Raw genomic sequence first — 57,671 nt, 5'->3', positions numbered from 1 at the left:
AGAATATAAGGAACATACCGTTTATCCGCCAAAAGAATTATTGTTCACAGCATTAAAACTAACGCCTTATAAGGAGACTCGTGTAGTTATTTTAGGTCAAGATCCTTATCATGGTCCCGGACAAGCTCACGGACTAAGCTTCTCTGTCAATCCGGGGGTACGTATCCCTCCGTCACTGCGCAATATTTATGCAGAGCTGAAGGAGGACGTCGGTGTGCCTGTTCCGAACCACGGCTCTTTATTGCACTTAGCAGAGCAGGGAGTGTTGTTGCTGAACACCGTACTGACGGTACGTGAGGGTGAGGCGGGTTCACATAAAGGTCTGGGCTGGGAGACATTCACAGACACCATAATGCAAAAGCTGAATGAAAGAACTACGCCCATGGTATTTATATTATGGGGGAGTCATGCGCAGAAAAAAGGTGCTTTCATCGACCAAAGCCGGCATAAGGTGCTGCAATCACCTCATCCAAGCCCTCTCTCGTCGCATCGTGGATTCTTTGGCAGTCGTCCGTTCTCGAAGGCCAATCAATTTCTAGAGTCGCAGGGTATGGAAGGAATAGATTGGTTCATTCCGGACTTATAATTTATGGAGTGATGCGAAGGGGAGGTAGCTATGAAGCATTGGGTAGGTAAACCCGTTATAATGTACTGCGGAGAGAAACCTTATACCATTATGAAGGGAATCCTGCGCAAATGGGACCTTTCCGCATCGGTGGCGGTCATTGGCCATCAGGAAATTGCTGTGCCGTTTCGGGATATTGTTGTTATTAAGGCTCTGGCTCCAAAAGAAAGAGCTCTGCCTCCAGTTCTCCATTCCGTGGGTTATGTGATGAGGGATCGGCAGCAATTTGACAATGCAGTGTATTTTAAATCGGCAGTCAGCGTCTGGAAAGAGGATCAGCTTATTGCCTTTAATACGATTATTACCTCACATACGAAAGGTTCAGTTACACTTCAGAACGGCCAAAACCTGATGAAGGGCAATCACATCTTTGTAGTTCGTTCTTTACGAGGGTGATTTCAGGAACCTGTAAAGAATAAAAAAGGGTACGACTCCGAGTGATTGGAGACGTACCCTTTTTTATTTTATAGTTAAGCTCCGCCCGTTCACGAAGTAGATTACAACCGTTATAGCTCCTCTTTTTTGATAGGCTCAGCTTCATCTTTACGGTCTGCAATAATAATCTCATACACGCGCAGGAAAACAATTTTTATAATCATATAAACAGGGAGCGCAATAAGAACTCCGATAATACCGTAGAAGTCTCCACCTATAAGGACAAGGATGACCGTAGTCAGTGGATGAACATCCAATGATTTTCCGTAAATAATCGGTGAGAGTACATTATCCTGGATCTGCTGGGCAATGAAAATTATGACTAGGGACCATATGGCCATCGTCGGTGATTCAATGAAACCTACTATTATTACCGGAATCGCTGCTAAGAATGAACCCACATATGGAATGAAGTTAAGAGGCACTGAAATTACGGCGAGTAACAGGGAGTAAGGCAGTCCGATGATAAGGAATCCTATATATAACATAATACCGAGTACGACATTTAGCACCACACGTGTGACGATGAAGCTGCTTAAGGCGCTGTCGATATCTCCAAGCATCTCTTGGCCTTCCTTCCGATATTTTCTCGGAATTAAGCCTTGAAGTTTAGGCGATAGCTTATAGTCATCTTTTAGCATGTAGTACAGAATGATGGGCAAAGTGGCGATTAACACTACAATGCTGGAAACAACGCCAATCAAATTGGACATGGAATTGGTAACCCAGGTAATAGTATCGCTAAGAAATTCTGATAAACGGGCCGCGACGTCAGAATCCCCTTTGAAAAAACGTGACAGTGTCGGATTCTCCCTCAATGCATTGAACTGATCCTGCAAACCTTGCACGAGGTAGGGAGTGTTATCAATAAAGTTCTGAATTTGTTCTTGCAGTGTCGGCCAGACTAGAATCCAGAAGAGAACGAACAAGCCCGCAATCAGAAAATAAATGAGCAGGATGGAGAACGCCCGGTTTAATTTTCTTTTCTCTAGGATTCTTACTAATGGACGCAGCAGGTAGTACATAAACCCTGATAACATCATGGGAACAAGTAATAATTTGAAAATGGCACCTAGTGGCGCGAAGAGAAACATTACTTTGGAGCCTAAGTACAAAATCAGTAAAAAGGCGATAATAGCAAGGCTTGTCCGAAAATACTTCTGTTGTGGCAATAAAAACATCCCCCAAAATTCAAATTTATATCTATGTAGTTTAATAACCCTAATTTACAAGTATTGATTCAAAAGCGTGTAATTCCTTATAGGTAGTTCTTGGCATACCCATATAGAGGTTCTAGTTACAAAGGTTACGCCAAGTAAAAAGATCGCAATATAACAAGGGTATATCACTACTTCGCTGCTTTTTTCGTGGATTATCTTGACTTTCGTTTATGAGATTTTCTAGTGGATAAAGTGAAGATTTCAGGAACTACCTCCTCGCCTCCAGTTTCTTTGGTAACTTGTCTTGCTTTAACAAGAGATAAAAAGGAAAAAATCTCACCTAATGCTACAAGTCCAGCTGCGATGATCTCATAATCCTCAGCGCTAAGTTCTGCGGATTCCACTGGATTAGTGTTATTGGTGGTCCCATTCTTATTAGCATTGCTGTTACCGTTATTTCTCCCACGGTTTCTTCCATTGGCCATTTCTGATCACCCGCTTTTCCCGGTATGTATTATTAATATGTTATAAATGCCGTATATGAGATAGGCAATTGGGATGTAATTTTGCACTGTCTCTTTTTAGCACTTTACATAGGATGAAAACGCTGTTAAAATCATAAACGAGCACAAACGATCAATAACGGTCACATATAATCAATTAACGGTCAAGAAAATTCATAGATGAGCGCAAGGAATTGCACAGGTCGCGCTCTCACATAAAGGAGCGAGCCACGATGATGTTTGAGGAAGAGAGAAAACAAAAAATCGTGCTTTTTGTGGAAAAAAACTCAAGAGCTTCTGTACAGGAGCTAAGTCAGGAAATGGGCGTATCCGAGTCTACTGTGCGCCGTGATCTGAAGGAGCTGGAAGAAGCCAAGCTATTAAAGCGTACTCATGGCGGAGCGGTTTCCTTGCAGAGTGTCAATTTTGAGGCGGCTTATCCTGATAAGGAAGATCATTTATTGGATGAGAAGCAACGGATTGCCCGCAAAGCAGTGGAGATGATTCAGGAGGGTGACGCTATACTGCTTGATGCAGGAACAACAACACTGCAGATTGCCAGAGAGCTGAAGAACTTTTCGAATATCAAAGTCATTACGAACTCGATTATGGCGCTGAATGAGCTGCGGGATTGCCGCAATATCGAAGTCTCAATTACAGGTGGTATGCTTCGCCCGGATACGATGGCTTTTGTTGGACCGATGACAGAACGTTCCTTAGATATGGTGAGAGTGGATAAAACTTTTCTTGCTACTAATGGACTGGATTTGCGGGAAGGCATCACAACCCCGAACATGTTAGAGGCAGCTACAAAACGCAAAATGATCGCAGTCGCCAAGCAAGTTATTCTACTGGCAGATCACAGTAAGCTGGGGCAGGTATCCTTTAGCAAGGTTGCTGATGTGACGGAAATGGATCATTGCATTATAGATTCAGGAGCGTCTGACAAATTCATCCGTGAGATCACGCAATTGGGTGTGGATTTCACGCTGGTATAAATTCTATATAGGATAAGCAATTATGAATTACCGTGTGATCGTTTGGAGAAATTACAGATGCCGTATTTTTGATCGGTAATCTATGGCTTAGAAAACCAACATAATTGAGGGATAATCATGATCTATACTGTAACGCTTAATCCTTCCATTGATTATATCGTGGAAGTGGAAGATTTGAGACTGGGTGACTTGAACCGGATGAAACGTGATTTGAAGCTTCCCGGAGGGAAGGGGATTAACGTATCCCGAGTGCTTAAACAGCTTGGGGTTCAGAATAAGGCTATGGGATTCCTTGGCGGCTTCACCGGCCGATATATTGAGGATTGGTTACACGAAGAATCAATTTCAAGCGATTTCGTGTTTGTTTCTGATGATACGCGGATTAACATCAAGCTCAAGCATGGAGAAGAAACGGAGATTAACGGTGTTGGACCCGCCATTCTTGTTCCGGAAGCCGACGCACTATTGCAAAAGCTGGCTGCTCTGAACGCGGAGGATGTAGTGATTTTGTCGGGAAGCGTTCCCCCATCACTGGGTGCAGATTTCTATGACAAGCTTATATCTGTGTGCAAACAGAGTGGAGCGGAATTCGTCATTGACACTACTGGTGCTGCGCTTCAAAAAGCGCTGGCGTATCAGCCATTGCTGGTTAAACCGAACCATCATGAGCTTGCAGAGCTATTCGGCGTAACAATAGACACGAGGGAAGAGATTATTACTTATGGACGCAAGCTGCTGGATGCAGGAGCGAAACATGTACTGGTTTCCATGGCGGGTGAAGGGGCTTTGTTCATTACGGAGCAAGGGGTATACCACGCCAACGCACCAAAAGGTAAAGTGAAAAATTCTGTAGGTGCAGGGGATTCCATGATCGCTGGTTTTGTAGGGACACTGTCTTTGACAGGAGACTTGTTGGAGGCGTTCCGTGCAGGCGTTGCCTCGGGCAGTGCAACCGCATTCTCTGATGATTTAGCGGATAGAGAATTCATTGAACAGCTGAGACCGCTGATCCAAATCTCAGAAGTGTAAGCCGACAGCATTCAAAGTACTTAAGGGAGTTGAACATGATGAAAATAACGGATTTAATGATAAAAGAAACTATGATCATGGATCTAAAAGCTACAACTAAGGAAGCTGCAATTGATGAATTGATTGCAAGTCTTGCTGCTAGTGGCCGAATTAATGATCCGATCCTTTTTAAAGAGATGATTCTGAAGCGCGAAGAGCAATCCAGTACTGGGATTGGTGGCGGTATCGCGATGCCGCACGCTAAGACTAAAGCGGTAAATGAAGCGACGGTTGTATTTGCTAAGAGCGCAAAGGGAGTGGAGTTTGAATCCCTTGATGATGAGCCAGCACGTATCTTCTTTATGATTGCCGCTCCAGAAGGAGCAGGCAATATGCATCTTCGTACACTGGCCTCATTGTCCAGACTACTGATCGATAGCGAGTTCATTGAACAGCTTATGAATACTCAGACTCCGGATGAGGTATCAGCTTTGTTTGATGCCAAGCAGGCGGAAGGCGAAGCTAAGGAGAAAGAGAACGAAGCCGCTGAAACTGCCGCAAAGTCAGAGCCTGAACGTGTAATCGTGGGCAACCCGGATTCCCAAGCTTTTGTCGTAGCTGTAACTGCTTGTCCTACAGGCATTGCGCACACTTTTATGGCTGAAGATGCCCTTAAGAAAAAAGCTCTAGAAATGGGAGTTAATATCCGTGTAGAGACGAATGGTTCAGAAGGGGCCAAAAACGTACTCACCCCTGATGAGATTCGGCGTGCAAGCGGTGTAATTGTTGCAGCTGATAAAAAGGTGGAAATGGCCCGTTTTGACGGTAAACCTGTACTGCAAAGACCGGTAAGTGATGGCATCCGTAAGTCGGAAGAGCTTATTCGTAAAGCTATGAATGGGGAAGCGCCGATCTATCACAATGAAGGTCGCGGTGGCAATGACGAAGGGTCTAAAGAGAAATCTGGCAGTATCGGCAGTAAAATATATAAGGACTTAATGAATGGGATCTCCCACATGCTTCCGTTTGTAGTCGGTGGCGGTATTCTGCTGGCAATCTCCTTCCTGATTGAACAAGTAGGTGGAGCAGATCATCCGCTGTTCCAGTTACTGCAGACAATCGGTGGCGGAGATGGTGCCTTCCATTTCCTAATTCCAGTCCTTGCTGGATTTATAGCGCTTAGCATTGGTGATCGTCCGGCTCTGATGCCAGGTATGGTTGGGGGCTACATGGCCTTGAATTCCAATGCTGGGTTCCTCGGCGGGCTGGCTGCTGGTTTCTTGGCGGGTTATGTAATTATCGGACTACGTAAAGTATTTGCAGGTCTGCCTAAAACACTTGACGGACTGAAGCCGATCCTGTTATACCCGGTATTCGGGCTTCTAATTACCGGTGGATTGATGTATTACCTGTTCGATCCGGTCTTTAGCTGGATCAATGTCGGACTGATCGATTGGCTTAATGATCTTGGAACTGTTAATGCTGTTATTCTGGGCCTGGTTCTCGGTGGCATGATGGCCATAGATATGGGTGGACCTTTCAATAAAGCTGCTTATACTTTTGCCATCGGTGTATTCACTACCAGTGGCAATACCAACGGCTTCATGATGGCTGCTGTAATGGCGGGGGGGATGGTACCTCCACTTGCAATAGCACTGGCTTCTACTTTCTTTAAGAATAAATTCACGGAAGAAGAACGTAAATCAGGCTTAACGAACTATGTGCTGGGCTTATCGTTCATTACAGAAGGGGCCATTCCATTCGCCGCAGCCGATCCGCTTCGTGTCCTAACCTCTTGTATTCTTGGTTCGGCCGTTGCTGGAGGTCTTACACAACTTTGGAATATCAACGTGCCGGCTCCGCATGGCGGGATCTTTGTAGCTGCCCTTTCAAGCCACGCGCTGTTGTTCCTGTTGGCTGTTCTGATCGGTTCGGTCATCTCCGGATTGATGCTCGGATTATGGAAGAAACCGCTTGAAGCAAAGTAACTTTATAAGTAAATTGAACTGCTGGGTGCCAGAATTTTCATTCTGGTGTCCAGCAGTTTTTGCATGGACTTTAATCTACCCCTTTCCTCGCCCATAGGTAGATTTATCTCCATAAATGAGGTTTAATTTTATATAATTGAAAATATATATAATCAGAAGGAAAAGGAGCGAGCGAGATGATATTACATAAGGGGGAAGTCTTGTTCCGCCAAGGAGACAGCTGTGACTTTTTATTTAAAGTAAAAAGCGGGCTGTTCAAGGTCACAAGACTTCATGAGAATGGGAACATGGTGTTATTTAACATCCTGTATCCTGGTGAGATGGTTCCCCATCATTCACTCATTTCGCCAAAGGAGGCGCATGGAACGGCAGTTGCGATGATGAAGAGCGAGGTGGAGGCAGTTCCATCAGCAGAATGGTATCAACAGCTGCGGGATGATCCTGGTCAAGCGATGGAAATCGCCAGACTGCTTCAGGAGAAGGTACGGTTTATGCAAACACGGCTGGATCATCTTACTGTAGGTACACCTGCAGAACGTATGGAATTGCTAACCCGCTGGTTTAATGACTATTCTCATGGCGCAGCGCTAACAGAGTTATTGACCCAGGAAGAAATAGGGCAATTGATCGGTGTAAGACGTGAAACAATCAACCGTTTGCTGCGGAGTACAGAGTGATTCCTGCTTTTTTCTGGCAAACTGTTTAGAGTAGGGTGGCTCCGTGGTATAATGTAAACAGAACTTATCAAATTAGAGAAAGGATCAGGATACCATGTGTCCCCGAAGGACGATTCCCCAAAGGACGATTTGGAAACGTTATGATCTGTCTTATACTTAGCTTCCCTGTAGAAGGTGCGTAAACCGTTGTTACTTGACGAACCGCCTCTGCGAGGGGAAGGAGTATATATATGCGAAGGAGCAATACCTCCGGTTTTACCCGTCGTAGAGGTTGGTGGGACGTCTAGCCGCCATATACGATAAGGGGAGACCTGTATGAGGAACCACAATTACGGAGTGAATGTACTGCTCCGATTGACAGTCATTTTGTTTGGAACATTTTTGCTTGCATTTACTTATTATCACATCAATTTTCAGAATCATTTGTCAGAGGGCGGATTCGTAGGATTATCGCTGCTTGGCAAATATGTATTAGGAATTTCACCTTCGATTTCAACTCTGCTTCTAGACGTTCCAGTACTCTTGATAGCATGGATGTTCAAAGGGAAAGCGTTCGTGTGCAACACTTTTGTTTCTGTAGGAGCTTTTACAATCTTCTATGGTCTCATGGAACGTTATTCCGGTTTGGTCATCAACTTGCAGGACAATTTGGCATTAGCAGCTCTTTTGTCCGGCGTACTGACAGGTTTAGGAGCGGGAATTATCCTGCGGAGTGGCGGGGCTAGCGGTGGAGACGATATTTTGTCGCTGCTGGTTAGTGAATGGAAGGGAATCAAAGTAGGTACGGTATTCATCATGATGGATGTAATCGTTCTGGCACTATCACTCTTTTATATGCCTGTTAAAGAAACGATGTATACAGTGATGGCTGTAGTCGTAGCCGGCTATGTGATCACCTTTACAACCTCTTTAGGCAAACCAAAGCTAGTGAAGTCGCCAAAGATTCAATCTACTTTGCGTAAACCTCATGATGGTACGGTAATGTGAATAAGGCTGTATAAACAGCTTATTTCGGGGATATACTACATTTAAGGTCAGCCAGAATTTCTGGTTGACTTTTTTTTGTTGGATATGACGTATTTTAAAGGGTGCAGTCCTAGGGGCGTTGTTCGGACGTTTCGCTCATAACAAAAGATGGCGTACAGTGAAAATCCTGCACGCCACCTTTTAGTTAACTTAAGACTCACTTGTGCTCGTCTTTGAATCGTGTAGAGACATTTGCGACCAGCTTGTCTTTTATTTAGCCCACGGTATTCGTGATAGCTTCGCATTCGTCCGAACAATGACCACTGTGCTGTGTTTCACAGTCCTCACAGCAAATATGCTGAAGATGACAAGCATCATTGGCGCAATTGATAAATTGGTCAGCTGGCTGACCGCAGTGATGGCAACGTCCGACAACGATATCCTCGTCGGTATGATTAATCTGTACGGAGATCCGCTCATCGAAGACATAACATTTTCCATCAAACAGTTGGCCCTGTACCTCAGGGTCTTTACCATAAGTCACAATGCCGCCATCCAACTGGTACACCTGCTCAAAGCCTTCCTTCATCATAAACCCGCTTAATTTCTCGCAGCGGATCCCGCCTGTACAGTAGGTCAGGATTGGTTTATCCTTAAGGTCGCTCATATTCTCGCGAATCCAGTCCGGGAATTCTTTGAAGCTGTCTACTTCGGGGCGGATGGAGCCGCGGAAATGACCAAGATCGAATTCGTAGCCGGTACGACCATCCAGAATCACCACATCGTCGCGCTGCATCATTTCGTAGAAATCTTTAGGCGCCAGATGCTCTCCGGTAATCACGTTAGGGTCCAGTTCATCCTCGACCCGGAACGTCACGAGTTCCTTTTTATAACGAACGAAGATCTTTTTGAAGGCATGACCATCAGCCTTATCGATCTTGAAGACGATATCGCTAAACAGAGGGTTTGCGCGCAAATCCTTCATGTATTGCTCGGTTTGGGCAACCGTACCTGATAGTGTTCCGTTAATGCCTTCATCTGAAATGAGAATTCGTCCCTTTACATCAAGCTCTTTGCAGTAAGCCAAATGCTCCTGGGCGAATAGTTCTGCATCCGGCACTTTTACAAATTTATAGTATAGCAGAATTGCATATTCCGATTGTGGATTCATTCATTTCACCTTTATCATTAGAATTAGACTACTAAATAAACATTTAAGTATAAAAAGTATTGTAACATATTATCAAGTATTGACAAGAGATGTGGTACAGTAACCTGAAGAAAGCTGGTATAAATATCATTTTTCAGGGATACCAGGATTAAGGTCAGCCAGAACCTCTGGTTGATTTTTTCTGCAGGATATAGGCGGTTTTCATGGATAGTTATGATTAGCGAAACCGTGAATCGCAACGCACGTATATATTTTCATTCATAAGTCACATGATGACTTTAATTATAAGGAGGAACTGCGGGATGAGTGCTCATGAGATTGATTATGCCATTATGGGTGAGGAAATACAGTGTGTAGAGGTGCAGCTTGACCCAGGAGAGAGTGTAATTGCCGAAGCCGGGAGCTTCATGATGATGGATCAGGAAATAACAATGGAGACGATATTTGGTGACGGCAGCGGAGGCTCGCGTGGAAGTGGCTTGATGGGGAAGCTGATGGGCGCGGGCAAACGTCTGTTGACAGGTGAAAGCTTGTTTATGACTGTCTTCACACACAGTGGTTCTTATGGGCGTAAAAGTGTTACCTTTGCTGCTCCGTATCCAGGCAAAATCATCCCGCTCGACTTGCAGCAATACGGTGGAAAAATCATCTGTCAAAAGGATTCGTTCCTTTGCGCGGCAAAGGGCGTTTCAATCGGTATTGAATTTCAGCGTAAGCTGGGTACTGGCTTTTTTGGTGGGGAAGGTTTTATTATGCAAAAGCTGGAGGGTGATGGACTTTCATTTGTACACTCTGGCGGTTATGTTATGGAACGCACACTTCAACCGGGAGAGACGCTTAAGCTGGACACTGGCTGTCTAGTCGCTATGACGTCTTCGGTGGATTACAATATTGAGTTTGTAAAAGGGGTCAAAACCGCGCTGTTCGGCGGTGAAGGCCTGTTCTTCGCAACGTTGCGCGGACCCGGCAAGGTGTGGGTACAATCGCTGCCATTCAGCCGAATGGCCGATCGCATCCTGTCCGCTGCCGGCAACAGCGGTCGGAAAGAAGAAGGAAGCGTGCTTGGTGGGCTTGGTAATTTGCTGGATGGCAGATAAGTCTGCGTGAGCGAAGCGCATAGCGTGGGAGTAGAGGATATATGGAATGTGGAGTGAGCGTGGAAAGCATATGAAGCAAAGAGCGTACGAAATATGGAGTGAGCGTGGAATTGCTGAGCATATGAGGCAAAGAGCGCGCGAAATGTGGAGTGAGCGTGGAAAGCATATGAAGCAAAGAGCGTACGAAATATGGAGTGAGCGTGGAAATGCTGAACATATGAAGCAAAGAGCTTACGAAATGTGGAGTGAGCTTGGAATTGCTGAGCATATGAGGCAAAGAGCGCGCGGAATATGGTGAGCGTGGAAATGCTGAACATATGTAGCAAAGAGCGTACGAAATATGGAGTGAGCGTGGAATTGCTGAACATATGTAGCAAAGAGCGTACGAAATATGGAGTGAGCGTGGAAATACTGAGCATATGAGGCAAAGAGCGTACGAAATGTGGAACAAAGAGCGTACGAAATATGGAGCATATGAGGTATACAACATTACAAGAGGACGCATCGTTTCAGCGGTGGTTCTATATTGGGATGGTGAAACAAGGGCAGAAATGCCCTTGTTTTGCTGTAAAGGTTTAGTATCGCGCGAAAGAAGGGCGAAAGTACCTTTGATTTGCTCGAATGAGCTAGTGTGACGCGAAAGAAGGGTAAAAGTGCCTTTGATTTACTCGATACTGCCAAATGAAGTGTATAAATCCCGTAGAATGGAGCCGATGGAGCACATATAGCCAAATGAACGGTATAAATCCCGTAGAATGGAGCCGATGGAGCACATATAGCCAAATGAACGGTATAAATCCCGCAGAATGGAGCGGATGGAGTAGTTGCGGCCAAATGAACGGTATAATCCCGTAGAATAGAGCCGACGGAGCACCTATAGCCAAATGTACGGTATAAATCCCGTAGAATGGAGCCGACGGAGCACATATAGCCAAATGAACGGTATAAATCCCGTAGAATGGAGCCGACGGAGCACATATAGCCAAATGTACGGTATAAATCCCGTAGAATGGAGTCGATGGAGCGTATATGGTCAAATGAGCGGTATAAATCCCGCAGAATGGAGCGGATGGAGTAGTTGCGGCCAAAGGAGCGGTATAATCCCATAGAATGGAGCCGATCGAGCGTATACATCTCTATAAGCGCTATATATCCACAGATAAGTTACTTCAACAAGCAATAAGTTACTTATGTTCGATGGGATATCACCGTTCGGCGTCTGCAATATCAACTCTAAATTGTCCTCCACTACCGTTATCGCTACCACCGCTGCCACCTCCACTACCGTTATCGCTGCCATCGCTATCTATGCTGCCACCGCTGCCACCACCACTACTGTAATCTTAAACCAATTTATAGTTTGTTAAAGCCGTAATGGGCTATGCTCATTTACGGTTTTTTATGTTTTTGTAAGTAATGGTTGGCCGAAGTAGATGACCACTCAGGTAGGATTGGGATAGTTTAATTAATAACTATATAATACCAGTTCATGAGTAGCTGGTTCAGGTATGATGTGTTCAACACTAAATCGTACTTTGGAGGAATGTATATTGGTAATGGACGTGGAATTTGGCAAGGAAATTGAGAATGCTATTAGTTGGGCTAAAGAGCGGCTGGGGTCGCAGGAGTATCCGCTGCGTTGTCTTGCTTTTGTTGAAGATGCATATGAAAGAAGCAATGGGATCGAAATGTGGGGAGGCAGCGATGCACGTGAATCCGCTGAGCTGTACGATGCGCACAAGAACACCGGGGCTCCGCCAGCTGGCGCGTTTGTTTTTTATACTTGCTCAGGTTTGGTGGACGGTGAGCTTAAGGATTGGGGGCATGTAGCTTTGGCCCTTGGGAATGGCGAGGCCATTCATGCCTGGGATAAAGTAAGGATAGATCACTACATGGAAATTTGCCATCTGCAAGTTGCTCCAGGCTGGAGCCAACCAGAACTTATCGGCTGGGCACCTGTAGAGTGAGTTCTTGCCGGGATTCAGAAGAAACAATGGGACTAGTTGATATCCTCAAACCTAACTTATCCAAGAACCTAGAAGGTGCCGTAAATAGGTGCTTCATGGGTTCTTTTTTCTTCCTTCTGATTTGACTAACCCTATGCACGGTGTATATATTATTTGGCAGACCCCCTTATATTGTTAAGGCTGGACCGGAGGTATGATATGTTTAAAATATTTATTATAGAAGATGACCGTGGACTTGTGGCTTTGCTGCAGGATTATTTACATAAGTTTGGATATGATACGCAGGCGGTGAGTGATTTTGAGCGGGTCCGCACTCAGTTTGAGGCGTTCGCGCCACATCTGGTGCTCCTTGATGTTAATTTGCCAAAATACGATGGTTATTACTGGTGCCGCCAAATTCGCGGAATTTCAACCTGCCCTATTCTTTTTATATCTGCCCGCGATGGCAAAATGGACCAAGTAATGGCGCTGGAAAATGGAGCCGACGATTATATCACTAAGCCTTTTGATTACGAAATCGCGATGGCCAAAATCAAAAGTCAGCTGCGGCGCGCCTACGGCACCTATGCCGGAGGGAATAATGAACGCACACTGAACGTTGCGGGAATGACGCTGGATGTAGAGCGGCTAATCCTTACCCGAGGCGAAGCTAAAGTGGACTTGAGCCACACGGAAGCCAAAATACTAGATGAGCTGATGCAAAAGTCCGGAGTCATCGTTACCCGGGACAGGCTGCTCGAAAAAATCTGGGATGATCAAGCCTTCGTGGATGAAAATACATTAAATGTATATGTTACCCGTGTACGCAAAAAACTTGCTGCTCTCGCTATCACAGATGGACTACAAACCGTGCGCGGTCAAGGCTACCGTTTGATTCCGAATTGGGGGGATGAGGAATGAAGTTGTTTTTAAGGGAACAGTTCCCCCTGATCGTGGTTTATCTAGCCCAGCTAGTCCTGATCACATTAGTGTATCGGCTGGATGGAGGCAGCGGTCTGAATGTAAGTTTATATGCCGCGCTGCTCAGCACTTGTCTACTGATTGGCTACCTCGCTTACCGTTATGTCACCAATCGCACGTTCTATGAACGTTTGGAGACTACGCCCTCCTCTCTCGATGAGGCAGGTGGCCCTGCACAGGATTCTCCGCTAGCCGTAAGCTTGCGAGGTTTACTGGGGTCGCAATTCCGCCTCTACAAAAATGATTTGCACAGCTACCGCCACAAATTAGAAGAACATATTCACTTTATTAATCAATGGGTACATGGCATGAAGACGCCGTTGTCTGTCATTCATCTGATCATTCAGGATAAGGATGGCCCTCCTTTTACGGCAATTGGTGATGAACTGGATCGTCTGAAAAAAGGACTGGATACCGTGCTTTATACGGCCCGACTGGATACTTTTGAACACGATTTCTATGTGGAACGGCTGAATTTGGAGACAATCGTGCGTGGTGTGACCTCTGAGCAGAAGCGGCTTTTTATTCGAAAAAGAGTTTTTCCAGCTATACAAATAGATGAGCAGATTACCGTAACTACGGATGAAAAATGGCTCACTTTTGTCCTTACGCAGCTGATTACGAACGCTGTACGTTATACGACTGAAGAGGGCAAACATGTTTTTTTCCAAGGGATGGTCACGGAAGATAAGCAGACTGTGCTTGAGATCCGGGATGAAGGAGTGGGCATACCCGCAGGAGATCTGCCGCGCGTGTTCGATGCATATTTTACCGGGGTGAATGGACGAACCTTCCAGGAATCTACGGGGATGGGTTTATATCTCGTGAAGCAGATCTGCGGCAAGCTTGGACATGAGGTGAGTATCCGTTCCGAAGAAGGAAGCGGGACCACCGTGCGGATTGTATTTAGGGAGCAGCATATAACAAACCTTACAAATGTGTAAGGGCATTGTAAGTTTCAGAAATAGCAGCCCATGTGTACACTTTGTATAATGAAGGCAATCCAGTCGAAAGAAGGAGAGGTAACACTTGCCCATTCTAGATGTTCATAATTTATCAAAAATATATGAGGGTAAAGTGTCCACTCAGGCGCTGAATCATATCCGCTTTTCTGTAGAAAAGGGGGAGTTCGTTGGCATAATGGGCCCATCAGGGAGTGGGAAAACAACGCTGCTCAACACGATTGCCACCATCGACCAACCGACCTCCGGTCAGATTCTGATCAACGGCCGAGATCCTAATCTGCTTAGCAGAAAAGAAAAGGCACTTTTTCGCCGTCATGAGCTAGGCTTCGTCTTTCAGCATTTTAATCTACTGGATACGCTCACTGTAGAGGAGAACATCGTATTACCTTTAACGCTTGCAGGTGCCCGTGTCCCAGAGATGGAGAGCAGGTTAAAAGAGGTCACTACCTTGCTTGGCATCGAACATTTGCTGAAGAAGCGCACGTATGAGGTCTCAGGCGGACAAATGCAGCGGGCGGCTATCGCCCGGGCGATGATTCATCGTCCAGCGTTAATTTTGGCGGATGAGCCCACAGGCAATCTGGATTCCAAAGCCTCAGGGGAAGTCATGAATATGTTGACAGAGGTGAATAAGGAAGAAGGAGCTACGGTGCTGATGGTCACGCATGATGCAGTGGCTGCGAGCTTTTGCAACCGGGTCATCTTTATTAAAGACGGACGTTTCTATAGTGAAATGTACAAAGGGAGTAATAGAGGCGCTTTCTTCCAAAGTATTATTGATATGCTGTCTCTGCTTGGGGGAACCAGCCATGACCTTTCGGCAATTCGCTTATAGGAATGTAACACGTAATAAACGCAAATATGCCGCTTATTTTGTCGTCAGTGCTTTTTCGGTGATGATCTTTTTCGTGTGCGCTTTGTTTATTTACCATCCGGATATTTCAAAGAGCTTAATTTATAGTACGGCGGCTCATACGATGATGGTGGCAGAGGCAATTATTTATGTCTTTTGTTCTTTGTTCGTGCTCGTATCCGTTGGATCCTTCCTGCAGTCGCGGAAGATGGAGTTCGGAATTTTATTGATGCATGGAATGACGAAGAGACAGCTAAACACCATGGTTTTTCTGGAAAATATGATGATCGGCACCTCTGCCATCCTGACGGGTACCCTTCTCGGGTTACTTCTGGGCAAATTATTCCTGATGATCGGATCCACTTTTTTGGGAATTCCCCTGTTAACCTTTCATCTCCCATGGCAGGCACTTGTGCTTACGATCTGCAGCTTCGTGTTATTGTTTTTTCTGATATCGCTTTGCACCTTTGTTTTTATCGGCAATGAGTCACTGATGCGTCTGTTTCAGGGAGAACGTAAGGCAGAAGAAGAACCCAAAGTATCGTTTATATTGTCATTTATCTCTGCTGTACTGCTGATCAGTGGTTATTATATGGCGGCTACTGCAAAAGCTGCTTCCGTAGAGAAAGTCATGTTTCCGGTCGTTGCGATTACGGTTATCGGGACGTATCTCTTTTATACCCAGCTAAGTATTTGTTTGGTTAAGCTGCTTAAGGACATTCGGCGCTTGTATTGGCATCGTACGAATATCATCACTTTATCCGGTTTGTCCTACCGCTGGAAAGAGAATGGCCGAATGTTTTTTATGGTGACGATTGTATCCGCAGTCTCCTTCACTTCCGTAGGGGTATTTGCATCGATACATACACTTTCCAGAGAGCTGAAATTGGATTATCCCGCAGCAGTGGGTTATGTAGCCAAAGGAAATCAGACGGGTGTACCCTTTGATCAGCATCTGAACGAAATTAAGGAAGAGCTCAAGACGCACGAACTCCCTTATGAGGCGCTTAGTATCCCGATTAAATATGCTGAGGTTGAAGCTCAGACTGGACCCGATCGCACTTTACGCCTTCCCTTGATTGCTTTCAGTGATTATAATCTCGCCCTGCAACGTGCAGGCTTCCCAACAGATGAGCGTGCTCTGGTGGGCAACGAAGGTCTGGTGATGATTGGTTCACAGCGGGATCGCAGTTTAACAGAAGGCAGAGTAAAAGCGGTCTATTCCTTGCAGCAAGGACTTGCCATTAAAGAAATAGGTTATACCGAGCAAGTTCCCATCGCCGAATATTTATTGCCGGAGCTGGATGGTAGAGATGGCGGGGATTTTAGTGGTGTCGTGATCAGTGATGAGCTCTACAGCGCTATTGATCCCGTGCAGACGGATCTTTATACAGGTTTTTATGTAGAGGATTTTCCACAGACGGTAGGTATCGCTGCTGATCTTGCCCATAAAGGCAAACAGTCCTATGAAAGTGATTCTCCGTATGCGATTGTGATCAGCGGCACGCTGTTTGAGCTTCAGAAAACATTGTATAACACAATGCTTTTTGCTTCCTTGCTGGTGGGTACTGTCTTTTTTATCGCGGCAGGCAGCTTTCTTTACTTCCGGTTATATACCGATCTTGATCATGATCGCAATCAATATTCCACTTTGTCCAAGATGGGGCTTACGGATAAAGAACTCAATCGAATAGTTACGATTCAGCTGTCTTTGTTGTTTTTTGTGCCGGTCGGAATAGCTATTTTACACAGTGTGTTTGCCTTTATTGCGCTTCAACGGTTGTTCTACTTATCTATCGCAACGGAGACAGGCGCGGTGTTACTCGGATATTTGGCTGCTCAAGGACTATACTTCTTTTTTATTCGCAGCCGCTATTTACGCAACCTGAAGAAGAACTTGATATGAGAAATGGGGGTAACAAGATGCAAGCATGGATTACAGATTTTATGGAGCAGTTTGGTTACTTCGGTATTTTTCTGATGCTGGCCTTTGAAAATATATTTCCACCAATTCCTTCAGAAGTGATCCTGCCCTTTGGAGGATTTATGACCACTACGACGAGCTTAACGATCCCTGGTGTAATCATTGCTGCCACGGCTGGATCACTACTGGGTGCAGTAATTCTCTATTATATTGGCCGATTATTGGATGTGAGCCGGTTAGAGAAACTGGTTGAACGCTGGGGGGGCCTAATTCGCGTCACTAAAAAAGATATCCACAAGGCTGACGCCTGGTTTGATAAATATGGCTACTGGACTGTATTGTTTTGTCGGATGGTTCCGCTGGTCCGCAGTCTGATTTCGATTCCGGCGGGAATGTCGGGCATGAAATTTGGAGTATTTATGATCTTCACAACGATTGGCACATTGGGATGGAATTTGCTGCTTGTGCTTATTGGCGCGGCTTTAGGAGAATCCTGGGAAGACATTGCTATGTACATGGACGTGTACTCCAATGTAGTCTATGTACTAATTGCTGGTGGATTAGTTATTCTTGGGTTTCTGTACTTCCGCAAACGCAGCCGGAGAATGAACACTGAGGGCTAAGCGGGTAGTGGACTGATAATAGAAATGACTATTGAAAAGGAGGGAAACACATGGAGCTATTAACGATTATTAAAGCCATTATTTTGGGGCTTGTTGAAGGTTTAACCGAATTTGCTCCAGTATCCTCCACGGGTCATATGATTATTGTTGATGATATGTGGCTGAAATCACAGGAGTTATTTGGACAATATACGGCAAATACCTTCAAAATAGTTATTCAACTGGGTTCTATATTAGCGGTTGTTGTGATTTTTAGAAATCGATTCATTGATCTGTTGGGCTTAAGGCGTTTCAGCCGTAAGCAGTTGGACCCTGTAACAGAGAAGCTACCGCAGTTAGAGCAGGGGGGGCACCTCAAGCTGACACAGGTTCTGGTAGGGTTAGTGCCTGCAGGTGTGTTAGGTGTTCTGTTTAATGATTATATTGATGAGCATTTATTCTCTACCTCAACGGTGTTAATTGGTCTAGTGATCGGGGCTATATTAATGATTATTGCGGATCTGTTTGGGCCGAAGAAGATCAGAACTGAGAGTGTAGATCAGATTACATACAAACAGGCACTTGGTGTAGGTCTTGTACAGTGTTTTTCGTTATGGCCTGGATTTTCACGCTCGGGCTCGACGATTTCTGGTGGCGTAATCCTCGGGATGAGCCATCGTGCCGCTGCTGATTTTACGTTTATTATGGCAGTACCCATCATGGCAGGTGCCAGTCTGTTGTCACTGATGAAGAACTGGCAATATTTCACCATGGACGCGCTGCCGTTTTTTATTGCAGGCTTTATTAGTGCCTTCCTATTTGCGCTGTTATCGATGCGTTTCTTCTTAAAACTGATCAATCGTATCAAGCTCTTACCGTTTGCTATATACCGTATAATTCTTGCTGCTGTAGTATATTTCGTATTTTTCTAAGTCCGTTATAAGGAATCGATATAACAGAAGCCCCAGTAATCTATTGCAGATTGCTGGGGCTTTCACGTATGATGACATCAGATTAAGACACTCAAATGATGAATGATATCGGAGACAGGTGCTGACCGGAAAATAGTAATTCGGTAGGCTTAATAGGGAAATTCGGTTCGAAGCCGATGCGGTCCCGCCACTGTAACGGAAGAATCTCGAGCAACAGAGGTCACTGGCAATTTACTACTGCTGGGAAGACTGCTCAAGATGTTGACGCCGCTAGCCAGGAGACCTGCCTGTTTCAACAGCACTGCTTCACCTACGGAAGATAGGGAGGTGTTAGACGTACCATGGGTATATCATGGGCGTCTTTCCCTTTGACTTTTTTAGGGAAGGGCGCTCTTTTTTATAGGAAAGCAAGTAGTTTTGGAGTTTGAAATAAGAGATTGAAGAGGGAGTGTATCGAAATGACGAATAAGGTAAAAGTAAGCAATCTTGGATATCCGAGAATCGGAAAGAACCGCGAATGGAAAAAGGCACTGGAGGCATTCTGGCAGGGGAAAATAAATGAGGAGCAATTCCGCTCCGAAATGGCAGCAATCCAGCTGCAGCATTTGAAGACCCAGCAAGAAGCAGGAATTGAGCTTATTCCGGTAAATGATTTTACATTTTATGATCATGTGTTGGATGCGGCTGTTATGTTTGGAATCGTACCTCCACGGTATGCGTATGATGGCGGCGACATCGGGCTTGATCTTTATTTTGCAATGGCCCGTGGTAATGCTGAGGCTACTGCCTGCGAGATGACCAAATGGTTCAATACGAACTATCACTATATCGTTCCAGAGATCGGCACACAAACACCACGCCTGACTGAAAACAAACCTCTAGCGGCTTATCGTTTTGCTAAATCGCAGGCAGGGATTGAAGGTAAACCGGTACTTTTAGGTCTGTATACCTTCCTTAAGCTGTCCAAAGGTTACGCAGCGGCAGATATCGCCAAGATTGCTGCACGTTTTGTTCCAGTCTATGTTCAACTGCTACAGGAACTGAAGCAAGAAGGGGTAAGCTGGGTACAAATCGATGAGCCAGCGATTGTTACAGGCATAAGTAAAGAAGAATTAACACTGCTTAACTCGATATACACAGACATTGCCGGCTCCGTGCCGGGCTTGAATATTATTTTACAGACGTATTTTGAAGCTGCTGAGCCGCTGGAGGCACTGCTAGAGCTGCCTGTTCAAGGCTTGGGTCTTGACTTTGTGCACGATGGTGGAACGAATCTGGCTTCCATCGAACGTCTTGGCTGGCCGAAGGACAAATGGCTGGGTGCCGGAATTATTGATGGACGGAACATTTGGCGTTCCGATTTAGACGCCAAGCTGCAACTGGTAGAAAAGCTCAGCATTCATGTACCGCTTGATCGTCTTATTCTTCAGCCTTCTTGCAGTCTGCTGCATGTCCCAGTCACCGTTCAAGGTGAAGTGAAGCTGAAGGCGACAGTTAAGAATGCGTTAGCCTTTGCCGATGAGAAGCTTAAAGAGCTTAGTCTGCTCGGAGCAGCCATCGCAGATAAAGGAGAAGCTTCTCAAGCAGCGCTGGCCGCTAGTCGTGAAGCTATTGCAGCGTTCCGCGCACTACCTGAGCGTGGCCGTAAGGATGTGGCGGAGCAAGTGCTTGCACTTGCAGCTCTACCAGACCAACGCAGTCTGCCTTTTGCTGAGCGCTTAAAGGTGCAGCAAGAGAAATGGCAGCTTCCACTTCTGCCAACCACTACAATTGGTAGCTTTCCGCAGACAGTCGAAGTGCGCCAGGCGAGATTGAAATGGCGTAAAGGGGTCTGGAATCAGGAGCGTTATGATGGATTTGTTCGTGAGCAGATCGCGGATGCAATTACCTTCCAAGAAAAGCTAGGTCTGGATGTTCTGGTCCACGGCGAGTTCGAGCGTACAGATATGGTGGAGTTTTTCGGAGAAAAGCTGGATGGATACTTGTTTACTAGTAATGGCTGGGTTCAATCCTACGGTTCCCGTTGCGTTAAGCCGCCGGTGATCTACGCGGATATTGCATTTATACAGCCTATGACTGTTAAAGAAAGCGTCTATGCACAATCGTTGACGAAGCTTCCGGTTAAAGGAATGTTGACGGGCCCTGTTACTATCCTCAATTGGTCATTTGTACGTGATGATCTCAGCCGGGAAGAGGTAGCCAATCAAATTGCTCTTGCCCTTCGCCATGAAGTAAAAGCGTTGGAAGATGCAGGCATCGAAATGATTCAAGTGGATGAGCCGGCTATTCGTGAAGGACTTCCGCTAAAGGCAGAAGACCGTGAGCATTACCTGAACTGGGCAGTGAAGTCGTTCCGTGTTGCCACGAACCATGTGAAGGCTACGACACAAATTCATACGCATATGTGCTATAGCGAATTTAATGACATGATCGATTCAATATCGGCTATGGATGCTGATGTAATCTCCATTGAGACTTCACGTAGCCATGGTGAGCTGATTATCAGCTTTGAGGAGCAGGCCTATGATAAAGGAATCGGTCTTGGAGTGTACGACATCCATAGCCCGCGGGTTCCAGCTGTCGAAGAAATGACTGCGAATATCGATCGTGCGCTGCGGGTGCTTGACCCTGAACAGTTCTGGATTAATCCGGATTGCGGTCTGAAAACGCGTGGCTGGCAGGAGACAGAGGATGCACTACGTAACATGGTAAGAGCTGCTGCTATTGCGAGGGAAAAGACAGGGGTTATTGCTTCTAAATAGACTTAAATAAATTAGAGCCAGGGTAATTTACCCTGGCTTTTTAGTTCAATTATTTTTTTGTAATCAGATACTTGATAATAATTCTCAATCTTGTTAGAATGAAAAAGAAAAAGAAGGAACCGTGGAGGGTCCCTTTAGGCATTTACTTATTTACTTTCGAAAGTTTTGCAATCTGTTTCTTCTGCGCGTTTTGGTTCTTGGGAGCTGTGGAAAGCTACGAAGATCGATTCAGCGCTGCATTTGTTCTCTTCTGCCCAGTGGGTGCAGGAGTTAACTTCACAAACTACGTCTTTTGCCATGAGGGTTCACCTCCCCTTTTAGTAATTGACAGTATCATTCAAAGAACGGCTCTGTTCAGCAAGGTGGAGCTTGTCTCAGCAAAGCCGTGTCACGCCCTCATTCATTATGAATAGAGGGTATTTGGATTTTTTTACTAGGTTAGACGTGGTAATTGTACCAAATAATGAGTTTGTAAGCAAATGAGTTCTTTAACTTTCAGGACCCCTCCCACATAAAAAATATGTCCAATAAGAGCCGCAGAAATGCGGCTTTTTGTGTATTTCAACATGAAAAACCAAAAGAAATTTACCGAAATTCCATATTCCAGTGCAACCTTCCAAGTTTTGGGGCGTCAAAGAAATGAGAGACGGAAGAGATCTGTATAGAACATGACATTCCGTAACGTTACAATGCTAGGGATTACCACTACATTTTTGGAGGAATGAGAATGCGCAAATGGGGTCTGCATTACTTATGTTTATTAATTCTTGCGGTGGTATTGGCAGGTTGTGGCTCGGGTGATAACAATTCGGCAGCTGACAAATTAGCTAGTGACGGCGGAAATACGAGTAATTCTGCTGCAGCAACAACTGAGCAATCTTCAAAAGCTACATTAGCGGATAAGAACACCTCAGCAGAGGCTGAGACAGCAGCGGGAGGCAACGAAGCCCCAGTTGAAAAAGGTTTGACATCAGAGAACACGGATCAAGCAAACGCGGGATTCACGGGCAGTGATGTCGTGGAAGGATTGAACAAGAAGCTTATCTATCATGCCAATCTGACTATGGAAGTAGAAGACTACGGTAAAGCTCAGACTGAAATTCGAAACATGGTAACGATGGCTAAAGGATATATTATAGAGTTTAACGAGAACATGTCGCAATATGAGCAAGGGGGGACGTTTATCCTTAAGGTGCCAGCCTCCGGATTCTCTCCTTTTCTGAATAATTTGGAAAAAGTAAAACACGAATCGCTACAGCGCAGCATTCAAGGTCAGGATGTCTCGGAGGAGTATGTTGATCTAGAGTCGCGTCTGAAGGCAAAGCAGTTAATGGAAGCTCAATATACTGAGTTTATGAAAAAAGCAACGAAATCAAGTGATCTGGTCGCCTTTGCAAACGAGCTTGGTTCGATTCAAGAAACGATTGAGCAGATCAAAGGCAGAATGCGATATATAGATCAGAACGTATCCTTTTCAACGGTAGAGCTTAGAGTGTACCAGACGGATGAGAGCTTAGCTGTGAAGGAAAAGGCAGAGCAAGGTCCATTGCTGGAACGCGCATCAGATGCTTTAAAAGGAAGCCTGAACGCACTATCTGTTATGTTTCAGTGGATTTTTGTAATTCTTGCAGGCGCATTGCCGATTCTAATCGGTGCGGGCATTATTTTAGCCATCGTTTGGTTTGCCCGCAAAAATATCCGCGTACGACGGGAGCAGCAGACCCAGCGGATACGGCAGGAAAATCGGGAGCTGAACAAGGAGGTACTCCCTGCACCAGCAGAGCCAAAGGTGACAACCTCAATAAAGGATAAGAAAGCGAACGAGGACGAGAATAAAGAATAAGCTCCTATGAATTAAAAAGCCTCCAATTCATGGTATACCGTGAATTGGAGGCTTTTCTATAAGACAGTACAGTTTCGCACGTTATCGAAGATTAGGCAGGCTGGAAGAGTACACGATACTCGCCATAGCCCTCTTTCTCCAGATCCTCTTTCGGTATAAATCGCAGTGCCGCTGAATTAATGCAGTAGCGCAGGCCGTTTTCCCCTGGACCATCGTCGAAGACATGACCTAGATGGGAATTTGCTACTTTGCTGCGCACTTCTGTGCGAACCATCAAATGGCTGAGGTCCGTCTTTTCCTTCACGGCGTAATCGCGGATTGGACGTGTAAAGCTGGGCCAGCCACAACCGGAATCGTATTTATCCTGCGAACTGAATAATGCTTCACCAGATACGATATCTACATAAATGCCTTCTCCGTGGTGATCCCAAAAATCATTTCGGAAAGGTGACTCTGTAGCGCTATTCTGAGTGACTTCATATTGAAGTGGCGTCAGACGTTCTTTCAAGCTTAGTTTATCTTCTTTATGTGTCCAGTGGGTTTCGATAAAATCCTCTCGGCCGGAACCCTTACGGTAACGTTTGTAGTGGCCCGGGTTCTTACGATGGTAGCCCTGATGATATTCTTCGGCAGGATAGAAGGTTGCTGCCGGGAGGATCGGGGTAACAATCGGGCTAGCGAATCGTCCGCTTTCTTGCAAAGCTGCCTTGGAAGCCTCTGCTTGTTGCTTTTGCTCTTCAGAATGGGTGAAGATAGCCGTTCCGTAAGAGGTGCCGCGATCATGGAATTGTCCACCCGCATCGGTTGGGTCAATTTGCTGCCAGAATAACTCAAGCAGCTTGCTATAAGGGAAAATTTCTGAGTTGAACGTAATTTGTACCGCTTCAACATGTCCTGTGGTTTCGGAGCATACCTCTTCATAGGTAGGATTCACTGTATGCCCGCCAGTATAGCCGGAGACGACACTAATAATGCCTGGCAATTCCTCGAACGGCGAGACCATGCACCAGAAGCATCCACCTGCAAAGGTTGCTTTTTCCGCCTTGGAATTTATATGGTTAGTCTGATGTTCACTCATTAATATCCCTCCATTCATGTAATGCAATTAAATAGATCACAATCTAATTATAAAGCAAATAACCACAGCCTGCCAGCTTCCGCCAAATAAGCTCTCTGTTACCTAGTGTTTTTTTACTTCCTGTGAACTGTAACGAAAGCTTAGTCCGGCTATAATAAGCACAATGGCATAAACAACGATGGCTATAATCGCATTTCCAGGGTTCTGGAACAGTTGATCCCCAAGGAAGGCATACAAGGCGATGCCTGGGATTTTTCCAATAGCTGAGGCAGCTAGATAACTCCAGAAGGGCAGCCCGGCTGCTCCGGCATAGATGTTAACTGCTGTCTGCGGGATAATCGGCAAGAGACGTGCTAAGACAATAGAAGCAAAGGGCCGCCGTTCTATGCCTTTTGTGAATTTTTCAAGTAGGGGAATAGAAGTCAGATAAGCTCTCGCTTGATCTTGAAATAAGAACTTCACTACGCCGAAAAGGAATGCGGCAGCAAGGGTTGTAGCTACCCAGCAAATTAAAGCACCAGCCAAACTTCCGTATGCATAACCAAAAAATCCGATGACCGCTTTGTACGGTACAACTGGAAAGAGAGCCAGTAAAGTTGCGATCCCTATAGAGCCGAAAAGATTATGATCCTCTTTCATCCAGCTAAGGATGTCATATCTGTAGATAAACGCAAGGATTGTGCCCGAAACATAAAGAATAATCGAGAACCATTTTCTCATAGCTAATATACCCTTTCTTCCACTCATTCATCTCATCATACGGGATAAAAAGTAAATATTGAAGTGAAGATCATTGTCGGCGAACGCCAAGCAGGTATAATAGCATTTATAGAGAACAAAGAGAGAGATAAATTCTTGAATTATAAAGAGGGGAGTTAGATCAGTGATCGTTTCTGTACGCAAAAGAGTCGCCATCATCGGGATTGGCAATATCGCCCGCAAAGTATATTTGCCACTGCTCTCTCAGCATGGACAAGTTGAGGTAGTGGGGGTTCTCAGTCACTCGTCCACAACAGTAGAGCAAGCTGTTAATGCCTATCGCTTTCCTAAAGGTACGACAAATTTGGACGAGCTGTTGTCTTGGGATCTGGATGCAGTATTTGTGCATAGCCCAACGACGACCCATTATGATATAGTAACAAAATGTCTCGAACAGGGGATTTCGGTGTATGTAGATAAGCCGCTGTCCTATGATCTGGAAGAATCCAGAAGGATGGCAGAGCTGGCAGAAAATAAAGGGCTGCTGCTAGGAGTGGGCTTTAATCGGCGTTTTGCCCCAATGTATGTCACCGCCAAGAGTTGGCTCGAGGAAGCTGGAGGCATTAGCCATTGCCACGCGATTAAACATCGCACGAAGCTGCAATTAGGCAGCAGCCGTGAGACTGTACATGACGACTTGATTCATATGCTTGATCTGCTGTTATGGTTATGTGGAGATCAGTATGAGCTGCTTCGCAGTAATCTTCAATCCAATGGAGAGGGGCGACTTGTCCAGGCATCTGGAATGCTGGGTTGGGAGCAAGGCTCAGTGGGGATGTATAGTATGGTTCGTGAGGCTGGTGTTGATTTGGAGAAGCTGGAGCTGCACGGTAATGGCCGTTCGGTGGAAGTGGCAGATCTGGAGCAAGCCATCCTATATGAAAAAAATGCTTTGCCACGGACCCAGAGCTTTGGAAGCTGGGATACGGTGCTGGATAGAAGAGGTTTCGGTGGAGTGGTAGATCATTTCCTGAACAATATAAATACACCAGAGTTATGCAGTATTGCTGCTTCAGCAGTTCTGCCTAGTCATAGATTGGCAGCTCAGCTTGCTGAATGAGGTCTCTAAGAAAGGAGTAAAATATGGAAGACAACCGTAAATTAGTGGAGGAACAAATCATCGAAAGCTATAAGCGGGAGGAAGAGATGATGATCCTTGTATTCGCCCAGTGGTGCGTGAATCAAGGACTCGACCCGCACAGTTTATATTTGCAGGCTTATCCACAGCAAGAAGGGAATGAAGCCTTGCGAAAAGCGCTTGCCCTAACGGTTTCTGCGGAGGAAGCAGGGGATATTTCCGATGACACAGTTCTCGGCGTACTCTCCTTATTCGGAAATGATGACTTGGCGCAAATCGTGACAGAAGCGATTGCTCAAAGGGAATCTAAAGCACATACAGGGGATTGACAACGAGGATATAATGATAATGTCAGATGAACTTTTTTTAGTAAACGATGTTCATCAGGGATGAAATGTGTTAATATTATATATACTAACTAATAGTAAGTTTCGCTAGTGAGAGGTGAGAACAATGGAAGAACATCAAATTTCGATGTGTCCCAGATTTGAGACAGCCTTCTCTTTCTTAGGCAAACGTTGGAATGGACTTATTATTCAGACATTGATGAGTGGACCGAAGCGGTTTAAAGATATTTCCGGCCTCATTCCTTCAATGAGCGATAAGATGCTGTCCGAGCGGATGAAGGATTTGGAAGGTGAGGGTATTCTGGTTAGACATGTATACCCGGAAACACCTGTACGTATTGAATATGAACTAACAGACAAAGGCCGTGCGCTGGAGCCTGTTATGCAGCAGATTCAGTCTTGGGCTGAGAGCTGGGTAGAGTAGAAATCAAAGTCGTGTTGTGGCCCTTTTTCCTGAAGAACGGAGGAGGGCTTTTCAATTTTTAAATAAAAACCTTGCACAGATCGAAAAAATCTGTAATATAATAGAAAAAACGTTGTATGTTCCTTGAATGGAAACGCTTGCAATATTGGTTTTTGCTCAAATCTACTCAGCTGGAGTACAGGCATAGCAAAACTATTAGGAGGCGAGGGAGATGAAGACCACCCTGTTTTCCCGGGAAATAACGTATGGAAAAAAGGATGTTGCTGAGCTGGAGAACGCTTCGATCAAAGTACAGCTCATCTATGACAAGACGTTGTTCATGCTGCATAGCCATCTTCCAGATTCCTTATGGGATGCGTGGATTGGTGTGCCTTACAGCATTATCTCTTCACTCTACAAAGGCAACAATGATAGCGGAACTATCTTTCAAAAATGGATTCAAAGTCCTTCTGGCTGGAAATGTATCGGTTGTGAACGGCATTGCCTGGAGTCGACGGAACCTCTTCAAGAAGTGAATATGGCAGGTAATCAACGACAATATAAGTTTCATAATGGCATTCGCCAGAGCATGGTGCTACAAGCCTTAATTTGGTCCATGTACGAGAATACCGTATTATTCAAACCCTTTTTAGGGGATGAGCCCTTTTTTGATGAAGATGATTTGCATACGATATCCTCTTATTTCGTGCCAACTTATCTTAACGATCTACGTCTACTGGAGCAGTCTAAGCCTTGTAAAGAGTACAAAGATCAGAATATACAGATTTATCAGGAATGGATATCCGCCCCTGACCTTGTCCTCAAATGGAATGGTGGCCTGACAGAAGGCAGATGGATGACCGGTGTTTATATGGATCACTCCCGCTTTGCTGGTTTAGGACCTTATTTAAAGGACGCAAAGGGTAAGCGAACGTATATGCAGGCTTATGTTCAATAAAAGATACAGATTTGGTGTGACCGAATAGATAAATGTAAGACAAATAACATTACTGATGCCCGTGTGGTAAACAAAAGACAGGTCGATTGTGGGGATTTATCTCCATGATTGACCTTTTTCGTTCAACAAAGAGATACAATTTTCGTGAGTACAATCACAAGTCAAAACTCCTTTCAGGGTTAAGGTGAACAGGTAGAAAAGATTTTTTCAGAACCTGATCACATATCCCGAGGAGGAACTATTATGGAAACTAAACAACCTAATGATAGAATTTCGGATTTACAGCATAAGCAATCGGTGCAACCTGGATTTACTCCAGATGCCCTGGTAAAAGATATTGTGCTGCAATTCCCAAAAGCTGCGGATTATTTCAAGTCTAAACGGATTGATTTCTGCTGTGGAGGCGCCAAACCTCTTGCTGAAGCAGCTGTAGAGCGTCGACTAGATCAAGAGATGATCATTAGTGATCTCAACAAGCTGTTCGAGGAATATCCGGTACCACAAGAAGAACTCGCATGGAACACAGCACCTTCTGCAGAGTTAATCGACCATATTGTGAGTAAACATCACCATTACCTGCGGGAAGAGCTGCCCCTGATTAGCCAAAATGTAACTAAGGTATACCGAGTTCATGGCGGAGATTCACCTCATTTAGAAGAGTTATATAGTTTGTTTAATGCACTCAAGGAAGATCTGCTTCAGCATACAGCTAAAGAAGAGGAAGATGAGTTTCCGAAATTATTAGCGTATGATGCCAATCCAAGTGAAGAAGGGCTGACCACACTTCGCGAGGCATTATTTGAACTTGAGAGTGAACATGACACAGCAGGCGATATATTGAGACAAATACGCAAAATAACAGATGATTTCACCCCACCGGCTCATGCTTGTACAACCTATCGTTTGACTTATGCCCGGCTAGAGGAGCTGGAGAGCATGACTTTTGAACATGTTCATCTGGAGAATAATATATTGTTCCCTAGATTCCAGTAGAAAAAATGAGTTTTCAAAGAGTCCCTTAGGGGACTTTTTTTATATTTGAGAACAAAGCTTATTTACGTTATTCTTAAATAGACAGTATGCATAACTTACTACAAGCCTGAGACGCTGTGTGGTCATTAGGCGGGACAAGGCGGTGTCACTATGCCCACGAAATATATGTGGAGGTTGTTACTAGGATTAGTCATCGTATTCATAATAGGTGGATGTTCGACTCTTGCTGACGTTAATAATGAAGGGAATAATGGCTTAGCAGGATCAGACGGGCCTACGCTTTCGCTTATCGTTGCGGGAAATGACTTGCTGACCAACCCTTTGGACAAGCAGCTTAGCGAGAGCTACAGAAAAGGGATAACGATCTTTGACCTACTGAAAGGTAGTGGGAAGGCCACCTTTTCTGAGGATAACACAAGCATTCTAACGGTAAATAATATTTCACTCAGTCCAGGAATGAATTGGGAGCTGCAAATGGATGGGGAGACCATTGGATCTGAGGATTGGGGTCGAACCGTCGGGCATGAATCAAAATTAGTAATTACGGCGATGTCTAAGGAACAAGAGGAACCCCTTCAAATTGTGTTGTTGACCGTGAATGGCGGAAGTGAGCAAGTGAATTTGAATCATTCATATGTTATGGGATTTACTGAAGATTTAACAGTGAGAGGTTTGTTGAAGAACAGCAGTGTGGTGCAGTTGACCGAAGACAACAAAAAGGTGTTATCCATTGGTGATTATACTCCTCTTAGCAATGAAGTTTGGAAGATGAAGGTGAATGGGAAGCAGCTGCTTGAGAATGGAATGGACATGAAGCTTAGAGTGCAGGATGAATTGGAGATTTTATTGGCTATACGTTAAAAAAAGTACATAAATGCCAGATCTACGGTTATTCAGAACCTGTGATCTGGCTTTTTTTATTAGAATTTAGAACCTAACAAAGTTGTCTTATTTTTATGTGAAAACATTCACATTTAATGTGACTGTAATCACAATCTCTCTTAAATTTTGAAATGTATAATTTCATTATGTAGAAGAGAAGTTGAAGCAAAGTTCAACAAGAACGGATAAGACTGAGGAGGCACCTAACTATGGCAGCGAAGAGAGAAAAATTAATATTAGTCGGCAACGGTATGGCAGGCATAGGTACGCTAGAGCAAATATTGAAGCTAGGTGGAGCTTATGACATTACGGTCTTTGGAAGCGAACCTCACCCCAATTATAATCGGATCATGTTGTCCTATGTTCTCGAAGGCAGCAAAACCATCAACGATATCATCCTAAACGACTGGAACTGGTATGAAGATAACAACATTACCTTGCATACAGGAACAACAGTTACGCGAATTGACGAGCATTCCAAGCAAGTAATTGCGGATAACGGTATGGCTGTTTCTTACGATAAAGTGATTATTGCAACGGGTTCGAATTCATTTATTTTACCTGTACCTGGTTGTGATAAGGAAGGCGTAGTGGGTTTCCGGGATATTGCAGATTGTGATGCGATGCTAGCTGCGGCTAAACAATACAACAAAGCGGCGGTAATCGGCGGGGGCTTACTTGGATTGGAAGCGGCAAAGGGTCTTGTGAACCTTGGCATGGACGTTACTGTAGTGCATCTGATGGAAGATCTAATGGAGCGCCAGCTTGATCGTAATGCCTCCTCTATGTTGCAAGCTGAGCTAGAGCGTCAAGGCGTGAAATTTGCCATGGGCAAACAAACAGTAGAATTGACAGGGGAACAGAGAGTAAGTGGTTTACAATTTAGTGATGGCACTACACTTGCAGCTGATTTTGTAGTTATGGCTGTAGGCATCAAACCGAATATAACTGTGGCAAAAGAAAGCGGAATTGCTGTTAATCGTGGGATTGTAGTGGACGATTATTTGCAGACCTCTATGCAGAATGTATATTCCATTGGCGAATGTGCCGAACATCGCGGAGTTTGTTACGGATTAGTAGCGCCGCTCTTCGAGCAGGGTATGGTTCTAGCTAAACATCTCTGCGGAAGCGATACAAATCCATATGAAGGTTCTATTGTCTCCACCAAATTAAAAATTTCCGGTGTGGATGTATTTTCTGCAGGTGAGTTTATGGATTCCCCTGAGCACACTGTAATCTCAAGCAAAGATGAATGGAAGCGAACCTATAAGAAAATTCTGCTCAAAGACAATGTCATTGTTGGTGCAGTCCTGTTCGGGGATGTGACGGAATCGGCTAACCTGCAAAAGTTAGTAAAACAAGGTGCTGTAATGACTGATGAGATTTATACAGAGGTCATGGGTACGGGCTGCTGCGGAAGCGGAGCCAAAAAGAGCACATCTGTAGAAGCTATGGCGGACGAAGAAATCGTTTGTGGCTGTAATGGGGTTACGAAAAAAGCGATTGTGGATGCGGTCATAGAAAATGGTTTTACTACTGTGGACGAGATCAAAGCATGTACAGGAGCGACGCGTTCTTGCGGAGGTTGTAAACCGGTTGTAGAACAAATTTTACAATTTGTCCTGGGTGATAGTTTTGAGCAGTCTGCCAAGCAAGGTATCTGTAGCTGTACAACGCTTAGCCGGGATGAGATTGTTGCTGAGATTACAGCTAAAGGTCTTAGTACTACTAAAGAGGTTATGCATGTACTGGGTTGGAAACAAGAGGAAGGCTGCTCTAAATGCCGTCCGGCGATTAACTATTATCTGGGGATGCTAAATCCGGATACACATCAAGATGAGAAGGAATCACGTTTTGTTAATGAACGTATGGGAGCCAATATTCAGAAAGACGGAACCTATACCGTTATTCCACGCATGTACGGCGGGGTAACGACACCAGAGGATTTGAAGAAAATCGCTGATGTCTCCCTTAAATATGATGTAAAAGTTGTGAAGGTGACTGGTGGGCAACGCCTGGATCTAATCGGGGTGAAAAAAGAGGATCTGCCGAAGGTATGGGAAGAGCTCGATATGCCATCAGGTTATGGTTATGCCAAATCGCTACGTACGGTTAAGACTTGTGTGGGTTCACAGTTCTGCCGTTTTGGCACACAGGATTCGCTGGGAATGGGCGCGCTCATAGAACGTAAGTATGAACGTCTTGATTTTCCTGCCAAGTTTAAAATAGCTGTCAACGGCTGCCCACGTAACTGTGCGGAATCCTGCACGAAGGATATTGGCATCGTCGGTAATGACGGCGGTTGGGAAGTATTTATCGGTGGCAACGGTGGGATCAAGCCACGGATCGCTGACTCCTTCTGCAAAATTAAGACCGATGAAGAGTTGATCGAAGTGTGCTCCGCTGTGATGCAATATTACCGTGAGACCGGCAATTATTTGGAGAGAACCTCCGAGTGGGTTGAGCGTATGGGACTTGAGCAGATTCAAATGGTCATTTTGAATAATGAAGATAACCGCAAAGAGCTGGCTGCACGGATTGACTTTGCTCTGACTCAGGTGACGGATCCTTGGAAAAAAATGCTCAATGATAGCGGCACTCGTACTGCACTTTTTGAAGAAACAAGAGTCTAGCGGATATAACGCACACAGAAGGGGAGAGACCAATGAATAAGACCACACAAACGTATGCAATAGGCTCAGTACAGGATTTCCTGCTGCAGATTGGCCGTGTAGTGATTGCTGGAGATGTTGAACTGGCTGTATTTCGTGCCTCTGACGGAGCCATCTATGCAGTAGAGAATCGTAGTCCTCATCCTAAGGGTGGCCCGCTTGCGGAAGGGATCGTGTCAGGTCACTATCTGTACGATCCACTGTACGATTGGAAAATCGATCTACGCACGGGTGAGGTGCAGGCACCAGACCAAGGTAGTGTGGTGACTTATCCAGTCACACTGGACGGAGAGAAAGTTACAGTGAGCGTGTAGACACCGAAGAGTGTAGTAATAGATTTAATAGAAAACGGTGGGGTGGAGTATTATGTTTACGCAAAGTGTGGAGAGCATCGTAGAGACGGCAGTCAGTAAGCGGGACAAAATGAATGAAAGCTTGCCAAGATATTTTCTAGCAGCCCTGTTGGCAGGTGCTTATGTAGGCATTGGGATTATCCTTATTTTCTCTCTAGGAGCACCGCTAGCAGCTGCTAAATCACCTTTCCAACCGCTTATTATGGGCACATCCTTCGGCATCGCCTTGACGCTTGTAGTATTTGCAGGCTCCGAGCTGTTTACCGGAAATAATATGTTTTTTACTGTAAGTACACTGGCAGGCAGAACCAGTATCTGGGATACGGTTAAGAACTGGATTCTTGTATTCATCGGAAATGTGGTAGGTGCGGTGATTTTAGCACTTTTAATTCGTGGGACTGGGTTGTTCAGTGCTGCGCCGCCGGAGCATTTGATTTTTACAGCCGCTGCTAAAAAAATGAGTCTCCCGTTCTCTGAGCTGTTTTTTCGTGGAATCCTATGTAACTGGCTGGTCTGTTTAGCGCTATGGATGTCTTCACGCGCTAAAAGTGAATCTGCTAAGCTAATTTTAATCTGGTGGTGTCTGTTCGCCTTTATCGCAAGCGGATATGAGCATAGTGTGGCTAATATGACTCTGCTTAGTGTTGCTGTGTTGCTTCCAAATCATCCAGAAACCATTACGATAGCTGGATGGCTGCATAATATGATCCCTGTAACTTTGGGGAATATCATTGGTGGGGGCGTATTTGTCGGCATGGCCTATTGGCTGATCTCACCAGTGCGTGGTACTCGCAATAACCGTTAAATCCATTTTTAATTAACTATATTAGAGCTGAACCGATCTTGGGTTTAGCTCTTTTTTTGTTGAATATAAAAAAAAGACACCTGCATTAGGCGCCTTGGACCACTCTATTTTATATTATGCAGAATAATTGGGTCATGTATGTTTCATTGAGGTGAATAGAGGGTATATTATAACGGAATTAGATCCGGCAGATTTCGTTCGGACACAGTTCGCAGTGGCAAATTTCTTGCAGCATGCCAAGGTCCTTGATGACAATCATACCGTTCTCATACTCAACAGCATCTTTTTTACGTAGGTCGCTCAGCATCCGGTTAACACTTTCACGAGTGGCACCGATCATGTTGGACAAATCTGTATGCGTAATTTTTTTGTTGATAAGGATATTCTCACCATCGCTGCTCTTCTCACCATAGGTATTGCCAAGACGAATGAGCGTGGAGCATAGTGCACCAGGTTTGCCGTACATCATTAGATCACGGAATTTAGTTTGGGTGAGACGGTGATGAATACCCATCCATTTCATAAAGTCGATAGCAAAGTCACAATGTTGGCAGATGAGAATTTCTAGATCCTTTTGTTCGATGACGCCAACTTCACTTTCTTCAATCACTTCGGCTGTAAAGCTATGCTTAGTGCTGAAGAATGGATCTGCTTGACCTACCATATCGCCAGCTTGATACATATAAAGAATGAGTTCTTTACCTTCATCAGTAGATTTAGTTAATTTCACACGTCCACGTTTGATATAAAACAATTTATCCGAGTAGTCGCCTTCCCAGAATAGATGTGAACCCTCTGGAACTATGCGCTCTTTCATTGTAACTAGAAGTCTGTTGAAATTCTGTTCGGAGAAACAGTTTGTATTTCCGTGGGCTTCGATAACATTGTAATGTTCTTTTAGCATAATCGACATCCCCTTTATTCCCTCAGTTTTTCAGTAAATTTTAAATTAATTATACCTTGAAAATCCCTCGAATTGGTTATAAAAAATCGTTTAAAAGTGTCGAATTTTCAACATTGTGATAAATTTCACTTCTAAAGTGTTCGATGTAATATTCTTTTTAACTAAAAAAGAGTAAGTGATCTCACGTTTATGATATATGAACAGCGGCTATCCATTATTCTCAAATACTGGGTTAATCGCTGTTTTTTTGCGTCCCCGTTAGATTGTAACATATAACACAGTTGAAATTCATGTTAAAGAAATTAGTTTTATCTCAACTCCGTATAAATGCACACATCTTCATTACGGTCGGACATTGGCTCTATTGCTATGCAGCGATATCCTGAAATTGGAGCAAAAATCAGGAGAAGGAGAAATCATATATGGCTAAAGTAGCAGACAAATATCTTAAGGTTGATCCGTGGGCAATTATTGAAGAGGGCTTTGATCCAGAAAGAAATCGGACTTCGGAATCTATTTTTTCATTGGGTAATGAATACATGGGTGTACGCGGATATGCAGAGGAAGGGTATTCAGGTGACACCCTGCAAGGAAGTTATTTTAATGGATTAAATGAACAATTGGATATTGGCAATCACTATAAAGGGATTATTCGCTCGCTGAGATATATGGTGAATGCGGTGGACTGGCTGTATACACGTCTATCTATAGATGGTGAACAGCTTGATTTAGCAAAAAGCAACGTAACAGATTATGTGCGCAAGCTGGATCTTCGTAAGGGTACGTATCGGAGAGAGCTAATCTGGCATCTAAACGATGGCAAGTCGCTAAAAGTAGTCTTTACACGTCTGGTCAGCATGACTATGTCTCATTTGGGGTTGCAGCGGGTGGAGTTTGAACCCCTTAATTTCTCAGGGAGCGTGGACATTTGTGCAGGTCTTGATTTCGGCATTATTCATGAAGAACGCGGCGAATGTATGTGGAACAGTCTCCGCAGCGGAGTAAGTGGAGCGTCCTCTGCTATTATGGCCAGTACAGTGAATACTGGGAATAAGCTGTTCTCAAGCTTTACCTTACAATCCTCGCAGCCGTTGCAGCTCACTGCTACTGAGAGTGATAAGTTTATTGGACAAAATTTCACTCTGGACCTTACGGAAGGAGAAGTTTCCTATTTTACCAAACTGGTTATGAACTATTCGGATAGTGATTCTGCCCATACAGCTGAAGAGCTGTGGAACAAAGGTCTGTCTCTTGCTGAAACAGCAAGCCAATTGACAGATACCCAAATAATCGCTGATCAGACAGCTTATTGGAAGGGCATCTGGGAGACAAGTGATATCCGAATTGAGGGCGATCCTGAGAATCAGCAGGGTATTCGTTTCTGTATCTTCCAGCTTTATCAGACCTATCATGGCGATCATCCCGGATTTAATATTGGTGCCAAAGGGCTGACGGGTGAAGTATATCGTGGGTTGGCTTTTTGGGATACAGAATCCTATTGCTTACCGTTCTATATGTTCAATAATCCAAGGGCTGCCCGGAGCTTATTGGAATTCAGATATAAAACATTGCCGCAGGCTATGCAGCGCGCTAAAGAGGTGGATTGTGAGGGAGCCTGCTATCCAATTGCTACTATAGATGGAACAGAAAGCTGTGATCTCTGGCAGCACTCTAATCTTCAGCTTCATGTAGGGACTGCTGTTTCTTATGGCATTTGGCATTATGTCAAAAATACCGGTGATAAAAGCTTCCTGCACAGTAAAGGGGCTGAGATGCTGATTCAGATCAGCAGATTCTATGCTACACGTGGCCAATGGGGGCAACGCAGCGGGGAATATGGTTATTTTGGCGTTATGGGCCCTGATGAGTTCCAATTGATGGTCAATAACAACTGCTACATTAATCTGATGGCTCAACAATCTTTTGAATACACCCTAGAGACTCTTCGGGAGATGAAAGAACAGGCTCCTGCTGCTTTTGCAGCTGTGGTAGAGAAAACAGAACTTCATGACGAGGAACTCACCGATTGGGAAAACAAGGCGCAGCATATGCGGATTCCGGTTGACGAAGTGACAGGAGTTTATGAAGAGCATGATGGGTTCTTCGATATGCCACATATTGATATTCATTCGATTCCTGTTACAGAATTCCCGTTATATTCGAACTGGTCATATGATCGTTTGTATCGCTATGACATGATTAAGCAGCCGGATGTACTTATGTTTATGTTCTTGTACAGCGGACAATTCTCTAAAGAAGCGAAGCTGGCGAACTATGAATATTACGAGCCTAGATGTATTCATGAGTCTTCGCTGTCACCTTCGATCCACTCCATTTTGGCGAGTGAAATCGGCAAACCCGAGGAAGCATATTCGTTTTTTGAATTTGCTACTCGACTGGATTTAGACAACTATAACCGTAATACCCGTGAAGGGCTGCATACTACCTCAATTGCAGCTGCTTGGATGAATATTGTTTACGGCTTTGGTGGAATGCGTTCGGATGGAGCACGTCTGTCCTTTCAGCCAACCCTGCCAGAACGCTGGGATGAATATAGCTTCCAAGTATTGTATGAAGGAGTGCTTCTGAGAATTGCGGTCGACAAAAATTCAGTAACAATCACTGCGGTTAATGGTGGAAGTACCGAAATTATAGTGTACGGACAGTCGATTACAGTGGATGCTTCCGGGAAGACGCTTCCGCTAGGCGAAGGGATGCTGGCAGGATGAACTGGATCGTAAAGGAGAGTTGTTTTGATAAACAGCTTGTGACGACGAACGGTAACAAATATATGTTAGGCAACGGCTACATGGGGTATCGCGGCACACTGGAGGAATTCAGTAAAACCGAGCTAGTAGCTGTCACCCTCGCAGGACTATATGACAAAGAGGGGGACAAATGGAGAGAACCAGTTAATGCCCCTAATGGATTGTTGACCAAAGTTTTCTGTAATGATCAGCTCTTAAGTGTGCTTGACCGTGAACCGCTCGTTCATACTCAGGAGCTAAATATCCGAAATGCCATTCATCATCGGAGCACTGAATATGCTGTATCTGACGGTGGGGCGTTGACGTTTACCGCAGATCGTTTCGTAAGCCAGGATAATCTTCACTTGCTCGTTAGTAAATACTCTATTCGCAGTACTCAAGACTGCCGAGTAGCGATTGAGACGGGAATTGACGTAGATGTGTGGGATATCAATGGGCCTCATCTTTACGGACAAAAGGTACAGCTGAAGGACGAGGTGCTGATCTCTTCTTCTGTTAGCGGAGAATTGAAGATTCCGGTTGTTGTGGCGGAGAGGGCGGTATTCAGTTTTGGTGAGGAGCTACTGGAAGATGGGGCTGCTGTTCGCCGGATTTCTTTTGATGCCCGTGCGGGTGAGACGTATGAATGGTTTAAGTATGTAGCAGTCTATACTGGACTTGATGCGGATCAGCCGGAGACGGAAGCTGTTAAATCTGTCCATGCTGCTGAGGCGTTGGGTTATGAGGCGTTATTTAAGGCTCATCGTCTGTTATGGGACGAGAGATGGTCACACAGCGATGTAATCATCGAAGGTGATGAAGCTGCCCAATTTGCCTTGAGATATAGTATCTATCAGCTGTTAATCATTGCCCCTACAGTTTCGGAGAAGGTGTCTATTCCAGCCCGGGGATTATCGGGTCAGGTATATAAGGGAGCTGTATTCTGGGATACGGAAATGTTTATGTTGCCGTTTTTCCTGCACAGTGATCCTAAGGTAGCGCGGAACTTGATGATGTACCGGATTCATACATTGGATGGTGCTCGCCGTAAGGCAGCGGAATATGGATTTTTGGGCGCATTTTATGCTTGGGAAAGTCAGGATACGGGAGACGATGCCTGTACTTTGTTTAATGTGAATGATGTATTTACAGGCCGGCCGATGCGGACCTATTTCCGCGATAAGCAGGTTCATATCAGTGGTGACGTTGTGCATGGGATCTGGAAGTATGTTCAATTCACAGGCGATGAAAGTCTGCTTACTAGTGGAGGAGCAGAGGTGATCTGGGAATGCGCTCGCTTTTTCTACTCTTACGCTTACTATAATTCGGTTAAACAGCGGTTTGAGATTCTGGATGTAACAGGTCCGGATGAATATCATGAGCGTGTGAACAATAATGCGTTTACGAATGCACTGGTTAAAGAAACGCTGGAGATTGCCTTGCGTACGGCAGCTTTGCTGGAAGCGAAGTATCCTGAGGAGTACAGTCAATTATCCGCTCCGTTTAGCTCAGGGCCATTCCTGAAGGAGTTCAAAACGATGCTGGATAGCTTTTATGTTCCACAGCCTGATCCTGCCAGTCTTGTTATTGAACAATTCGACCGGTACCTCACCTTGGAGGATGTAGAGCTAACAGAACTGAAATCACGTGTGCTTAATAAAAATGAGTATTTTGGCGGCGGCAATGGCTTAGCTACCACCACAACCATACTTAAACAAGCAGACGTTGTGTTGATGCTGAATCTGTTTAAACACTCCTTTAGCAAGGAAGTGAAACAAGCAAACTGGGAATTTTACGAACCGCGTACGGAACACGGATCAAGCTTAAGCCCTTGTATTTACGCTTTGGTAGCTGCTGATATTGGTTCACCGGATTGGGGCTATCCGTATTTTATGCGTACAGCTACCGTCGATCTCACCGGCGAATCTAAGCAATATGTAGGGGATCTCTACATTGGTGGGACTCATCCAGCTGCGAATGGTGGTGCTTGGATGGCTGCGGTTCTTGGCTTCGCTGGGTTGGACTACGATGGAGGGGTTGTGCACATCAATCCATCTCTGCCGCAACATTGGCAGTCCGTTCAGCTTCCGGTTACCCTGCGCGGCGACACCATCCAACTGCGGATCAGTAAGGATGAAGTTACTGTAATCTCAGCTGCAGATTACAGTGGAGACTTAGTATTCTCGGTGCAAGGCGGAGAAGGCAAGTCGTGCTCTGCTGGTGAGAACCTTCGACTGGCTTTGTCGAAACAGGAGTATAAATATTAATACACAACGGAGAGGAAGCAAATCAATGTTGGAAAATATGAAAGGCGCCATCTTTGATCTGGACGGCGTGATCGTAGATACAGCCAAATATCATTATTTGGCGTGGGCGAGTCTTGCAGATGAGCTTGGCTTTAAATTCACGGAGGAGGATAATGAACGGCTTAAAGGTGTGAGCCGGATGAGATCGCTTGATATCCTGCTGGAAGTGGGTGGCCTGGAATTTGAGGAAGCAGAGAGGCAGGCAATGGCGGAGAAGAAAAACCGCCTGTACGTAGAATACATTTCTCGACTCGAGGAATCGGAGCTGCTGCCTGGAGTGAAAGAATACCTAACAGGATTGAGATCACGTGAGATTGGGATTGCGCTAGGATCAGCCAGTAAGAACGCTGAGTTTATTTTGAATAAGCTGAACATTACAGACTTATTTGATGCAGTTGTTGACGGCAACAAAGTGTCACTAGCCAAACCTGACCCAGAGGTGTTCCTGATCGCGGCTCAAGAGATAGGCTTGCAGCCGGATGAATGTGTTGTGTTTGAAGATGCTGAGGCGGGCGTTCAAGCAGGTAAAGCTGCTGGGATGAAGGTTGTAGGTATCGGCAAACATGAGGTGCTGAAGGAAGCTGATCTGGTCGTAAAAGGGTTGTATGAGCTGCTGACAGACTGAAGTTCTAAATAAACAAGGGACCGACTCCAAAGTAGCGGATGACTTTGGGGGCGGTCTTTTGTTGTGCAAAGTCTCTGTATTTAGCTAGCTCAGACTGTCTATCGGACCTCATAGTCGCTATTGGCCATAATACGGCTCATTTGCGAACCTATCGGACTCCATAGTCGCTATTGGCTCGAAAAGCCCTCATATCGCGCATGTTTGGAACGAATAACGCCTCTGGAGTCCGAAACTCCCCGTAAAAGCTGAAATTTGACCAAATAGCTGCATCTGAGTCCGATCGCTCATCGTGAAGGGGTGTGTGGGAATGTAAAACGCTGAATAAGTAGTAAGCCGCACATCCGGTAATCCAAACGCACAACAAGCAGCTAAATAGCACATCAAGTAATCCAGACGCCCAACAGCAAAGCACATTCAAGTATTGAAGTACTTGAGTGTTCAAGTGTTCAAGAACATACATCGCACTTCTTCCATATAGAGTTCATTCCTCCTAGCCCCACGCAGTGTCCTTTACGCCGTCTCCCCCTTTTTCTGTTTGCGGTTTTTAAGAGTTCGTTGATGGAGTTGCGAAGTGGAGGTTTGGAGCTGGAGAAACGCCAGTGGTCGCCTTTATCCTCGGATTTCTACCGCTCAGCGGTATAAAATCAGGAAATCTGAGGATAACAGCGATCGTAAGCCCAAACGCTCCACGTAGTGGCGAACATATCATCGTGCTCTTTTTATCCGTCCAACAGAAAAAACTACATACAAATGAACATAAAAAACTTTAAAATAAACATATGTAAGCGTTTATCACTTTGATATAGTTATTGAACCCGGAGGTGCATCTCGATGTTGTCTAGGCTGATTCGGCCGATTCTGAAGCTGAACGTCAAACAGCAGCTTATCCTGCTGTTTCTGATTATGATCTCGCCCATTCTGTTTTTGAACATTTACGGGAATATGAAGGCTGAGCAAATTCTGAAGCGCCATGTGACGAATGCTTATGTAGAGCTGAACAAGCAAAACTTCACCATCATTAACCGAGATATCGATACCGTAAATAAAATTACTACCACTGTAATTCAAAACCCTCTGATTCAGCAGATTAATATGACGGGTTCGGATACCATCCTGGAGCGGGTTAAACGCTATGAGACGATAGAGAAGCTGTTGGTCAGTTACTCGCAGGGAGCTGAGCGTGGGGACGGCATCTATTATTCCCTTTATATATACGATCCCGAGGATTATTATTTTTTTGCACCCAATTTCCCGCAGGTTAAGAAGGCGGGGGTATATTTCTTTTCCAAAGCGGAAGAGCCATATTGGTTCGAGGAGGTTGTCCAGAAAAAGGGCCGCGGATCTCTAAAATTCACAGGGAAGCTAAGTGCGCAAGCGGAAAACTTGAAGACTCTTACCTATATGAGAGCTGTCAATAACATCTCCAGGAAAGCTGAGACTATTGGGGTCTTAGTCATTACCAAGATGGACGCGAAAATCGGAGAATCCCTCAAATCCATATCGTTGCCTGATGGTGATATTTACTTAACGGATCTGGATAATCGTGTACTCGCTTCTACTACGAATAATACTGGTGAGATCATTACGTTGCCGGAAACGGTCATTGCTGAGGATTTGGAAGGTACCGTGGATGTTATTACCTCGGATTTTATTTATGTGGTCAATAATAACCACGCCTTAGGACAGAAGCTAGTCTACAAAATCGCCGTAAAAGCACTGCTGCAGCAACAAAACGAAATGAAAAGTGTGATTCAATACATAACTGTGGCCTATGCTGTTTTTGGATTAATCATGATTACTTATTTCTGGCGTTCATTAATGACGCCTTTGCAAAAGTTAGCCTTTTTCGTCCGGAAGTTTGAGCCAGGCAATCGTGTCCCTGAGACGCCAAAAAGAGGGAGTAACGATGAGGTCAGTGTGCTGATTGGATCTACCTATGACATGGCCCGCAGGCTTAATGGACTAATTACTTATAAATATCAGATGGAGCTAAAACAGAAGGAATCACAGCTTCAACTGCTCTATCAGCAGATCAATCCGCATTTGCTCTACAACACTTTGGAGAGTATTTACTGGAAAAGCTCGCTGGAAGGTAACGTTGAATCCGCCGAGATGATCAAGGAATTATCCAAGCTTATGAAGATTAGCCTCAGTCGGGGAAGGGAGCTGATTAGCCTTGAAGAAGAGCTGGAGCATGCAACGGCCTATATCAAGCTGCAGCAGCACCGGTATGATTATATATTTCGTGTTGTAATGGAGATTCACCCAGATACGAAAAGAAATCTAATTCCTAAAATTACCCTGCAGCCGTTAATTGAGAATGCTATTATTCATGGTGTCAAAAATATGGGCGAGGATGGGGAAATCATCATTAGCGCAGTTTGTGTGGACGATACCGTCGAGATCACTATTGAAGATAACGGATATAAGTCTGTTGATTATCAGGCCATTGAAGCTGTGCTGAATGACGACAGTCCAAATCCGGCCAGCGGTTACGGGATTCGTAACATTAACCAGCGCATACATTTACACTTTGGCTCTGATTATGGCATCAGCTATACGCCTCGTAAAGAGGGCGGTACATTGGTGACGGTTAAGCTTCCGAAATCAGAGAATCAGGACTAAGGAAGGGGAGCATACAGATATGTTCAATATATTAGTTGTGGATGACGAACCCTTGATTTGTAAAGGGCTGAGCAATTTATTAGCTTCTTCGGGGTTAAACATAGACCATATTTATACAGCAAACAGTGGTTTTGAAGCGCTGGACTGCATTCGGATGGAGGAAATAGACCTGCTCGTTACTGATATTCAGATGGGCGCAATGAGCGGGATTGATCTGATGCAGCATGCAAAATTGGCCAAACCCTGGGTACAGACCATCGTGATTTCTGCACACGAGACATTTCAATATGCACAAATGGCGGTTAGGCTTGGCGCGAAGGATTATTTGATCAAACCTTTGAACAGTGAGCAATTTCTGGATTCGGTGCGAAATGTGCTGCTTAAGATGGGCAAACCATCACCAGAATTGGACATTTTCATGTCAGGGATTAACGAAAGCTTTCGGCTGGAAGAGCCGCTTCCGGAATACAGCAAGTTATTAAATGAGCTGCTCAATGAGCCTGAAGGTGTACTGTGTGATGCAGAACGCTTACAAAAGCTGGATAACCTGAAGCTGCAAGGGCCGTATTTTTCCGTCTTAAAAATTAAGGTGCCTCTGGCTGGAATGAATCAGGAGAAGCACTACACCCTGCGGGACAGACGGCTTCTTTGTTATGCCGCGCTGAATATCGCCAAAGAGCTGATGGATCAGGAGTGGAACTCGACAGCCTTTTACGCAGAGGATGAAGAAATAACGATCATTATTCAATGGGATGAAAAAAGCTATGAAGATTCGTCTGCCAGTCAAATCAATAGGCTAGATATTCTTGGCCGCAGTCTTCATTTTAATATTCAAAAATATCTGCACTTAAATGCAGTCATCGGCATCAGCCAGATTCTCAAGGGTCTATCATTTATGGCTGTATTGAACCGTCAAGCCTCCAAAGCCATTCTTTGGAATAATGAACATAATGACCATTATGTGTTTTACTACGGGGATTTTAATTGGAACAGTTACACAACCGATCCTTCAGTAGAAGAGCTTCATACACGCAGCAATCTGATTGTAGAGAAAGCAAGAGAGTATATTGACGAGAACTATGCGCAAAAAGGATTAACCATCCATGAAGTGGCTAAGAAAAACCATGTCAGTCCCAATTATTTGAGCTATCTGTTTAAGAAAAATACAGGTTACAACCTGTGGGAATATGTAATTAAGCTGCGGATGGAAGAAAGCCGGGAGATGATTTTGAACACAGATCTTCGCAGATACGAAATCGCCGAGCGTGTAGGTTATGAATCACCGGAGCATTTTAGTAAAATTTTCAAAAAATATTATGGGATTAGCCCCAGTGAATTGAAGAAGTAAAAACACATACTACTTCGGTAGATTTAGACATGTTCAGTACAACCCTCATTTTCTACAATTTAAGGTAGGAAGCATTTTGCGAAAAATGCTGAAAGAAAAATGGAATGAGGGAGCCTGATGAATCAAACCGCAGTTGTATCCGAAAATCCGCCGGCGCTGAAGGGTACACCTTACAAGCAAAACCGCTGGAAGAAAAACTTTTGGGGATATATGTTCCTCGTACCTGCTGTGATTATTTTTGTAATGTTCCTGTGGGTGCCAATTTTTAAAGGCTTGTTGTACAGCTTCTACCATGTTGATTTTGTAAAAGGGAATAGCTTTGTTGGCTTTGAGAACTACGCTAGAGCCCTTAGTGATCCAGATGTTTTGACCGCGTTAAAAAATACGGGGTATTACATGCTTCTATGTCTTATTATCGGGTTCTGGGTTCCGATTGCTTTTGCCATTATGATCTCGGAGCTGAGAAGGTTTGGGGGCTTTGTACGGGTAGCGGCTTACCTTCCTTTCGTTATGCCTGGTGTGGTTCTATATGGACTCTGGAGATGGCTTTATGATCCGGTGGGCCCAATCAATGCGGTATTAAGCTCGCTTGGTGTGGACCAGGTTGCCTTCCTGACAGATACAAGGTGGTCGATGATTTCTCTTGTTTTTATGGAGACGTGGCAGCAGTTTGGATCAGGGATGTTAATATACTTGGCTGCTGTACTCAGCATTCCGCGGGATTGGTATGAAGCAGCTGAGATTGATGGGGCGGGTGTGTGGGCACGTATAAAGTACATCACATTGCCTTCGCTACGTAATTTGATCATTTTGATGTTGATATTACAGATTATCGGGACTTCACAAGGGTATCAGTCACAAATGGCGCTGCTTGATGGTGGACCGAATAATACTACGCTTACCTATGCGCTGCTGATCGTAAAATATGCTTTTACGCGACTCGATTATGGAACGGCGACTGCGCTTGGCATGCTAATGTTCATTGTCCTAGGTGGTTTGGGCATTTTACAGTTCAAGCTTAACAAGGAGGACAACTAAGATGAAGAGCGCAGATAGAGGGATTCTCTCAGAACATGATTTGAAAAAAACAAGCAATAAGATCGTTTATGGCTTGATGTGCGTGGTTATTTTGATTATGGTGTTCAGCATGCTGTATCCGATCTGTATGACGTTATTTAACGGACTGAAATCGAATCAAGAGGTGAACTCATTCCCACCGCATTTTTTCCCGCAGGAATGGCACTTCAGCAACCTTAAGGAAGCGATGAATTACATTGATCTGCTGATGTTCCTTAAAAACACCATTTATATTTTTGTGGGGAATATGGTCGTGACACTAGTAGTATTGGGAATGTCTGCTTTCAGCATTTCTCGTATGAATGTCCCTTACAGAAAGGCAATTTATTTCTTTTTCCTGATGACATTGTTTATTCCGGCGACCAGCTATATGATTCCCAACTTTGTCAATCTAAAAGAGCTTGGATTACTAAATCAGTACGCAGCATTTTGGCTGCCGGCTGGTGCGAATACATTCTATTTTCTACTCTTAAAGAACTTTTTTGATGGGATACATCCTGAAATTTTTGAAGCAGCGCGGATTGACGGTTCCTCTGAGCCGAGAAGCTTTTTCTCCATTGCAGTGCCATTGTCGGTTCCGATTTTTGCTACGCTGGCGATCTTTATCTTTTCTACAGCATGGAATGACTGGTTCTGGCCATCTCTGGTTATGCACAGTGAAGAGAAATATACGCTCGCGACAGCAATCTATAAATACGTTATTAATGTAAAGGCACTTAATACGAATATTAAATTCGCCATCCTATTTATCGTATCGTTGCCGCCGATCCTTGTCTTCCTGATCTTCCAAAAGTTCATTATGCGTGGCGTCGCATTATCAGCAGTTAAGGGATAAGCACGGATCGACGGATTTAGTCACGGATCGTAAACATGCACATGAAAGGAATATAAATGCACCTCGTTTGTAAACGATTTCTCTTTTATGATCGATATGTAAGATAACTATGAATTGAAAAGGGGAGTTTCAATGCGTAAGTACTCTAGCGTGCTACTAAGCCTCCTTGTGGCCGGATCGTTGTTAACCGCTTGCGGCGGTAATAACAATAACGGAAACACGACAGGAAACAAGGAAGGGGAAGCGACTACTGCGCCAACGAATGCTGCAACAGATAATGCTGGCAGTGCTACAGCAGCGCCAACTGATGATATCACACAAAGAAAAGTGACCATCAAAATTCACTATCCAACCCCTGACCTAACCGAAGTTAGAGCACAGGAAGATGACAAGATCAAACGTTTCCAAGAGGAATATCCGAATGTTGAAATCGTCAAAGACGATTGGCAGTACAATGTAAGTGAAATCGGCATCAAAATGGCAGCGAATGAAGCTCCAACCTTCTTTAACACCTACGCTACAGAAGCAAAATTCCTAGTTGAAAAAGGCTGGGTAGCTGACATTACGGATCTGTGGAATAAATACGAATTTAAGGATCAAATTAACCCGGTTCTCCAAAATCAATTTATCATTGACGGTAAAGTCTTCGGCGTAACTCAAAAGGGTTATGTAACAACCACAATGATCAACAAAAAAATGCTGGACGAAAAAGGCGTTGCTGTTCCACCTATGGATTGGACTTGGGATGATATGCTGAATACCGCCAAAGGCGTAGCTGATACCAAAAAAGGGATTTCCGGTATTGCTCCAATGGGTAAAGGGAATGAAGCAGGCTGGAACTGGACCAACTTCCTGTTCGAAGCTGGCGGTGAAATTCAGAAGATTGAAGGCGGTAAGGTTGTAGCTACTTTTAATTCTGAGGCTGGGATTAAAGCGCTGGATTTCTACAAGAAACTTAGATGGGAAGCAAACGCGATTCCTCAGGACTGGGCACTGGGCTGGGGTGATGCTGTAGGCGCATTCCAACAAAGTCGTACAGCAATGGTAATGGCTGGATCTGACGGTGTTATTGAGCAAGCGTTGAATCAAGGCGGTCTGAAACCAGAAGATGTACTTACGTATCCAATGCCTGCAATGGAAAAAGGCGGAAAACACACCGGGGTACTTGGTGGTGACTACCTTGTAATCAATCCAAATGCAACACCAGACGAGCAAGAAATGGCATTCCGTTATATTACATTTGATTACTTCTCCGATAAAGGTCTAGAAGCACTGGATGCGGTTCTGCAACAACGTACAACGGATGGTAAATACTTTATTCCGCCGCTCTTAGATTACTATTCTGCAGATTCTGACTTCGGCAAGAAAACGAAAGCTGTGTATGATAAATATACAAATGTATATCAATACAGCCCTGATATTTTAGGTTTGCTGGACGGTAAACCGGAAGCGCAATACAATACACAGGACTACTACGCAACCATGTCCAATGTAATTCAAGAGCTGTTCTCCAAAAAAGGAACAGATTCCAAGACACAGCTTGAAGCTGCTGCCAAAACAGTGCAAGAGAAATTCTTCGACACAATTAAAGTAGAATAGCTAGGAAGAACAGAACCGGCTCCATAGGAGTCGGTTTTTTTATGTTTATATTATTGATATTTTTATAAATCAACACGACGGGGGGCATCCGACTATTTTTTAGAGGCCAATGGAAAAATAGAGTGTCAACAAAATTAGATTTGCTTTTTTAAAATATTTTTGCGAGCGGAAAGGTAGAAAATGGGTATCAGTTCTTGTCTTTTTAAACATAAACTTTAAATTTAAGGAATAATAAAGCATAAATAATGGTAAAAAAGCTATAATATGATCGAATGAAAGCGCTTTGAAAACAAATCAAAAAAACTTTATACTTTGTGAAAGATTTCACTATACAAGGTGGAAATGATGTGATAAGATAAATGTGTAGAGAAAAACAACCTAAAAATTGACAGGAGGACGAGGGAGATGGCAGTTAAGAACGAAGTCGCCGCCCAAGTTAAACAAACTACCGCTGAAGAGTATATTCAGACTTTAGTGGATAAAGCGAAAAAAGCACATGAGGCATTCATGGCGCTGGATCAAGAGCAAGTTGACACAATCGTTCATGCAATGGCGTTGGCTGGACTCGACAAACATATGTACCTCGCTAAATTGGCTGTAGAAGAAACTGGCCGCGGGGTTTACGAAGACAAAATTACTAAAAACATCTTCTCGACAGAATATATCTGGCACGGAATTAAATACGATAAAACAGTAGGCGTTATTGAAGACAATGCTTATGAAAGCTTCCAAAAAATTGCTGAGCCCGTCGGAATTGTAATGGGTATCACACCGGTAACCAACCCTACATCCACCACGATGTTTAAAGCGTTGATTTCGATTAAGACACGGAACCCTATTATATTCGGTTTCCACCCATCTGCGCAAGAGTGTAGTGCAGCAGCTGCTAGAATTCTTCATGATGCGGCTGTAAAAGCTGGCGCACCTGAGAATTGTATCCAATGGATTGAAATGCCAACGATGGACAAAACAAACGCTTTGATGAACAACCCTGACGTTGCACTTATTCTCGCAACAGGCGGTTCTGCAATGGTAAAAGCAGCTTATAGCTGTGGTAAACCAGCTCTTGGCGTAGGTCCTGGTAACGTACCTGCATTCATCGAAAAGAGCGCGGATATCGATCAAGCCGTAACGGACATCATTCTTTCCAAAACATTTGATAATGGTATGATCTGTGCTTCCGAGCAAGCTGTTATTATCGAAGAACCAATCTTTGATCAAGTGAAAAAGAAAATGATCGCTAATGGCTGCTACTTTGTTAACAAAGAAGAAGCTGCCAAACTTACTAGCGGCGCTATGAACGTTGATAAATGTGCGGTTAACCCAGCAATCGTTGGACAATCCGCAGTGAAAATTGCTGAAATGTGCGGCATTCAAGTTCCTGCCGGCACTAAGATTCTGGTAGCAGAACTTGAAGGTGTAGGCACTAAATATCCATTGTCCGCTGAAAAATTGAGTCCTGTGCTTGCTTGCTACAAAGTTAAAAACGCAGATCAAGGTATCGAACGCGCAGCACAAGTTGTTGAATTTGGTGGTATGGGCCATAGTTCGGCTATCCACTCCAACAACGAAGAAGTAATCATGAAGTTCTCCAACCGTCTGCAAACAGGACGTATTCTCGTTAACTCGCCTTCCACTCATGGTGCGATCGGCGATATCTATAACACTAACATCCCTTCGTTGACGCTGGGCTGCGGATCTTATGGTCGTAACTCCGTGTCGCAAAACGTTACAGCAATTAATTTGATCAACGTGAAAAGGGTGAATCGTCGTACCGTGAATATGCAATGGTTTAAAGTACCTGACAAGATCTATTTCGAAAAAGGCGCTACTCAGTACCTGACCAAAATGCCTGATATCACACGTGTCGCAATTATCACTGACCCAATGATGGTTAAGCTCGGATATGTTGAGAGAGTTGAACATTACCTGCGTCAACGCCAAACTCCTGTAGCGATCGAAGTGTTCTCGGAAGTTGAACCAGATCCATCGACAACTACAGTTGAAAAAGGTACAGCAATGATGAACAGATTCCAACCGGACTGCATCATCGCACTTGGTGGTGGTTCCCCAATGGATGCTGCAAAAGGAATGTGGTTATTCTATGAACATCCAGACGCAGACTTTAACGGTCTGAAACAAAAATTCATGGATATCCGTAAACGGGTTTACAAATTCCCTAAACTTGGAAACAAAGCTAAGTTTGTAGCGATTCCAACTACTTCGGGTACGGGTTCGGAAGTAACATCTTTCGCAGTTATTACCGATAAAACAACTGAACAACACACTAAATATCCTTTGGCTGACTACGAGCTAACTCCAGACGTAGCTATCATTGATCCAGAGTTCGTATATAGCTTGCCAAAAACTGCTGTAGCTGATACAGGTATGGACGTATTGACACATGCCATCGAAGCTTATGTATCTGTTATGGCGAGTGACTACACTGATGGTCTGGCAATTAAAGCAATCCAATTGGTATTCCAATACCTTGAAAAATCGGCGCTTGAAGGCGACAGAGTTGCCCGTGAAAAAATGCATAACGCATCAACACTTGCTGGTATGGCCTTTGCTAATGCTTTCCTGGGTATTAACCACAGTTTGGCGCATAAATGGGGCGGTCAATATCACACTGCTCACGGTCGTACTAATGCGATCCTTATGCCACACGTTATTCGTTACAATGCTAAGAAACCTACGAAGTTCGCTTCGTTCCCTAAATATTCACACTTCGTAGCTGACGAGCGTTATGCAGAAATCGCCCGTATTCTGGGATTGCCAGCTCGCACAACTGAAGAAGGTGTAACTAGCCTGATCAATGCTATTCGCGATATGAACAAAAAACTGGGTATCGAAGAATCCTTCCAACAACTGGGCTTTGATCCTAAGGATTTTGAATCCCGTGTAGATTACTTGGCTGACCGTGCATTTGAAGATCAATGTACAACTGCCAATCCTAAGCTGCCACTGGTATCTGAACTTGCAGATGTATACCGTAATGCTTTCTACGGAAGATTTGATAATTAATATTTGGTTAAGTAGATAATAGGATGGTTGTGGACTAGATATAAGTGACAAATATCACCGGAAAGGTGATATTTGTCACAGTCTATTTATAGAAAATAAACTAAAATGTTTATATAAACAACGGTCCCATACATGGAACAATGATTGTGAATTTTCGAACAACCATATCTTTCTTGGGATCACGAGACACGGGATCAACCTTCAAGCCCGCGATCTCTACAAATATTATAAATATAGATGGAGGGATTTAGCATGTCGGTGATTGAAAAAGATGTACAAGAAGTGAAATCCGGTTGGAGAAGTTTTACAAAAGGTAAATGGTCCAGAAAAGTTGACGTTAACAACTTTATCGCAAGTAACATTAAGCCTTATGAAGGAAACGAAGAATTCCTCGTAGGACCTACTAGTAACACAACTGAACTATGGAAGATTATTTCCCAATTGAGCAAGGAAGAAAGAGAAAGAGGCGGCGTATGGGATGTTTCCCTAGATACTGTCTCCACAATCACTTCACATGCTCCAGGCTACATTGACAAAGACAAGGAACAAATTGTAGGCGTACAGACTGACGCTCCTTTCAAACGTTCCATCCAGCCATTTGGCGGGATCAAGATGATGGTTGATGCTACGAAAGCTTATGGCTTCGAGCTTCCACAAAACATCGTTGACATGTTTACGAACATTCGCAAAACGCATAACCAAGGCGTATTTGATGCATATACACCAGACATGAGAGCTGTGCGTAAATCCGGCGTAATTACAGGTCTTCCTGATGCTTACGGCCGCGGACGCATCATCGGCGACTACCGCCGCATTGCTCTATACGGTATTGATTTCCTCATTAAAGACAAAAAACAACAACAAACTGAGCTTGAAGTTGATTCCATGACTGAAGATATCATTCGTTTGCGTGAAGAGCTGTCCGAGCAAATTCGTGCACTTGGCGAATTGAAAGAAATGGCAGCCGCTCATGGAATGGATATTTCCAGACCAGCGACCAACTTCAAAGAAGCTACTCAATGGGTATACTTCGGATATCTGGCAGCAGTTAAAGAGCAAAATGGTGCAGCGATGTCCCTAGGCCGTGTGTCCTCTTTCTTGGACATCTATGCAGAACGCGATATTGCTGAAGGTACTTTGACTGAAGAACAAGTACAAGAAATCGTCGATCATTTCGTAATGAAACTGCGTATCGTGAAATTCTTGCGTACACCTGACTATAATGATCTGTTCTCCGGTGACCCAACATGGGTAACTGAATCCATCGGTGGTATGGCTGAAGACGGAACAACTCGTGTTACCAAGAACAGCTTCCGTTTCTTGAACACCCTGTACAACTTGGGTCCAGCTCCGGAACCAAACTTAACTGTACTGTGGTCCGAAAAATTGCCTGAAGCCTTCAAAAAATATTGTGCTAAGGTTTCCATTGAAACTAGTGCAATTCAGTATGAAAATGACGATGTAATGCGTCCATACTGGGGTGAAGATTATGCGATTGCTTGCTGCGTATCTCCAATGCGTATCGGTAAACAAATGCAGTTCTTCGGCGCTCGTGCCAACCTGGCAAAAGCATTGCTGTATGCTATCAATGGTGGTATAGACGAAAAATCCGGAGCACAAGTTGGACCGGAATTCCCAGCGATCACTTCTGAATATCTGGATTATGACGAAGTAATGAAACGTTTCAAACCGATGATGGAGTGGTTGGCTAAAACTTATGTTAACACTTTGAACATCATTCACTATATGCATGACAAATATTCTTACGAACGTATCGAAATGGCGCTGCATGACCGTGACATTCTGCGTACGATGGCTTGTGGTATTGCTGGGCTGTCCGTTGCAGCTGACTCACTAAGCGCAATTAAATACGCCAAAGTAAAACCTATTCGTAACGAACAAGGTATTGCGATCGACTTCGAAACCGAAGGCGAATTCCCTTGCTACGGTAACAATGACGATGCTGTAGACAGCATCGCAGTAGAATTGGTTGAAACCTTCATGACTATGATCCGTAAAAACAAAACATATCGTGATTCTGTGCCAACTCAATCGGTACTGACCATTACTTCGAATGTAGTGTACGGTAAGAAGACAGGTACTACACCTGACGGACGTAAGAAAGGTGAACCTTTCGCACCGGGTGCTAACCCAATGCACGGACGTGACAAGAAAGGCGCCTTGGCTTCCCTGAACTCTGTAGCTAAACTGCCTTACTCCGATGCACAAGATGGTATCTCTAACACGTTCTCCATCGTACCTAAGGCACTTGGTAAAGACGAGGATTCCCGTAAGTCTAACCTGGTACACATGATGGATGGATACTTCCATAACAACGCTCAGCATTTGAATGTTAACGTATTTAACCGTGAACAGCTGATGGACGCTATGGAGCACCCAGAGAACTATCCACAATTGACTATTCGTGTATCCGGCTATGCAGTTAACTTTATCAAGCTGACTCGCGAACAACAAATGGACGTAATCAACCGTACATTCCACGGTTCGATGTAATTTGTTTCTGTCATGAAGATCTTTGAATTAGTACTACATTGAAATAATTGCAAGGAAGATACCGCCCTTGTCTCAAGGGCGGTAATATCTTGTTTGAGAATTGTTAAAATTTTAAATTTTATAGCCGCGATTTAGGGATATGACAGTCTCAAAGACAGGAAGCTTCATCGTTGAAAGAGGGACTGTTAGTCTGTCGTGGCGAAAGGATGACATCCTATGATTAAAGGTCGCATACACTCTTTGGAAACCTTTGGAACCGTTGATGGACCTGGTATTCGATTTGTCTTGTTTATGCAAGGCTGCTTGCTGAAATGTCAGTATTGCCATAACCCTGATACTTGGGCTTTAGATGAAGGTAAAGAAATGACTCTAGAAGAAGTGCTTTCGGAGATCGAGCCATATATAAACTACTATCGTTCATCCGGTGGCGGGTTAACTGTATCCGGTGGAGAACCAACCTTGCAGGCGCAATTTGTAAAGCAGTTATTCACGGAAGTGAAAAAACGTTGGAATCTGCATACCACATTAGATAGTAATGGCTACAACGAAGGTGACAAGATTAATGACTTATTGGACGTTACAGATTTGGTTATGCTTGATCTGAAGCATATTGATGAAGAAGCGCATATCAAGTTAACCGGTAAATCCAATGATCGAACTTTGAAGCTTGCACGCTGGCTCTCAGACCATAATCGTAAGATGTGGATCCGACATGTGTATGTACCTGGTATTCATGATCGTGAAGAGGATCTCATTAACTTAGGTCGTTATATTGGAACCTTAAATGGCGTCGAGAAATTCGAAATCTTACCTTATCATCAGATGGGTATCTATAAATGGGAAATGCTCGGCAAAGCTTATGAACTGGATGGAGTACCTTCTCCAACAGAAGAAGAAGTGCAACGGGCATATCGCTTGGTAGAAGAAGGTCGTAAGCAAACGGCATTGGTATAATAGATATATATTTTTAAGAGAGACCGTACCCTCAGTGGTTGATCACTGAAGGTGCGGTTTTTTGTTATGAGGAAGTAAAAAGGGAGGGGATAAAGCTCCTCTGAGGGGGTAGTTTTATACTATTCCTAATAAAGACATGCTATAGTTACACGTGGTTAATGGGATGGATAATAAATGAATATGTCAGGTAATGTGACTATTTGGATGTTTCATTAATTGTTTCTAGAGTGAAAACAAAGTTTTGTGATGAGAAAAACAAATAAATTAAGCGATTTAACATTTTTGTGTTATGTAATATAACTTATAATGTAGTTGATTCCGCTTACATTAGAGATTTTTATCCCTATAGTGGATGAATCTTAACCTTACGATAATGAAGTCTGTTTTCTATAATAAGAAGTGTAAAGCACATCAATATATAGGGAGGGTCACAAGAAATGAAAAAAAGTATGACTTTGCTATTGTCCCTGATTTTCGTATCATCAGCTTTACTGACTGGTTGCGGAGGCAACAACAATGAATCTTCTAACAAAGGAGATGGAAACGCTACCGCGACTAATTCAGCCGCTACAAATGCTCCTGCAACAGAAGAACCGGTAAATAACGAGCCATTTGAAATGACGATTCGTCACACTCAAATCGGTGCAGACAAGCAGAAACGTCTGGCTATTCTCGAAGAAGTAGTTAACAAGGTACAAGAGGATGTACCGGGTCTGACCTTTAAACTCGATGGGGTAGATTCAGATGTAAACCGTAAAGAAAAATTGCGTGGTGAAATGGCTGCGGGTAATCCGCCGGAAATCTTCGATCTGTTCGGTAGCCCTGACTCCAAGATCTATGCTAAAGAAGGTAAATTACTTGACCTGACTCCAATTCTTGAGGAACTTGGAATTAAGGATAAATTCTCAAATCTTGATCCTTTCACTTATGAAGGAAAAATCTATGGATTGCCTATCGGTGGTTCTGGTGAAGGCTTCTTCTATAACAAAGAATACTATACAAGCAAGGGCTGGAAGGCTCCAACTACGTTTGCCGAATTGGAACAACAATTGGCTGATATCAAGGCTGATGGAAAAGTACCTTTGGCTGGTGCATCCAAAGCTGGTTGGGTACCACTTATGTTAGCTAACCACTTGTGGTCACGTTATGCAGGTCCAGATGTAACTGCTAAATTTGCAACAGGCGAAGCTAAATGGTCTGATCCAAATGTAGTAAAAGGATTTGCGAAATACAAAGAATGGGTTGATAAAGGCTACTTCAAAAAAGGCGAACTTGGCTTTGAATATGCTGAATACACAACACAATTTACTAGTGGTGAAGCGATCCTGCTGTATGATGGTACTTGGAAATCCTCCGTATTTAAAACTGGCCAATCTGGCGAAGGTTTGATCGGTAAAGTTGGCTTCTTCAATATCCCAGCAGTTGAAGGCGGAGCAGGCGACCAAACTGCATTGATGCGCGATGTGAACAATGGTTATGGTTTCTCTGCATCTGCTGAGAAAGATCCACGTCAATTGGCTGCTGTGAAATCTTTTATTAAAAACTTATTTAATGAAGAAATGCAATTGCGTGGACTTGTTGAAGATGGTGTATTGCCAGCAATGAAGATTGACCAAAACGTATTGAATGAGAATATTACTGATGATCTGATGAGCGAAATCGTAGGTGTACTTAACAACTCACAATCTTCGTTCCCAGCATTTGACTCTCTTGTTCAAGCTGATGTAACTACAGAAATCAGTAACATTCAAATTCAAAAACTGATTGGCGATCAGACGACTCCTGAGAAAATGGGCGAAGCTTTGCAAAAGGTACAAGAAGAAGCAAACGCAGCAGTTGAATAAATAGCTGCAAACTGAATGTACCCTGGTGCTAAATCCAGGGTACATTTTTAAAATCAAAGAAAATATGTGTTTGCACTTGATCTGAAGCATTCACTATTCGCCAGATGTCAAAGCAACCGGAGGTAGTCATGAATAAAGCATTAAGAAATCCAGTGGTATTTTTCCTTTTCGTTCTTCCAGCATTGATATTGTTCACGATGTTTTTCATTTACCCCATTTTCAGTTCTATTTATTACAGTTTTACCAGTTGGAACGGTGTATCGGAGACGGTTAAATCAGCCGGATTAAGTAATTATGAGAAAGCATTAGGAGATGAACGATTCTGGATATCCGTTAAAAACAACGGTTGGTTTATTCTTTTCTCCGTATGTATACAGGTACCGTTGATCGTATTCTTCTCGTTATTGATTTCTAATGTGAAGAAGTTAAAGGGCTTATATAAGACAGCAGTCTTTATGCCTTCCATTATGTCTACAGCGGTTATCGGTATTCTCTGGGGGTTTATCTATGAGCCCAACATTGGACTTTTTAATAAGCTCCTTAGTCTAGTAGGAATTAATCCTATTTACTGGCTGTCAGATGAGAGATTTGCAATGCTTTCTATTTTGTTGACGAATGCTTGGCAGTGGACTGGATTTTATATCGTTATGGTCCTAGCGGCGATTCTAGCTATTCCTGGTGAATTGGATGAAGCTGCAGCCATTGACGGCGCAACCGGATTTCAACGCGCTACCCGTATCACGCTCCCACTAATCGTACCGATCATCTCGGTTGTAATTATGCTATCCATTGCTGGAGCAATGAAAGCGGCGGATATTGTCATCGTTATGACTAAGGGGGGACCTGCAGGTTCAACCGATGTAATGGCAACATACATGATTAAATATGCGATCACGAACTTTAAGTATGGATACGGAAATGCCATCGCTGTCCTGATCTTTGCGTTTACACTGGTGGTTACAGTCCTTTATCAGCTGCTGATTGCACGTCGTACAGAAAGGATTGAATACTGATGCCACGCGCCCTGAAAAAGAGTCTGCCACATATTGCCCTTTTATTCTATTTGTTAGTGATCCTGTTTCCTTTCCTATTCGTATTATTCTCTTCTGTGAAAAAGGATAATAATGAGATTGCGCTTAATCCTTTTGGCATTCCAAAGGAATTCGTCTTCAATAACTACGTCGAAGCTTGGGTAAATGCCAAGATCAGTACTTACTTTTTCAACAGTTTGTACATTTCGATCCTTGCTTCTGTAGTGTCCATTCTGCTTGCGTCTATGTTTGCTTTTGCGGTTACGCGGATGCGTCAGGGGAAATGGAATACTATTTTGTTCTCACTGGTTTTAGTAGGAATGCTCATTCCGAATAATGCTTTAATGCTGCCGATTTATACGATTGTACGTAAGTTAGGAATACTGAACACCCACTGGGCGTTGATCATTCCTTATATCGCCAATGCGATTCCATTTACGATCATTATTTTAGCAGCATTTATGCGAAATT

At 44.1% G+C, this 57,671-nt stretch carries 49 protein-coding genes and 1 riboswitch (2 of these 50 cut by a window edge); of the genes, 41 read left to right on the top strand and 8 right to left on the bottom strand.

The genetic code is table 11. From position 1 onward, the window contains the following. Together ung and NYE35_RS22775 are read left to right on the top strand one after the other, a co-directional pair. Positions 1-586, top strand: partial view of a uracil-DNA glycosylase gene (gene ung / locus NYE35_RS22780; protein WP_036683009.1) — the 3' portion only. 83 nt of this gene lie to the left of the window's left edge; the window shows 586 of its 669 coding nt (coding positions 84-669); its start codon lies beyond the left edge, outside the window; it ends in the stop codon at positions 584-586. Positions 587-616: 30 nt separating this feature from the next. Then, positions 617-1,021, top strand: coding sequence for a hypothetical protein (locus NYE35_RS22775; RefSeq protein ID WP_036683006.1), 405 nt, complete (start codon positions 617-619; stop codon positions 1,019-1,021). A gap of 110 nt (positions 1,022-1,131) precedes the next feature. Here NYE35_RS22775 and NYE35_RS22770 read toward each other — a convergent pair whose 3' ends face one another. Both NYE35_RS22770 and NYE35_RS22765 read right to left on the bottom strand, forming a co-directional pair. Next, positions 1,132-2,241 (bottom strand): AI-2E family transporter, encoded by a 1,110-nt coding sequence (locus NYE35_RS22770; RefSeq protein WP_036683003.1) that lies wholly within the window; start codon positions 2,239-2,241, stop codon positions 1,132-1,134. A 191-nt stretch (positions 2,242-2,432) separates the two neighbouring features. Next, positions 2,433-2,705: a hypothetical protein gene (locus tag NYE35_RS22765; protein WP_036683002.1), complete on the bottom strand. Its 273-nt coding sequence runs from the start codon at positions 2,703-2,705 to the stop codon at positions 2,433-2,435. 251 nt (positions 2,706-2,956) lie between these two features. On the opposite strand from NYE35_RS22765, the gene NYE35_RS22760 reads away from it, so the two are divergent. The 5 genes from NYE35_RS22760 to NYE35_RS22740 all read left to right on the top strand — a co-directional run bounded on the left by NYE35_RS22760 (position 2,957) and on the right by NYE35_RS22740 (position 8,381). After that, positions 2,957-3,721 (top strand): DeoR/GlpR family DNA-binding transcription regulator, encoded by a 765-nt coding sequence (locus tag NYE35_RS22760; RefSeq protein WP_305953507.1) that lies wholly within the window; start codon positions 2,957-2,959, stop codon positions 3,719-3,721. A 117-nt stretch (positions 3,722-3,838) separates the two neighbouring features. Continuing rightward, positions 3,839-4,750, top strand: a complete 912-nt coding sequence (gene pfkB, locus NYE35_RS22755; protein ID WP_076146748.1) for a 1-phosphofructokinase — start codon at positions 3,839-3,841, stop codon at positions 4,748-4,750. A gap of 38 nt (positions 4,751-4,788) precedes the next feature. Continuing rightward, a complete protein-coding gene (locus tag NYE35_RS22750; protein WP_038572586.1) occupies positions 4,789-6,717 on the top strand; it encodes a PTS fructose transporter subunit IIABC in 1,929 nt (642 codons plus the stop codon). A gap of 176 nt (positions 6,718-6,893) precedes the next feature. Beyond that, entirely contained in the window at positions 6,894-7,394 is a 501-nt protein-coding gene (locus NYE35_RS22745) for a Crp/Fnr family transcriptional regulator (RefSeq protein ID WP_036682996.1), read from the top strand. A 315-nt stretch (positions 7,395-7,709) separates the two neighbouring features. Continuing rightward, a complete protein-coding gene (locus NYE35_RS22740) occupies positions 7,710-8,381 on the top strand; it encodes a YitT family protein (protein ID WP_036682994.1) in 672 nt (223 codons plus the stop codon). A gap of 253 nt (positions 8,382-8,634) precedes the next feature. On the opposite strand, the gene trhO is transcribed toward NYE35_RS22740, so the two are convergent. Further along, positions 8,635-9,531: an oxygen-dependent tRNA uridine(34) hydroxylase TrhO gene (gene trhO, locus NYE35_RS22735; protein ID WP_076223570.1), complete on the bottom strand. Its 897-nt coding sequence runs from the start codon at positions 9,529-9,531 to the stop codon at positions 8,635-8,637. A 302-nt stretch (positions 9,532-9,833) separates the two neighbouring features. Between trhO and NYE35_RS22730 the strand changes: the two genes are divergently transcribed. Both NYE35_RS22730 and NYE35_RS22725 read left to right on the top strand, forming a co-directional pair. Then, the gene (locus NYE35_RS22730; protein WP_038572584.1) at positions 9,834-10,628 is read left to right on the top strand and encodes a TIGR00266 family protein; all 795 of its coding nucleotides are present in this window, start codon (positions 9,834-9,836) and stop codon (positions 10,626-10,628) included. A gap of 70 nt (positions 10,629-10,698) precedes the next feature. Beyond that, a complete protein-coding gene (locus tag NYE35_RS22725; RefSeq protein WP_341122080.1) occupies positions 10,699-10,926 on the top strand; it encodes a hypothetical protein in 228 nt (75 codons plus the stop codon). Positions 10,927-11,661: 735 nt separating this feature from the next. Here NYE35_RS22725 and NYE35_RS22720 read toward each other — a convergent pair. After that, on the bottom strand, positions 11,662-11,928 hold the full coding sequence (locus tag NYE35_RS22720) for a hypothetical protein (RefSeq protein ID WP_341122079.1): 267 nt from the start codon (positions 11,926-11,928) through the stop codon (positions 11,662-11,664). Positions 11,929-12,184: 256 nt separating this feature from the next. Between NYE35_RS22720 and NYE35_RS22715 the strand changes: the two genes are divergently transcribed. From NYE35_RS22715 to metE, 8 genes are all read left to right on the top strand, one after another. Further along, positions 12,185-12,595 (top strand): NlpC/P60 family protein, encoded by a 411-nt coding sequence (locus NYE35_RS22715; protein ID WP_076297329.1) that lies wholly within the window; start codon positions 12,185-12,187, stop codon positions 12,593-12,595. A 198-nt stretch (positions 12,596-12,793) separates the two neighbouring features. Then, a complete protein-coding gene (locus tag NYE35_RS22710) occupies positions 12,794-13,495 on the top strand; it encodes a response regulator transcription factor (RefSeq protein ID WP_036682984.1) in 702 nt (233 codons plus the stop codon). Then, entirely contained in the window at positions 13,492-14,499 is a 1,008-nt protein-coding gene (locus tag NYE35_RS22705) for a sensor histidine kinase (RefSeq protein ID WP_036682982.1), read from the top strand. Before NYE35_RS22710 ends, NYE35_RS22705 begins: the two co-directional genes overlap by 4 nt. A gap of 85 nt (positions 14,500-14,584) precedes the next feature. Then, entirely contained in the window at positions 14,585-15,355 is a 771-nt protein-coding gene (locus NYE35_RS22700; protein ID WP_036682980.1) for an ABC transporter ATP-binding protein, read from the top strand. Then, positions 15,330-17,279 carry an FtsX-like permease family protein gene (locus NYE35_RS22695; RefSeq protein WP_341122078.1) on the top strand — a complete coding sequence of 650 codons (1,950 nt, stop codon included), beginning with the start codon at positions 15,330-15,332 and terminating at the stop codon, positions 17,277-17,279. Before NYE35_RS22700 ends, NYE35_RS22695 begins: the two co-directional genes overlap by 26 nt. A 17-nt stretch (positions 17,280-17,296) precedes the next feature. Then, positions 17,297-17,920, top strand: coding sequence for a DedA family protein (locus tag NYE35_RS22690; protein ID WP_036682974.1), 624 nt, complete (start codon positions 17,297-17,299; stop codon positions 17,918-17,920). 50 nt (positions 17,921-17,970) lie between these two features. Next, positions 17,971-18,831 carry an undecaprenyl-diphosphate phosphatase gene (locus NYE35_RS22685; RefSeq protein WP_036682972.1) on the top strand — a complete coding sequence of 287 codons (861 nt, stop codon included), beginning with the start codon at positions 17,971-17,973 and terminating at the stop codon, positions 18,829-18,831. A 99-nt stretch (positions 18,832-18,930) separates the two neighbouring features. Next, positions 18,931-19,136, top strand: a riboswitch (cobalamin riboswitch). 153 nt (positions 19,137-19,289) lie between these two features. Then, positions 19,290-21,593, top strand: a complete 2,304-nt coding sequence (gene metE / locus NYE35_RS22680) for a 5-methyltetrahydropteroyltriglutamate--homocysteine S-methyltransferase (RefSeq protein ID WP_341122077.1) — start codon at positions 19,290-19,292, stop codon at positions 21,591-21,593. 146 nt (positions 21,594-21,739) lie between these two features. Here the strand turns inward: metE and NYE35_RS22675 are convergent, their stop codons facing one another. After that, on the bottom strand, positions 21,740-21,892 hold the full coding sequence (locus NYE35_RS22675; protein WP_076098619.1) for a DUF1540 domain-containing protein: 153 nt from the start codon (positions 21,890-21,892) through the stop codon (positions 21,740-21,742). Between the two features lie 428 nt (positions 21,893-22,320). Here NYE35_RS22675 and NYE35_RS22670 point away from each other — a divergent pair, with 428 nt between their 5' ends. Next, positions 22,321-23,436: a DUF4349 domain-containing protein gene (locus NYE35_RS22670; protein WP_051491265.1), complete on the top strand. Its 1,116-nt coding sequence runs from the start codon at positions 22,321-22,323 to the stop codon at positions 23,434-23,436. Positions 23,437-23,527: 91 nt separating this feature from the next. On the opposite strand, the gene msrA is transcribed toward NYE35_RS22670, so the two are convergent. Both msrA and NYE35_RS22660 read right to left on the bottom strand, forming a co-directional pair. Continuing rightward, complete coding sequence (msrA, locus tag NYE35_RS22665; protein ID WP_341122076.1) at positions 23,528-24,514, bottom strand: peptide-methionine (S)-S-oxide reductase MsrA; 987 nt, start codon at positions 24,512-24,514, stop codon at positions 23,528-23,530. 102 nt (positions 24,515-24,616) lie between these two features. Beyond that, positions 24,617-25,234: a TVP38/TMEM64 family protein gene (locus tag NYE35_RS22660; protein WP_036682965.1), complete on the bottom strand. Its 618-nt coding sequence runs from the start codon at positions 25,232-25,234 to the stop codon at positions 24,617-24,619. Between the two features lie 163 nt (positions 25,235-25,397). Between NYE35_RS22660 and NYE35_RS22655 the strand changes: the two genes are divergently transcribed. The 9 genes from NYE35_RS22655 to NYE35_RS22615 all read left to right on the top strand — a co-directional run bounded on the left by NYE35_RS22655 (position 25,398) and on the right by NYE35_RS22615 (position 33,764). Next, positions 25,398-26,333 carry a Gfo/Idh/MocA family protein gene (locus NYE35_RS22655; protein WP_341122075.1) on the top strand — a complete coding sequence of 312 codons (936 nt, stop codon included), beginning with the start codon at positions 25,398-25,400 and terminating at the stop codon, positions 26,331-26,333. A 23-nt stretch (positions 26,334-26,356) separates the two neighbouring features. Beyond that, positions 26,357-26,680 (top strand): hypothetical protein, encoded by a 324-nt coding sequence (locus tag NYE35_RS22650; protein ID WP_036682960.1) that lies wholly within the window; start codon positions 26,357-26,359, stop codon positions 26,678-26,680. Positions 26,681-26,804: 124 nt separating this feature from the next. Next, positions 26,805-27,122, top strand: coding sequence for a winged helix-turn-helix transcriptional regulator (locus tag NYE35_RS22645; protein ID WP_036682958.1), 318 nt, complete (start codon positions 26,805-26,807; stop codon positions 27,120-27,122). Between the two features lie 211 nt (positions 27,123-27,333). Next, complete coding sequence (locus tag NYE35_RS22640; protein WP_076098623.1) at positions 27,334-28,059, top strand: hypothetical protein; 726 nt, start codon at positions 27,334-27,336, stop codon at positions 28,057-28,059. Between the two features lie 297 nt (positions 28,060-28,356). Then, a complete protein-coding gene (gene ric / locus NYE35_RS22635) occupies positions 28,357-29,052 on the top strand; it encodes an iron-sulfur cluster repair di-iron protein (protein ID WP_341122493.1) in 696 nt (231 codons plus the stop codon). 150 nt (positions 29,053-29,202) lie between these two features. Then, positions 29,203-29,913 carry a hypothetical protein gene (locus NYE35_RS22630; protein ID WP_036682955.1) on the top strand — a complete coding sequence of 237 codons (711 nt, stop codon included), beginning with the start codon at positions 29,203-29,205 and terminating at the stop codon, positions 29,911-29,913. Between the two features lie 230 nt (positions 29,914-30,143). Next, the gene (gene nirB, locus NYE35_RS22625; protein WP_341122074.1) at positions 30,144-32,567 is read left to right on the top strand and encodes a nitrite reductase large subunit NirB; all 2,424 of its coding nucleotides are present in this window, start codon (positions 30,144-30,146) and stop codon (positions 32,565-32,567) included. Between the two features lie 32 nt (positions 32,568-32,599). Then, entirely contained in the window at positions 32,600-32,920 is a 321-nt protein-coding gene (nirD, locus tag NYE35_RS22620; RefSeq protein ID WP_076104367.1) for a nitrite reductase small subunit NirD, read from the top strand. 52 nt (positions 32,921-32,972) lie between these two features. Continuing rightward, on the top strand, positions 32,973-33,764 hold the full coding sequence (locus tag NYE35_RS22615) for a formate/nitrite transporter family protein (RefSeq protein WP_036682946.1): 792 nt from the start codon (positions 32,973-32,975) through the stop codon (positions 33,762-33,764). 178 nt (positions 33,765-33,942) lie between these two features. Here the strand turns inward: NYE35_RS22615 and NYE35_RS22610 are convergent, their stop codons facing one another. Further along, on the bottom strand, positions 33,943-34,668 hold the full coding sequence (locus NYE35_RS22610; protein ID WP_036682945.1) for a Crp/Fnr family transcriptional regulator: 726 nt from the start codon (positions 34,666-34,668) through the stop codon (positions 33,943-33,945). 422 nt (positions 34,669-35,090) lie between these two features. Between NYE35_RS22610 and NYE35_RS22605 the strand changes: the two genes are divergently transcribed. The 14 genes from NYE35_RS22605 to NYE35_RS22540 form a co-directional block, all read left to right on the top strand. Then, complete coding sequence (locus tag NYE35_RS22605) at positions 35,091-37,397, top strand: glycoside hydrolase family 65 protein (protein WP_341122073.1); 2,307 nt, start codon at positions 35,091-35,093, stop codon at positions 37,395-37,397. Continuing rightward, on the top strand, positions 37,394-39,682 hold the full coding sequence (locus tag NYE35_RS22600; protein WP_341122072.1) for a glycosyl hydrolase family 65 protein: 2,289 nt from the start codon (positions 37,394-37,396) through the stop codon (positions 39,680-39,682). The genes NYE35_RS22605 and NYE35_RS22600 overlap by 4 nt, the downstream gene beginning before the upstream one ends. Before the next feature lie 25 nt (positions 39,683-39,707). Continuing rightward, a complete protein-coding gene (pgmB, locus tag NYE35_RS22595; protein WP_076216120.1) occupies positions 39,708-40,346 on the top strand; it encodes a beta-phosphoglucomutase in 639 nt (212 codons plus the stop codon). Positions 40,347-41,177: 831 nt separating this feature from the next. Then, entirely contained in the window at positions 41,178-42,971 is a 1,794-nt protein-coding gene (locus NYE35_RS22590; protein ID WP_036682936.1) for a cache domain-containing sensor histidine kinase, read from the top strand. Positions 42,972-42,990: 19 nt separating this feature from the next. After that, the gene (locus NYE35_RS22585) at positions 42,991-44,319 is read left to right on the top strand and encodes a response regulator (RefSeq protein ID WP_076146780.1); all 1,329 of its coding nucleotides are present in this window, start codon (positions 42,991-42,993) and stop codon (positions 44,317-44,319) included. Between the two features lie 210 nt (positions 44,320-44,529). Next, a complete protein-coding gene (locus NYE35_RS22580; RefSeq protein WP_370510527.1) occupies positions 44,530-45,357 on the top strand; it encodes a carbohydrate ABC transporter permease in 828 nt (275 codons plus the stop codon). Between the two features lies 1 nt (position 45,358). After that, positions 45,359-46,231 (top strand): carbohydrate ABC transporter permease, encoded by an 873-nt coding sequence (locus tag NYE35_RS22575; RefSeq protein WP_036682930.1) that lies wholly within the window; start codon positions 45,359-45,361, stop codon positions 46,229-46,231. A gap of 132 nt (positions 46,232-46,363) precedes the next feature. After that, a complete protein-coding gene (locus NYE35_RS22570) occupies positions 46,364-47,830 on the top strand; it encodes an ABC transporter substrate-binding protein (protein WP_036682927.1) in 1,467 nt (488 codons plus the stop codon). A gap of 405 nt (positions 47,831-48,235) precedes the next feature. Then, positions 48,236-50,857 carry a bifunctional acetaldehyde-CoA/alcohol dehydrogenase gene (adhE, locus tag NYE35_RS22565; protein WP_038572553.1) on the top strand — a complete coding sequence of 874 codons (2,622 nt, stop codon included), beginning with the start codon at positions 48,236-48,238 and terminating at the stop codon, positions 50,855-50,857. A 252-nt stretch (positions 50,858-51,109) separates the two neighbouring features. Beyond that, positions 51,110-53,371, top strand: a complete 2,262-nt coding sequence (gene pflB / locus NYE35_RS22560) for a formate C-acetyltransferase (protein WP_036682923.1) — start codon at positions 51,110-51,112, stop codon at positions 53,369-53,371. Positions 53,372-53,587: 216 nt separating this feature from the next. Beyond that, positions 53,588-54,325, top strand: a complete 738-nt coding sequence (pflA, locus tag NYE35_RS22555) for a pyruvate formate-lyase-activating protein (RefSeq protein ID WP_036682920.1) — start codon at positions 53,588-53,590, stop codon at positions 54,323-54,325. Positions 54,326-54,762: 437 nt separating this feature from the next. Further along, complete coding sequence (locus tag NYE35_RS22550; RefSeq protein ID WP_036682919.1) at positions 54,763-56,169, top strand: extracellular solute-binding protein; 1,407 nt, start codon at positions 54,763-54,765, stop codon at positions 56,167-56,169. Between the two features lie 128 nt (positions 56,170-56,297). After that, complete coding sequence (locus tag NYE35_RS22545; protein ID WP_036682917.1) at positions 56,298-57,182, top strand: carbohydrate ABC transporter permease; 885 nt, start codon at positions 56,298-56,300, stop codon at positions 57,180-57,182. Continuing rightward, a protein-coding gene (locus tag NYE35_RS22540; protein WP_036682912.1) for a carbohydrate ABC transporter permease crosses the window boundary here: on the top strand, positions 57,182-57,671 show its 5' portion. It continues 341 nt past the right edge of the window; 490 of the gene's 831 nt are visible here — the first part of the coding sequence; it begins with the start codon at positions 57,182-57,184; its stop codon lies off the right edge, out of view. The genes NYE35_RS22545 and NYE35_RS22540 overlap by 1 nt, the downstream gene beginning before the upstream one ends.

Origin of the sequence: Paenibacillus sp. FSL L8-0494, from assembly GCF_038003695.1 — a bacterium.
GTDB classification, from domain to species: domain Bacteria; phylum Bacillota; class Bacilli; order Paenibacillales; family Paenibacillaceae; genus Paenibacillus_AQ; species Paenibacillus_AQ odorifer.
This window is presented reverse-complemented; position numbering and strand designations above follow the sequence as displayed.

Coding starts and splice junctions, on each gene's coding strand:
- NYE35_RS22775 (WP_036683006.1), top strand. CDS start 617: ATGAAGCATTGGGTAGGTAAACCCGTTATAATGTACTGCGGAGAGAAA.
- NYE35_RS22770 (WP_036683003.1), bottom strand. CDS start 2,241: ATGTTTTTATTGCCACAACAGAAGTATTTTCGGACAAGCCTTGCTATT.
- NYE35_RS22765 (WP_036683002.1), bottom strand. CDS start 2,705: ATGGCCAATGGAAGAAACCGTGGGAGAAATAACGGTAACAGCAATGCT.
- NYE35_RS22760 (WP_305953507.1), top strand. CDS start 2,957: ATGATGTTTGAGGAAGAGAGAAAACAAAAAATCGTGCTTTTTGTGGAA.
- pfkB (WP_076146748.1), top strand. CDS start 3,839: ATGATCTATACTGTAACGCTTAATCCTTCCATTGATTATATCGTGGAA.
- NYE35_RS22750 (WP_038572586.1), top strand. CDS start 4,789: ATGAAAATAACGGATTTAATGATAAAAGAAACTATGATCATGGATCTA.
- NYE35_RS22745 (WP_036682996.1), top strand. CDS start 6,894: ATGATATTACATAAGGGGGAAGTCTTGTTCCGCCAAGGAGACAGCTGT.
- NYE35_RS22740 (WP_036682994.1), top strand. CDS start 7,710: ATGAGGAACCACAATTACGGAGTGAATGTACTGCTCCGATTGACAGTC.
- trhO (WP_076223570.1), bottom strand. CDS start 9,531: ATGAATCCACAATCGGAATATGCAATTCTGCTATACTATAAATTTGTA.
- NYE35_RS22730 (WP_038572584.1), top strand. CDS start 9,834: ATGAGTGCTCATGAGATTGATTATGCCATTATGGGTGAGGAAATACAG.
- NYE35_RS22725 (WP_341122080.1), top strand. CDS start 10,699: ATGAAGCAAAGAGCGTACGAAATATGGAGTGAGCGTGGAATTGCTGAG.
- NYE35_RS22720 (WP_341122079.1), bottom strand. CDS start 11,928: ATGGCAGCGATAACGGTAGTGGAGGTGGCAGCGGTGGTAGCGATAACG.
- NYE35_RS22715 (WP_076297329.1), top strand. CDS start 12,185: ATGGACGTGGAATTTGGCAAGGAAATTGAGAATGCTATTAGTTGGGCT.
- NYE35_RS22710 (WP_036682984.1), top strand. CDS start 12,794: ATGTTTAAAATATTTATTATAGAAGATGACCGTGGACTTGTGGCTTTG.
- NYE35_RS22705 (WP_036682982.1), top strand. CDS start 13,492: ATGAAGTTGTTTTTAAGGGAACAGTTCCCCCTGATCGTGGTTTATCTA.
- NYE35_RS22695 (WP_341122078.1), top strand. CDS start 15,330: ATGACCTTTCGGCAATTCGCTTATAGGAATGTAACACGTAATAAACGC.
- NYE35_RS22690 (WP_036682974.1), top strand. CDS start 17,297: ATGCAAGCATGGATTACAGATTTTATGGAGCAGTTTGGTTACTTCGGT.
- NYE35_RS22685 (WP_036682972.1), top strand. CDS start 17,971: ATGGAGCTATTAACGATTATTAAAGCCATTATTTTGGGGCTTGTTGAA.
- metE (WP_341122077.1), top strand. CDS start 19,290: ATGACGAATAAGGTAAAAGTAAGCAATCTTGGATATCCGAGAATCGGA.
- NYE35_RS22675 (WP_076098619.1), bottom strand. CDS start 21,892: ATGGCAAAAGACGTAGTTTGTGAAGTTAACTCCTGCACCCACTGGGCA.
- NYE35_RS22670 (WP_051491265.1), top strand. CDS start 22,321: ATGCGCAAATGGGGTCTGCATTACTTATGTTTATTAATTCTTGCGGTG.
- msrA (WP_341122076.1), bottom strand. CDS start 24,514: ATGAGTGAACATCAGACTAACCATATAAATTCCAAGGCGGAAAAAGCA.
- NYE35_RS22660 (WP_036682965.1), bottom strand. CDS start 25,234: ATGAGAAAATGGTTCTCGATTATTCTTTATGTTTCGGGCACAATCCTT.
- NYE35_RS22650 (WP_036682960.1), top strand. CDS start 26,357: ATGGAAGACAACCGTAAATTAGTGGAGGAACAAATCATCGAAAGCTAT.
- NYE35_RS22645 (WP_036682958.1), top strand. CDS start 26,805: ATGGAAGAACATCAAATTTCGATGTGTCCCAGATTTGAGACAGCCTTC.
- NYE35_RS22640 (WP_076098623.1), top strand. CDS start 27,334: ATGAAGACCACCCTGTTTTCCCGGGAAATAACGTATGGAAAAAAGGAT.
- NYE35_RS22630 (WP_036682955.1), top strand. CDS start 29,203: ATGCCCACGAAATATATGTGGAGGTTGTTACTAGGATTAGTCATCGTA.
- nirB (WP_341122074.1), top strand. CDS start 30,144: ATGGCAGCGAAGAGAGAAAAATTAATATTAGTCGGCAACGGTATGGCA.
- nirD (WP_076104367.1), top strand. CDS start 32,600: ATGAATAAGACCACACAAACGTATGCAATAGGCTCAGTACAGGATTTC.
- NYE35_RS22615 (WP_036682946.1), top strand. CDS start 32,973: ATGTTTACGCAAAGTGTGGAGAGCATCGTAGAGACGGCAGTCAGTAAG.
- NYE35_RS22610 (WP_036682945.1), bottom strand. CDS start 34,668: ATGCTAAAAGAACATTACAATGTTATCGAAGCCCACGGAAATACAAAC.
- NYE35_RS22605 (WP_341122073.1), top strand. CDS start 35,091: ATGGCTAAAGTAGCAGACAAATATCTTAAGGTTGATCCGTGGGCAATT.
- NYE35_RS22600 (WP_341122072.1), top strand. CDS start 37,394: ATGAACTGGATCGTAAAGGAGAGTTGTTTTGATAAACAGCTTGTGACG.
- pgmB (WP_076216120.1), top strand. CDS start 39,708: ATGTTGGAAAATATGAAAGGCGCCATCTTTGATCTGGACGGCGTGATC.
- NYE35_RS22590 (WP_036682936.1), top strand. CDS start 41,178: ATGTTGTCTAGGCTGATTCGGCCGATTCTGAAGCTGAACGTCAAACAG.
- NYE35_RS22585 (WP_076146780.1), top strand. CDS start 42,991: ATGTTCAATATATTAGTTGTGGATGACGAACCCTTGATTTGTAAAGGG.
- NYE35_RS22580 (WP_370510527.1), top strand. CDS start 44,530: ATGTTCCTCGTACCTGCTGTGATTATTTTTGTAATGTTCCTGTGGGTG.
- NYE35_RS22575 (WP_036682930.1), top strand. CDS start 45,359: ATGAAGAGCGCAGATAGAGGGATTCTCTCAGAACATGATTTGAAAAAA.
- NYE35_RS22570 (WP_036682927.1), top strand. CDS start 46,364: ATGCGTAAGTACTCTAGCGTGCTACTAAGCCTCCTTGTGGCCGGATCG.
- adhE (WP_038572553.1), top strand. CDS start 48,236: ATGGCAGTTAAGAACGAAGTCGCCGCCCAAGTTAAACAAACTACCGCT.
- pflB (WP_036682923.1), top strand. CDS start 51,110: ATGTCGGTGATTGAAAAAGATGTACAAGAAGTGAAATCCGGTTGGAGA.
- pflA (WP_036682920.1), top strand. CDS start 53,588: ATGATTAAAGGTCGCATACACTCTTTGGAAACCTTTGGAACCGTTGAT.
- NYE35_RS22550 (WP_036682919.1), top strand. CDS start 54,763: ATGAAAAAAAGTATGACTTTGCTATTGTCCCTGATTTTCGTATCATCA.
- NYE35_RS22545 (WP_036682917.1), top strand. CDS start 56,298: ATGAATAAAGCATTAAGAAATCCAGTGGTATTTTTCCTTTTCGTTCTT.